We start from the raw sequence: 56,480 nt of genomic DNA on the forward strand, positions 1-56,480 counted from the left end.
TACGTGGCCGGCTGCATGCTGCTCTATGCCGCCGGCGCGGTGGCCGCGGCGCTGTGTGAATCGTCGATCGAACTGGCGTTCGCGCGTGGCTTTCAAGGCTACTTCATCGGCCCGATGATGGGCACCTGCCGGATCCTGATCCAGATGAGTTTCAAACCGCAGCAGCGTCCCGCGGCCACCCGCGCGTTTCTCATACTGATCGTCCTGAGCAGTGCGCTGGCGCCGCTGATCGGCGGCCAGCTGGTAGGGCATTTCGACTGGCGCGCGCTGTTCGCCTGCACGGCGCCGGTGGGCGTGCTGTTCGCCGTGCTGGCCTTGCTCGCGTTGCCCGACTCCGGCAACCGTCTGCCGGAGGAACGCGGCTCGGCGCATTTCTGGCCGTACATCATCTTCGCGTTCGCGCAAGGCGCGCTGCAGATCGTGATGCAGCAGGTGCGCTTCCAGTTGTTCAGCGCGTCGCCCGGACTGATTCTGCTGACCGTCGCCGGGATCGCCGCCCTGAGCTGGTTCGCCTATCACCAGTGGCATCATCCCGCGCCGCTCGTGCGCCTGCACGCGCTGCGCGAGAAGGTCTTCCAGGTCGGGCTCGTGCTGTACATGTTCTACTACTACATCTCGACTGTGTTCAGCTATCTGATCTCGCGCTTTCTCGAGAGCGGTCTCGGCTATCCGGTCGAAAACACCGGCCAACTGGTCGGCGTGACATCGCTGATTTCGGCGAGCGCCCTGTTCATCTATTTGCGTTACGCGAAGCTGCTGCCGCGCAAGAAGTGGATCATCGTGCCTGGCTTCGCGGTAGCCGCCTTCGCCGCGGCGTTGATGACGCGCATGTCGCCCGGCGTCGGCGAGGCGGCGTTGATGCTGCCGTTACTGCTGCGCGGCTTGCTGCTGCTATTCATCGTGCTGCCGGTCGCCAATCTGACATTCAGAATTTTCGCCATCGAAGAATTCGCCCACGGCTACCGGCTGAAAAACATCGTGCGGCAACTGACCATGTCGTTCGCGACAGCCTCCGTGATCATCGTCGAGCAGCATCGCCAGGCGCTGCACGAAACTCGCCTCGCGGAGTTCGTGAATCCGTACAATCCTGTGTTCCAGAACTCGCTCGCCGCGCTGACGAAAGGCTTTGCCGCCGCCGGCCGCTCGCCCTCCGAGGCGCACTCGCTGGCACTCGTGGAAATCAGCCGCGCGGTGGCGCAACAAGCCAGCTTTTTGACCTCGCTGGACGGCTTCTCCTTCCTGATCGGCGTGGCGATATGCGGCGGCCTGTTTGCCGTGTGGCAAAAACAGATCGACTAAAGGTTGCTTCAGGCCATGCTCTCGAAACTGACTCAATGGTTCGGCACACGCCGGCGCGAGCGCGCGCTACGCGACTACGCGATCGACGATTCGCTCTGGCAAGCCACGCTCGACGGCCTGCCGTTCCTCGCGCACCTTGCTGCGCCGGACCTCGTGCGTTTGCGCGAACTGACGAGCCTGTTCCTCGCACAAAAAGAGTTTTCGACCGCCCACGAACTCGAACTCACCGACGCGATGACCGTGGCGATCGCCGCCCAGGCTTGCTTGCCGGTGCTGAATCTGAGCCTCGATCTGTATCGCGGCTGGGTCGGCGTGATCGTTTATCCGGGCGAGTTCGTGATCCGCAAGACGGTCGAGGACCAGGACGGCGTGGTGCACGAAGTCGAACAGGACGCGAGCGGCGAAGCATGGGAAGGCGGGCCGGTAGTGCTGTCGTGGGAAGACGCGCAAATGACGGACGGCTCGGACGCCTACAACGTCGTGATTCACGAATTCGCGCACAAGATCGACATGCTGAACGGCGAAGCGGACGGCCACCCGCCGCTCATGCGCCGCTGGCACGCGCCGCTCGATTCGCAGGCTTGGGCCGATGTGTTCGACCATGCCTACGACCACTTCTGCGCCAGGGTAGACGCAGTGCCGGAGCGTCGCTGGGCGCGCTTCGAGCGCGACTCGCTGATCGATCCGTACGCGGCGGATCATCCGTCGGAATTTTTTGCCGTTTGCAGCGAGGCGCTGTTCGTCCAGCCGCAGGCGTTCGAAGCCGAGTATCCGCAGCTTTACCGGCTGCTCGCGCAGTATTACCGGCAGGATCCGGCGCGGACCGGTATGACGTTCACATCGCCCGCCTGACGCGCAACGCCCGCCGGGCAAGGGCCGGCGCGCGGTATGCAGGTCGGCCGCCGAGCGCGCCGGACAGCCGTGAAAACGCCGCGTGCTGCTAGCAAAAAGCCGCGGCAAAAGTCGTCAAGCGACTGATTTTCTGGCATAATCGCCGTTTTTCGACCACAGGCAAGTGGCTCGCGCCTAGATGCGATTCGTAAATACGACCGCACGCGGGTTGGCTACCGCCAGATTAAAGGAAAGATCATGAAAGAAGGCATTCACCCGGATTACCGCGAAGTTCTGTTCATCGACGTGTCGAACGACTTCAAGTTCGTGACGCGCTCGACCATCCAGACGCGTGAAACCGCAGAATTCGAAGGCAAGACCTACCCGCTCGCCAAGATCGAAGTGTCGTCGGAATCGCATCCGTTCTACACCGGCCAGCAAAAGATCATGGACACGGCAGGCCGCGTCGAGAAGTTCCGCAACAAGTTCGGCTCGCGCGCTACCGGCAAGGCAGTCGCGAAGTAATACCTGGCTCGTCGCCGGCTTTGGCCGGCAGTGAAGCAGGAGCAAAAAGGGCAGCGCGAGCTGCCCTTTTTTGTCGCCTGGCTAATCATCCATAGCCAATGCGGCGGCGAAAATCGCACAGCACGGCGCGCCACCCAAACCGTGTTACAGCTTTTCCAACCACGTTGCGAGCCGTTACCGGCCGTGACGCGCATCGCACGGCACGACTACAATGCCGGATGCTCCAAATTGGCCTTCGAGCCGGACATGCCGTCCGGCCCTGGCCGCACCGCTTATCCAATATCCACACACCGCATGAGACCTGTCGTTCGCCTCACTGCCTCAGCGACCAGTGCGTTGCCGCGCTGGCTGCTGTTGACCATCTGTATCGTCTACGCATCGTTCGGACTTTTCGGCCGCGATCCGTGGAAGAACGAGGATGCAGCCGGCTTCGGCGTCATGTGGACCATGGCGAACGGCGGCGCGCACGACTGGCTGCTGCCGAATCTGGTCGGCAAATACCTCACTGAAGACGGCCCGCTCGGCTACTGGTTCGGCGCCAGCGCGATCCGCCTGCTCGCGCCGTGGGTCGACGCGAGCAACGCCTCGCGCGTCTTCACGGGCCTGATGTTCTGCGCGGGTTGCGCGTTCGTCTGGTATGCGGCTTACCTGCTCGGCCGGCGCGCCGAAGTCCAGCCGTTCAAATACGCGTTCGGCGGCGAGCCGGAGCCGCGCGACTACGGCCGCACGCTCGCCGACGGCGCGCTGCTGATCCTGCTCGCCTGCTTCGGCCTTGCCGAGCGCGGCCACGAAACCACGCCGCAACTCGCGCAGTTCTTCGGCATCGCGATGCTCGTGTACGGGCTCGTGCGCATGATCGACAAGCCGATTCAGGGCGCGCTGATCTGGGGCCTCGCCATCGCCCTCGTCACGCTGGCGAGCAGCCCGGTGCTGGTCGGCGCGCTGCTGCTCGGCACGCTGGCGATGACCCTGATCGTGCGCGAAACGCGCTCGCGCTGGCTGCTGCTGGCGGGTCTGCCGGTGGCGCTCGTGCTGTCCGTGGCGTGGCCGCTCGCCGCGCTCGCCGCCTTTCCCGTCGACGCCGTCTGGTACCTCAATCAGTGGGTGCATGTCAGCTTGAGCTCCTTCGCCGGCCCGCCCGGCTCGGTCGCCGGCTACGCGCTGAAAAACCTGCCGCTTTTCACGTGGCCGGCGTGGCCGCTGGCACTGTGGGCGTGGTTCAGCTGGTCGGGGCTGCGGCGCGCGCCGCACGTGGCCATTCCGCTGTCGGTAATCGGACCGCTGTTCGTGCTGGTCGTGCTGCAGAGCCATCAATCGAACCGCCTTTACATGCTGCTGCTGCCGCCGCTCGCCGTGCTGGCCGCGTTCGCGCTGCCCACGCTCAAGCGCGGTGCGATCAACGCAATCGACTGGTTCGCGCTCCTGAGCTTCACGATTCTCGGCAGCTTCGTCTGGCTGGTTTATATCGCGGGATTGACCGGCTTCCCGCATCCGCTCGCGCGCAATCTCGCGCGTCTCGCGCCGGGCTTCGCGCCGCAGTTCAAGATCCTGTCGTTCGTATGCGCGGTCGCCGTGACGGTCTGCTGGTTCGTGCTGGTGCAGTGGCGGCTCGCGCGCCATCCGAAAGTCCTGTGGCGCAGCGTGGTGCTCTCGAGCGCCGGCACCACCCTCATGTGGGTGCTGCTCATGACGCTGTGGCTGCCGGTCGTCAACTACAGCCGGACCTATAAGGACGTCGCCGAACAGATCGCCGCCCATCTGCCGGACGACTACACCTGCATCTCGCCGGTGCGTCTCGGCAATGCGCAGATCGCGACGTTCGCCTATTTCGGCGACATGCACTTCTCCTTCGACCAGGACTGCGACGTAATCCTGCGTCAGGATACGCAGGACTACGGCGAACCGAGCGCGATGTCCGACTTCGTCTGGAAGCTGGTGTGGGAAGGCCGCCGCGTGGCCGACCGCGACGAACGCTTCCGTCTGTACGTGCGCATCGACCGCCCGAAGCCGCCGGTCGTCAAACGCCGCAGCTGGCACAAGAAGTCCGACTGAGCATGTTCGCCGACGTCCGGAAAATCGCCGGCCTCGCCTGGCCGGTGCTGATCGGCCAACTGGCGATCATCGCGTTCGGCGTGATCGACACGGCGATGGTCGGCCGTTACTCCGCTGTCGATCTGGCCGCGCTCGGCCTCGGCTCGTCGATCTATATCTCCGTGTATATCGGCCTGACCGGCATTTTGACCGCGCTGCAACCGATTACCGCGCAACTCTACGGCGCGCGCCGCTACATCGAGATCGGCGAGGAAGTTCGCCAGGCTTTGTGGCTTGCGCTGGCGCTGACCGTGATCGGCTTCCTGATCCTGTTCTTTCCGGGCCCCGTGTTGCAGGTCGCGCGCGTGCCCGAGGCGCTGCACGAGCGCACCGTGGCGTACCTGCGGATTCTGGCTTTCGGCTTGCCGGCCGGCCTCGCTTTTCGCGTCTACAGTTCGGTCACCAACGCGGTCGGCAAGCCGCGGCTCGTGATGATCCTGCAGATCGGCGCGCTGTTGCTCAAGGTGCCGCTCAATACGTGGTTCATCTTCGGCGGATTCGGCGTGCCGGCGCTCGGCGGGCCGGGTTGCGCGCTCGCCAGCACCATGATCAACTGGGCGCTGGCCGCGCTCGGCATGCTGCTGTTGACGCGCGTCGACGTCTTCACGCCGTTCGCGATCTTCAGGCAGTTCTGCCGGCCGGTCTGGCGGCGCCAGGCGGCGCAATTGCGGCTGGGCATTCCGATGGGCCTGTCGTACCTGATCGAAGTCACCTCTTACACGTTCATGGCGCTCTTCATTGCGCGCTTCGGCACGACGACGCTCGCCGGCCACCAGATCGCCGGCAATATCGGCGCGGTGCTCTACATGACGCCGCTGTCGATCGGCATCGCTTCGTCGACGCTGGTCGCGCAGGCGCTCGGCGCGCATCGTCCGGAAGCGGCGCGCACGCTGTCGCGTCACGGCATCATGATGGCGATGGCGATTGCCTGCTGTTACGGCGCGATCGTGCTGGTGCTGCGGCCGTACATCATCGAAGGCTATACGCCGAATGCGCAGGTCGTGACGGCGGCGTTGCCGCTGGTGTTGATCGTCGCGTGCTATCACCTGTTCGATGCCTTGCAGATCACCACCGCGTTCGTGCTGCGCGCCTACAAGGTGGCGGTCGTGCCGACCGTGATCTACGCGGTGGCGCTGTGGGGCGTAGGGCTCGGCGGCGGCTATGTGCTCGGTTTCAACGTGACCGGCGGCACGCCGGAATGGCTGACCGGCGCGCGTGGCTTCTGGGTGGCGAATACCGCGAGTCTGGCCATTGCGGGCGTTGGCTTGCTGATGTACTGGCGTGTGGTGAGCAAGCGGTATTTGCATGCCGAGGCGGCGCTTCGGGTGGATTCGGCGGCTTGATGGGGCTGTGTATCGCAGCGGTTGCCCGAAACAGACCGTTAGTTGCACCCACGCCTCAACGAAAGCGGCCGCACAAAGCGGCCGCTTGCCCCACCCTTGTTGTCGTCAATATCTCGCGGATATCAACCCTCGCCCGCGTGGACCTCCTCCTCCACCACCCGCGCCGTACTCGCCGCTTGCACGTCATTCGCCGCCTGATCACGGCGCTCAAAAATCTCGCGCGCGGCAAACAACGCATTCAGCGCCGCCGGAAAGCCCGCATAGAGCGCCATCTGCATGAACACCTCGACAATCTCTTCGCGCGTGCAGCCGACGTTCAACGCCGCCTCGATATGCACCTTCAACTGCGGCTCGGCGCAACCGAGCGTGGCCAGCGACGCGATCGTGGCAATCTCACGCGCCCGTAGATCGAGCTGCGGCCGGCTGTAAATATCGCCGAAGCCGAATTCGATCACCAGACGTCCGAAATCCGGCGCGATCGGCGCGAGCGCGGCGATCACCTGTTCGCCGGTCGAGCCGTCGATCTGCTTCAGTTTTTCCCAGCCTCGGGTGTAGCGGTCGTTGTGTGCGTGGTCCATGGTGAGTCCTCTTCCGAATGTGAATGCGCGTGGGTTTCGTCAGTCTGTCGTGGCGAATGCTCGGCGGCGGGTGCGCGCCCGGCCGCTTCGTAGTACGCGATCTTGTCGACGATCGCGCCGAGGTTGCTCTGCAACTCCGCGATCCGCGCCAAAACCGCATCCCGATGCGCCACCAGCAGGTCGCGGCGCGCCCCCATGGTCGGCTGGCCTTGTACGCGCAGCGCCGCGAACGCCTGCATGCCGGCGATCGGCATGCCGGTCGCCTTCAGGCGCATCACGATGCGCAGCCAGTCGAGATCGGCCGGCGCATACAGCCGATGCCCCGCCTGCGTGCGTCCGACCTCGCGAATCAGCCCGGCCTGCTCGTAATAGCGCAGCGTATGCGTCGAGACGCCGATCGTTTCAGCGACCTGCCCGATGGTGAGTGCTTTCGAGATATTCGACATGACGGAACTCAGGTTAGGACTTCGAGTGCACTCTAAGTCAAGCGCGTCTTGCTGTCATTTGTCTGCGTTGTCATTTTTTATGGCGCATGGTCTTGATCGATAAACTCACATCAGCCTAATAACGAGGCAAAAGGTTTAAATCTTGTTCACACTGATTTACTTGTCATGAATCGATCGGTATAAATCGTCCGCGTCGGCAAATAGGGGCGCGCAATTTGTTCTATGCTTAAGCGCAGTGAAAGCTGACCGGATGCTGTCGTCCGGTTTGTGTACGGGTCGTCCCTTCGCGGCTAACTTTTTTGCCCACAATGGAGTGCTTGCCATGCTGAAGAAGCTTCTAATGCTTTGCGTTGCTTTGGCTTTGTCGCTGTCGGCCGGATTTGCGGCGGCCGTCGAAGTGAATTCCGCCGACCAGGCGGCGCTCGAATCGGTCAAGGGTATCGGCCCGGTGCATGCGAAAGCGATCATCGACGAACGCACCAAGAATGGCCCGTTCAAGGACGCCGACGATCTCGCCACGCGCGTCAAGGGCATCGGCACCAAGTCGGTGACCAACCTCGAAGCGGCCGGCCTGACGATCAACGGCTCGTCCACGCCGCCGAGCGGCGCCAAACCCGCGGCGAAGCCGAGCAGCACGGCCAGCACCAAGGCAGCGCCGGCGCCTACCGCGCCCACGGCGGCGCCGACCACGGCTGCGAATACGACGCCGGCCGCGCCGGCGGATGCTTCCGGCGCGAAAGCGTCGAAGTCGAAGAAGAAGAGCAAGGCTGCGGCGTCCGACGCGGCGGCGGCGTCCACTCCGGCCGCCACAACTGCGGCGACTGCGGCGGCGCCGGCTGGCGCCTCCGACAGCAAGGCTTCGAAGAAGAAAGTGAAAAAGAGCAAGGCCGCATCGGCTGCGGCGGCCTCGGGCGGTGCCTGACAGTACGCAACGAGGACCGGACAGAATGAACCGGAGTACGAAACAGGATTGAGCGCCGGCAGCGCAAAGGCCCAAGCGATACGCGCGTGATGTTCGCGCGAGTGCACCCGCAGCGCCGCCGCCCGCCTTCCTTCCACGGCGCCGCGCAACCGCGCGGCGTTTTCACCCGCTGACCCGTCAAGCACGTGTCGGCATTCAAGAGAGACCGTCATGAGCCTACTCGACACACTCGGTTCCCTGGTTGGCAAATCCCCCGAAGGCGGTGGCCAGCAAGCCCTGGTTTCGGCCGCACTCGAATTCGTCAATAGCCAGCCGGGCGGCCTGAACGGCCTGATCGAACGCTTCAAGGAAAAAGGCCTCGGCGACGTCGTGACCTCGTGGGTCAGCAACGGCGAGAATCAGCCGATCGCAGCCGACGCGCTGCACAGCGTGCTCGGCTCGGAAACCGTGACCAACCTCGCGGCGAAAGCCGGCGTGCAACCGGACGAGGTCACCGGCCTGCTCTCGCAAATTCTGCCGCACGTCGTCAACGCGGCCACGCCGGAAGGCGAAGTGCCGGCTGAGGGCAAGCTGAACGCCACCACCGTGCTCGGCGCGCTCGGCGGTTTGTCGGCACTGTTCGGCAAGGGCAACGCGTAAGAGGCGGCCTCGCCTGCCCGTTTTGTGCAATCAGGACGGGCAAGAAAAAACGGCAACGAAGTCGCCTTCGTTGCCGTTTTTTTACATCGCCAGGAACGGCTCGACTGCCGCCGCTCCCGCCTTCGCAAAAGAACGCGATCCGCTTAATGGACGACGCGTTCGAACACCAGTTTGCCGTCTTCCACCTCGACCGGAATCACATCCTTCGGACCGAACTTGCCGGCCAGAATCAGCTTGGCGACCGGGTTCTCGATCTCCTGCTGGATCGCGCGCTTCAACGGCCGCGCGCCGAACAGCGGGTCGTAGCCGACCTTGCCCACATGCTCGAGCGCCGAGTCCGACACCACCAGTTGCATGTCGAGCTTGGCGAGCCGCTCGTGCAGACGCTGCAACTGGATCCGCGCGATCGACTGGATGTTCGAGCGGTCGAGTGCATGGAACACCACGACGTCGTCGATCCGGTTCAGGAACTCGGGCCGGAAGTGCAGCTTCACTTCTTCCCAGACCGCGTCCTTGACCGCTTCCTGCGGCTCGCCGACCATCGACTGGATCACTTGCGAACCGAGGTTCGACGTCATCACGATCACCGTGTTCTTGAAGTCCACGGTACGGCCCTGTCCGTCGGTCATGCGGCCGTCGTCGAGCACCTGCAGCAGCACGTTGAACACGTCCGGATGCGCCTTCTCGATTTCGTCGAGCAGGATCACGCTATACGGCTTGCGACGCACGGCTTCCGTCAGATAACCGCCTTCTTCATAGCCGACGTATCCCGGCGGCGCACCGATCAGGCGCGCGACGCTGTGCTTCTCCATGAATTCGCTCATGTCGATACGGATCAGATGATCTTCCGAATCGAACAGGAACGACGCCAGGGCCTTGCACAACTCGGTCTTGCCCACTCCGGTCGGACCGAGGAACAGGAACGAACCATACGGCCGGTTCGGATCCGACAGACCGGCGCGCGAACGGCGGATCGCGTCGGCCACCGCACTGATCGCCTCGTCCTGGCCGACCACGCGCGCGTGCAGCTTCTCTTCGATCTGCAGCAGCTTTTCGCGCTCGCCCTGCATCATGCGCGACACCGGAATGCCGGTTGAACGCGACACGACTTCGGCGATTTCCTCCGCGCCGACCTGCGTGCGCAACAGGCGCGGCCGCGTCGGATTGTTCTGCTCGCTGGCCTCGGCCTTGGTCACTTCCTTCAACTGCGCTTCGAGACCCGGCAGTTTGCCGTACTGCAACTCGGCCACCTTCTCCAGCTTGCCTTCACGTTGCAGGCGCGTGATTTCCGCACGCGTTTTTTCGATCTCTTCCTTCAGTTGCGCACTGCCCTGCACCGCGGCTTTTTCCGCGGTCCAGATTTCTTCGAGGTCCGAATACTCGCGATTGAGCCGCTCGATTTCTTCCTCGATCAATTGCAGACGCTTTTGCGACGCTTCGTCCTTTTCCTTCTTGACGGCTTCGCGCTCGATCTTCAACTGGATTAACCGACGGTCGAGCCGATCCATCTCTTCCGGCTTCGAGTCGATTTCCATCTTGATCTTCGAAGCGGCTTCGTCGATCAGGTCGATCGCCTTGTCCGGCAGAAAACGGTCCGTGATGTAGCGATGCGACAGTTCCGCCGCCGCGACGATCGCCGGGTCGGTGATATCCACGCCGTGATGCAGTTCGTACTTCTCCTGCAGACCGCGCAGGATCGCGATGGTCGCTTCTACCGTCGGCTCGTCGACCAGCACCTTCTGGAAGCGGCGCTCGAGCGCGGCATCCTTTTCGATGTATTTGCGATATTCGTCGAGCGTGGTCGCGCCGACGCAATGCAGCTCGCCGCGCGAGAGCGCCGGCTTGAGCATGTTGCCCGCGTCCATCGCGCCTTCGGCCTTGCCCGCGCCGACCATGGTGTGAATTTCGTCGATGAAGACGATGGTCTGCCCTTCGTCTTTCGCGATGTCGCTCAGCACGGCCTTCAGACGCTCTTCGAACTCGCCGCGATACTTGGCGCCGGCCAGCAAAGCCGCCATATCGAGCGACAGCACGCGCTTGCCCTTGAGCGTTTCCGGCACTTCGCCGTTGACGATCCGCTGCGCCAGACCTTCGACGATCGCGGTCTTGCCCACGCCCGGTTCGCCGATCAGCACCGGATTGTTCTTGGTGCGGCGCTGCAGGATCTGGATCGAACGACGGATTTCGTCGTCGCGGCCGATCACCGGATCGAGCTTGCCGGCCCGCGCGCGCTCGGTCAGATCCACGGTGTATTTCTTCAGCGCTTCACGCTGGCTTTCGGCGTCCTGGCTGTGCACTTGCGAGCCGCCGCGCACCGCGACGATCGCGCTTTCCAGCGACTTGCGCGACAAGCCGTGCTGACGGGCGAGACGGCCGGCCTCGCCTTTGTCGTCAGCGACCGCGAGCAGGAACATCTCGCTCGCGATGAACGTGTCGTTGAGCTTTTGCGCTTCCTTGTCGGCCTGGTTCAGCAGACCTGTCAGTTCGCGGCCGATCTGCACGTTGCCGTCCGTGCCCTGCACTTGCGGCAGACGCGTAATGGCATCGCCGAGCGCCGTTTGCAGCGCCTGCACATGCACGCCGGCACGCGAGAGCAGCGAGCGCGCCGAGCCGTCGTGTTGAGCGACGAGCGCCGACAGGACGTGAACCGGTTCGATATATTGATTGTCGTGGCCGACGGCCAGACTCTGGGCGTCCGCCAGTGCTTCCTGGAATTTAGTGGTGAGTTTGTCGATTCTCATCAAGAGACCTCCAATTTTCGATTACCACCAAAATGAGGCGTTTTATCCAGGTTTCAAGCGTTTTTTTGCCTCTAGCAACAACTATTTAACATTTGACGCGCGAGAAATGCCCGCGCATTCACGCTGCCGACGCCGGCTCGTCGCTAGCCTGCGCGACCGGCGTGATCGGAATCACGTGGCTCAAGCCGAGCAGCGCGGCGAGCGGGCCGTGCGGCTGCGCCACCTCGCCGATGGTATGACGGTCGAGCTCGGTGAGGAAGGCATTGCGCGCCGCCTCGAGCACGCCTCGCATACGGCATTGCGCCGTGATGACGCAGCTTCGGCGCTCGCCGTGCTGGTCCGGAAAGCAACCCACCAGCGCAAAGTCGCTTTCCGTCGCGCGCACGATTTCGCCGACCGTCAGCGCGTTTGTCCGCTCGGCGAGCCGCAGGCCGCCGTTGCGGCCGCGCACGGTCTCGACCCAGCCGAGTTCGCCGAGCTGCTGCACGACCTTCATCAAGTGATTCTTCGAAATGCCGTACGCGTCCGAAATGTCCTGGATCGTCGACAACCCGCTGCCGCGAACGGTCAGGTAGAGCAGGACGCGTAGTGAGTAATCCGTATAGTCGGTCAGTCTCATGAGTGCAGGTATTGCAATGAGCGCAAGCCGCGATCCGGGAGATAACCGCGTCGATGCAAGGGTTGCCGTGGGCCGTCGCTTCGCCCTAAGATGCAGGCGCTACGCATATTTTCCAGTTCTGCGCAGACAGGCGGAGTGCGTGATTCGGCAGTAATGGTAACGTTTCCTGCCTGGGGCATTCTTACGAAAAGCGGGGTATTCGCATCCTACTTCCGCACGTTCGGGCTTAATTTGAGGCCATTTCCGACGCTGCGTGGCACCATGTGGCGATACGCGATGCGTCGCTGCACTTTTTGGAACCTGCATGAACCCGTCCTTCCCTGCCGCGCCGGTGGTCGAGCGCGCCGCCGAGCCCACCGAAGCGAATATCCGCGACCTCGTCTACGGCTTCTACGACCGCGTGCGTGCCGATACGCTGCTTGGTCCGGTGTTCGAGGCGACGCTAGCGGGCCGTTGGGACGATCACCTGCCCAAGATGTGCACCTTCTGGGGCAGCCTCGTACTGGGCGCGAAGCAATACCGTGGCAATGTGCAGCAGGCGCATCAGCCGCTCGAGGGCATCGAGCCGCAGCACTTCAGCCGCTGGCTGTATCTGTTTCTGGATACGGTCGAATCGCGTTATCAGCCGGCTGCGGCGGTGCGCTTCATGGAGCCGGCGCTGCGTATCGCGCAGAGTCTGCAGCTGAGCCGCTTCGGCTGGGACTACAAGATCCCGGTGGAACAACAGGCGTTGCTGGACCGTGTCGCGCCGAAACGGCGTCCGCTCGACGGTGACGATGGCCACGCGGCGCGGCCGCCCGGCGAGCCGTTTCCGACGCGGATCGTCGGCCGGGCGCGGGACGAATGAGATATCCCGGCCAGGCTGATGGACCGCTTTGAACCGCTACGGCGGCACAGCGTGAACCGTAGCGAGCATCCACAGCCTTGGAAGCGTTTCAGACCGGCGTGTAAGACACGCCAAGACGCTTTCTGACCCGCAGATCCCCACGCCCAAGCCCGCTCCCTATTCCACCGTCCGATTGCCTGACTCGATGCCCCAGCGGGCGAGCGCCGCGTCGTCGGTGACGCGGGCATCGACCCAGCGCTCGCCCGCCTCGGTCTTTTCTTTCTTCCAGAACGGCGCCTGAGTCTTCAGATAATCCATCACGAATTCGCACGATGCGAAGGCCTCCCCGCGATGCGCGGCCGTGGTCGCCACCAGCACGATCTGGTCGAGCGGATAGAGCTTGCCGACCCGATGCACGATCGACACCTCGATACCCGGCCAACGCTCGCGCGCGCTCACGATGATCGCCTCCAGCGACTTCTCCGTCATGCCGGGATAGTGTTCGAGCTCCATCGTCTCGACCGTGTTGCCGTCGTTCAGATCGCGCACGGTGCCGACGAAGCAGGCCACCGCGCCGATCTTCGGATTGCGCGCGCGCAACGCGGCAACCTCGGCGGTGAGGTCGAAGTCTTCCGTCTGGACGCGAACGGGCATCTCGGGCTCCTATGCGGTTAAGCGGCGTTGTGGCGTTGTGGCGTTGTGGCATGGCGGTTCAGCCGCCGGTGACGGGCGGGAAAAACGCGACTTCGCAGCCTTCGGTGACGCGAGTGCCGGCGCCGGTCATCACGTGGTTGCAAGCCATGCGCAGCGCGCGGCCTTCGGCCAGCGTGTCGGCCCAGATGCCGCCGCGCACGCGCAGCCACGCGCGCACATCGCCGACGGTCGCGATGCCGTCGGGCAGTTCGACGGTTTCGTCGGCCAGGTCGAGCGCTTCACGCACGCTCGCAAAATATCGGAGTTGAATCTTCATCGGGATGCCGCCGGTGCTTGCCGGCCTCGCTCAGTTCAGCAATTCGGAAAAGGGAATGAAGCGCACGGTCTCGCCGGCGCTGATCGCGTGATTCGGCGGATTGTCGATCAGGCCGTCGCCCCACACCGTCGACGTCAGCACCGCCGAACTCTGATTCGGAAACAGATCGAGGCCGCCGGCCGGGTTGATCCGCGCGCGCAGGAATTCGTTGCGGCGGTCGGCCTTGCTCTGCGTGAAATCCGCCCGCAGCGACAGCGTGCGCGGCGCCACGGCCTGCACACCGGCCAGGCTGAGAATGAACGGCCGCACGAACAGCAGGAAGGTGGCGAAGCTGGACACGGGATTGCCCGGCAGGCCGATAAAGAAGGTTTCTGCCGGGGCTGAAGCCGAAGCCGACGGCTCCGCCGCGGCGTTACCGCGCTGCGCCGCGCGCCGCACTGCACCGAACGCGAGCGGCTTGCCCGGCTTCATCGCGATCTGCCACATCGCAAGCCGCCCCTCTGCCTCCACCGCCGGCTTCACGTGATCCTCCTCACCCACCGATACACCGCCGCAGGTCAAGATCAGGTCGTGCGCCTCGGCCGCTTCGCGCAGCGTCGCGCGGGTCGCGTCGAGCTTGTCCGCGACGATGCCGTAGTCGGTGACCTCGCAACCGAGCTTCTCCAGCAGGCCACGCAGCGTGAAACGGTTCGAGTTGTAGATCGCGCCCGGCTTCAGCGGCTCACCGGGCATGGTGAGCTCGTCGCCCGTGAAGAACACGGCCACCTTGACGCTCCGCCGCACCACGAGTTCGGCACAACCAACCGAGGCAGCCAGTCCCAACGCCTGCGGCGTGAGCCGCGTGCCCGCCGGAAGAATGACCGAGCCGCTGCGGATATCCGCGCCCTGCGCCGTGATCCATTCGCCCGGTTGCGGACTGTGCAGGATCGCGACATCCGCGCCGGCGGCTTCGGCTTGCTCCTGCATCACGATCGCGTCCGCGCCGGGCGGCACCGTGGCGCCGGTGAAAATGCGCGCCGCCGTGCCGGGCTTCAATGGCTCCGGCGCGTGACCTGCCGGAATGCGCTGCGAGACCGGCAAACGGCTGTTGCCCTGCGCCGTCAGATCGGCCGTGCGGATCGCGTAGCCGTCCATTGAGCTGGTGTTCATCGGCGGGACGTCGAGCGGCGACGTGACGTCGGCCGCGAGCACGCGGTTCAGCGCTTCCAGCGTGGGGATCGACTCGGTGCCGGCAATCGGGCTCGCTGCGCTGAGCAGAGTCGCCAAGGCTTCGGCGGTGGCGAGCATCGGCGCGCGGGGCGTGGGTGTGGACATCTCAGGTCTCGAAGCCGCAGGTTAAAGGAATATTGTAGCGGTCGAAACGGATAGCCTGTGCGGTCCGGGGTTATGCGGGCTTTTTGGAGATTTGAGCGCTTGCCGCGAGATTCCGCGGCAAGCGTCGTTTTGCGGGTGCGCATGTGCGCGTCCGTTTGTGCAGGACCTGTGAAACAGCGAACGCATGTACCTCGCGTGCCTCTCCCAACGCCGGCTGCGCACATGCACAGCGTCAAGCGTATCGGACAGTCGGCGTGAGCCGCGCAACCGCTCACGCTGAGCGACAGCCGCGGCTTACGCGCCCGCGTTCGCCACAATGAAGTCCTTCACGCGCTGCACGTCCGCCGGCAGCACTTCGAAACGCTGCGGCAGCGCCTCCAGACCCGAGAACGCCGCCGGCCGCTCCGGCTCGCGCAGCAGCGCTTCGCGGATCGTCTCGCCGAACTTGATGGGTTGCGCCGTCTCCAGCACGACCATCGGAATGCCCGGCTGCAAATGTTCGCGCGCCACCTTCAGGCCGTCGGCGGTGTGCGTGTCGATCATCGTGTCGTAACGCTCGAACACGTCGCGGATCGTGTCCACACGGCTGTCATGGCTGCTGCTGCCGGACACGAACCCGAACTCCCGCACGCGCGCGAAATCGCCGCTCGCCGCGAGGTCGAAGCCGCCCTTCTCTTCGACGTCGCGGAACAGTTGCAACACGCGCGCCGGATCGCGGCCCAGCAGATCGAACACGAAACGCTCGAAGTTCGAAGCCTTCGAAATGTCCATGCTCGGGCTGCTGGTGTGATACGTCTCCGCCGCCTTGCGCACGCGGTAAATGCCGGTGCGGAAGAACTCGTCGAGCACGTCGTTTTCGTTCGTGGCCACCACCAGCTTCTCGATCGGCAGGCCCATCATGCGCGCGATGTGACCCGCGCACACGTTGCCGAAGTTGCCCGACGGCACCGTGAACGACACGCGCTCGTCGTTCGACCTGGTGGCCGCGAAGTAGCCCTTGAAGTAGTACACGACCTGCGCCACCACGCGCGCCCAGTTGATCGAGTTGACCGTGCCGATCTTGTACTTCGCCTTGAACGCGTGATCGTTCGAGACGGCTTTGACGATGTCCTGCGCGTCGTCGAATACGCCTTCAACCGCGATGTTGAAGATGTTCGGGTCTTGCAGGCTGTACATCTGCGCGGTCTGGAACGCGCTCATCTTCTTGTGCGGCGACAGCATGAACACGCTGATGCCTTTCTTGCCGCGCATCGCGTATTCGGCGGCGCTGCCGGTGTCGCCCGAGGTCGCGCCGAGAATGTTCAGCGTTTCGCCGTGCCTGGCGAGCGCGTATTCGAACAGGTTGCCGATCAACTGCATCGCCATGTCCTTGAAGGCGAGCGTCGGGCCGTTCGACAGTTCCAGGAGCGACAGCGGCGCGCCGTTCTCGACGCCCAGCGTCTTCAGCGGCGTGATCTGCGCGGCGCTTTCGTCGTCGCGCACGTTGCAGTACGTGGCCGCCGTGTACGTCTTGCGCGTGAGCGCGCGCAGGTCTTCGGCGGGAATGTCGTCGCTGAATTTCGACAGGATCTCGAAGGCGAGATCCGCGTACGGCAACGTGCGCCAGCGCGTCAGTTCGTCGGCGCTGACACGCGGATATTCCGCGGGCAAATACAGGCCGCCGTCTTTCGCGAGACCGCCCAGCAGGATGTCGGAGAAGGTGTGGCGCTCGCCGGCTCCGGCGCCGCGCGTGGAGAGATAGTTCATGAGTTCGGCCTAGTTCAGCGCTTCCATGCGCAGCTTCGTGACTTGCGAGACGACGGTCTTCAACGCTTCGATCGTTTTGATCGCGGCGTTGACGTTCTTTTCAACCGTTTCGTGCGTGATCAGGATGATGTCGGTCTCGCCCTTGCCGTTCGCGTCGACCTGCTCCGATTCCTTCTGCAGCAGCGCGTCGATCGAAATGCCGGTGTCGGCCAGAATGCGCGTGATGTCGGCCAGCACGCCGGTCACGTCCGCCACCCGCAGACGCAGGTAGTAGCCGCTCGTGACTTCGTCGATTGGCAGAATCGGGGTGCTCGACAGGCTGTCCGGCTGGAACGCCAGATGCGGCACGCGATGCTCCGGATCGGCCGTATGCAGGCGCGTCACGTCCACCAGATCGGCCACCACGGCGGAAGCCGTCGGCTCGGCGCCCGCACCCTTGCCGTAATAGAGCGTGGCGCCGACCGCGTCGCCGTGCACGACGACCGCGTTCATCGCGCCTTCCACGTTCGCGAGCAGGCGCTTCTCCGGAATCAGCGTGGGATGCACGCGCAATTCGATGCCTTTATCGGTACGGCGCGCGATGCCGAGCAGCTTGATGCGATAGCCGAGTTCCTCGGCATATTTGATGTCGATCGCAGCGAGCTTGCTGATGCCTTCGACGTAAGCCTTGTCGAACTGCACCGGCACGCCGAACGCGATCGCGCTCATGATGGTCGCCTTGTGCGCGGCGTCCACGCCTTCGATGTCGAAGGTCGGATCGGCTTCGGCGTAGCCCAGTTCCTGCGCGGCTTTGAGCGCGGTCGCGAAGTCGAGCCCGCGGTCGCGCATTTCCGAAAGAATGTAGTTCGTCGTGCCGTTGATGATGCCCGCGATGTACTGGATGCGATTGGCCGTCAGGCCCTCGCGCAGCGCCTTGATGATCGGAATGCCGCCCGCCACCGCCGCCTCGAACGACACCATCACGCCGTTGGCGCGCGCCGCTTCGAAGATCTCCGTGCCGTGCACCGCGAGCAGCGCCTTGTTGGCCGTGACCACGTGCTTGCGGTTCTTGATCGCGCGCAGAACGAGGTCGCGCGCCACGCCTGTGCCGCCGATCATCTCGGCCACGATATCGATCGACGGGTCGTCGACCACCGCGTTGAAGTCATCGGTCAGCGCCACGGTGCTGGCTTCGCCGCCGAGCGCCGCGGTCGCCTTGGCGGGATTGCGCACGGCAATGCGCGCAATCTCGATGCCGCGGCCGGCGCGGCGTTTGATTTCTTCCTGATTGCGGCGCAGTACCGTGAAGGTGCCGCTGCCTACCGTGCCGAAGCCCAGCAGTCCAACTTTGATCGGTTCCATGCAGCGTGTGTTTTCGAGTAGATGATTAAAGGGAAACGGGTAGCGCCCGGCGGACGGCGCGACGCGGCGCGAGCCGCGTCGTACGCGCTATTGTGCGCTAGGCGGAGTGACGCTTGCGGTAACCGTCGAGGAAGCGCGCGATCCGGTTGATGGAATCCGCGAGATCGTCCACGTTCGGCAGGAACACGACGCGGAAGTGATCCGGCGTTTTCCAGTTGAAGCCGGTGCCCTGCACGAGCAGCACGCGCTCTTCCAGCAAAAGGTCGAGGATGAACTGCTGGTCGTCCTGGATCGGATAAATCTTCGGGTCCAGACGCGGGAACATATACAGCGCCGCTTCGGGCTTCACGCAGCTCACGCCGGGGATCGCCGTCAACATGTCATACGCGAGTTCGCGCTGTTTGTACAGGCGCCCGGTCGGCACGATCAGGTCGTTGATGCTCTGGTAGCCGCCGAGCGCGGTCTGGATCGCGTACTGGCCCGGCACGTTCGGGCACAGGCGCATGGACGCCAGAATGCCGAGCCCTTCGAAGTAGTCTTTGGCGTGACGGCGGTTCTCACCGGCGGTCAAGCCCGAGATGAACATCCAGCCGGCGCGGTAACCGCACGAACGGTAGCTTTTCGACAGGCTGTTGAAGGTGACGGTCAGCACGTCTTCGGAGAGCGCCGCCATCGACGTGTGCTTCTTGCCGTCGTAAATGATCTTGTCGTAGACCTCGTCGGCGAAGATCACGAGGCCGTGCTGGCGGGCAATCTCGATCAGGCCGAGCAGCAGTTCGTCCGAATACAGCGCGCCGGTGGGATTGTTTGGGTTGATGACCACGAGCGCGCGCGTGTTCGGCGTAATTTTCGCGCGAATGTCGTCGAGGTCGGGCATCCAGCTGTTCGATTCGTCGCAGATATAGTGCACCGGCGTGCCGCCCGACAGGCTTACGCCGGCGGTCCACAGCGGATAATCGGGCGCGGGCAGCAGCACTTCGTCGCCGTCGTTCAGCAGGCCTTGCAGCGCCATCACGATCAGCTCGGAGGCGCCGTTGCCGATGTAGATGTCGTCCAGTTCGACGCCGTGCACGCCTTTTTGCTGCGCGTAATGCATGATCGCCTTGCGCGCGGCGAACACACCTTTGGAATCGGAGTAACCCGACGAACCCGGCAGGTTCAGGATCATGTCCTGAATGATTTCGTCCGGCGCGTCGAAGCCGAACGGCGCAAGATTGCCGATGTTCAGCTTGATGATGCGGTGGCCCTCTTCTTCGAGCCGCTTCGCATGTTCGAGGACGGGCCCGCGAATGTCGTAGCAGACATTCAACAACTTGTTGGATTTGAGAATCGGTTTCACGGCGGGCACTTCATCCTGGTTGATGGCGGGGGCGAACAGGCGTGCGTTCCTCGGGCGCGAGCGGTCAATTGCAGCGGTACAGCTGCGAGAAGAACGGCACAGACAAATGCAGACAAAAGCGGCCGAAAGCGGGCAAAACCAGGCGGGTAGCCGGTGGGCCGCACCCGTGGACTCAGCGCAACTTGTGGCGGCACATGAGCGAGGGGCGCCGCGAGGCGGCTAAAAAGTTATAATTTAGCGGATTTTGGCCGACTTCCGCAATGCACCAACCGCGACGGCAAGCCTTTTCGGCCGCTTTTGCTCCGCTATTGCCCCGCTATTGCCCCATGCGCGTGTCCCACTCGCGTCGAATCGCCCTGCCCCGGCTGCACCGGTCAGGCCGCCCACACGCATGATGTCTCACGACGACTTCGGAAAACCAATTTGAAACTACATCAGGATTCGAGCGGCGCCCTCAACACCGTGACCGGCTACGGCGCCGACTATGTCGAAATCAATCTGGTGCGCCACTCGGGCAGCATTCTCGTGCTGCCGGACGCGCCGGTCATTGCCTGGCCCGTCTCCTCTTTCGATCAGTTGAGCGCCGAGCACTTCGCCATGCTGATCGACGCCGCGCCCGAAGTGGTCGTGTTCGGCAGCGGCGAACGGCTGCGCTTTCCGCATCCGCGGCTGACCGCCGCGCTCACCGCGAAGCGCATCGGCGTCGAGACGATGGACTTCAAAGCCGCCTGCCGCACATACAACATTCTGATGGCCGAGGGCCGCAAGGTCGCGGCCGCGCTGCTGATCGAGGCCTAGGGCCGGGCGGCGCCGGCCCCGTACGCGCGATTGGCGATGCGCTGCGAGGCCGCTGCGCGCTCGTATCTGACGCGTTCGCGCCGCCGGGTTGAACTGCGCGCCCTGGCCGCGTCACGGCCGATAACGTACACTGCGCGCCATTGATTGCTGGACCGGCAGCCTGAGCACGCCCGCGCGAGCCGCGACGAATCTGTCGACGGAAGGTGCCGCAGCGCCACCGTCGAAGCCGCCGGCGCGAGGCAAGGCAACGGAAAGCGGCGCGGACAGTCTGATACGCGTGTGCCACGAGGCCGACTGCTCCGCAAGCCGCCGGCCGCCTCACGGACAGCCGCGCCCGACCGGTCGCCATTTCCGAACAACACCGCTTCGCCGCCTGCGCGGCGTCGCCATAAAGGTTGAAATCCATGAACGATACGCCGACGAGGCTACCGCTCAACCGCACCACGATTTTGCTGCTGGTGCTGGCCCTTGCCGTGATCTGGTTCGTGCCGCTAGGCTGGCGCCATCTGCTGCCCAGCGACGAAGGCCGTTACGCCGAAATGGCGCGCGAGATGTTCGTCACCGGCGACTGGATCACGCCGCGCTACAACGGCTACAAGTATTTCGAGAAACCGCCGCTGCAAACCTGGGCGAATGCGCTCACGTTCGCGTGGTTCGGCATCGGCGAATGGCAGGCGCGGCTTTACACGGCGCTGACGGGCTTTGCCGGCGTGCTGCTGGTCGGCTTCACCGGCGCGCGCGTGTTCAACGCGGCGACCGGCGTGTTCGCGGCGATCGTGCTGGCGACTTCGCCGTACTGGAACCTGATGGGCCACTTCAACACGCTCGACATGGGCCTGTCGTTCTGGATGGAACTGACGCTGTGCGCGCTGATGCTCGCGCAGCGCCCCAACCTGCCGACCGGCAGCGTGCGCGCCTGGATGTGGGTGTGCTGGGGTTCGATGGCGCTCGCCGTGCTGTCCAAGGGTCTCGTCGGCGTGATCCTGCCGGGCGCGGTGCTGGTGCTTTACACCGTGATCGCGCGCGACTGGGCCGTGTGGAAGCGCCTGCATCTGATCGGCGGGCTGATCGTGTTCTTCGTGATCGTCACGCCGTGGTTCGTACTGGTGCAGCAGCGCAATCCGGAATTCCTGAACTTCTTCTTCATCGTCCAGCAATTCAAGCGCTATCTGACGCCGGAGCAGAACCGTCCCGGGCCGTTCTATTATTTCGTACCGGTGCTGATCGTGGGCTTTCTGCCGTGGCTTTCCGTTACGCTGCAGAGCGTGCGCCACGCATGGCGCCTGCCGCGCCAGCCGAACGGCTTCGCGCCGGTCACGCTGATGCTGACGTGGACCGTCTTCATCTTCCTGTTCTTCAGCGCGTCGCACTCGAAGCTGCTGTCCTATACGCTGCCGATCGCCCCGCCGATCGCGCTTCTGATCGGCATGTATCTGCCGCTCGTCACGCGCGACCAGTTGCGCCGCCACCTCGCCGGTTATGCACTTTTTCTCGTAGTCGCCGCGTTCGCCGCGCTGTTCATGTCGCGCTTCGGCAGCGCGCGCAATCCGGCCGAACTGTACGCCGAGTACCGCACCTGGGTGCTGGCGGCGCTGGCCGTCGCCTTCGTGCTGACGCTCGCTGCGTTGTGGCTGAACCGCCGCGGCCGGGCCGCCAGCCTGGGCGCCGTCGCCACCTTCGGCGCGGCGTGGCTGCTGCTCGGCACCATCGCTGGCACGGGTCACGACGTGTTCGGCCGCCTGAGCTCCGGCGCGCCGCTCGCGCCGGCCATCAAGACCGAGATCGCGAAGTTGCCGGCGGATACGCCGTTCTACTCGGTCGGCGTGCTCGACCACACGATGCCGTTCTATGTCGACCACACCATGATCATGGTCGAGCATCCTGACGAACTGGCCTTCGGCGTGTCCGTCGAGCCGCAGAAATGGATTCCCTCCATCGATGCCTGGGTCGAGCGCTGGAAGGCCGATCGTTACGCGCTTGCCCTGATCCCGCCGCAGACCTACGATCGCCTCCTCAAGGAAGGCCTGCCGATGCAGCTGATCGCCCGCGACTCGCGTCGCGTGGTGGTGGAAAAGCCGCCGGCCACGCCCGCTTTGCCCGGCGCGCCCGCTACCCAAGCGCCGGCACCGGCGCCGGCGCCGGTAGAAAAAGCACAACAATGACCCCATATCAGGATTTAACCGTTTGATGAACCCGATTTCCCTCTTTTGCATTCTTGCTGGCGTCACGTTGAACGCCGGTGCGCAGTTGCTGCTCAAAGCCGGTACGAATGCCGTTGGACACTTCGAATTCAGCCGTGCGAACATCCTGCCCATCGCCTTTCGCCTGGCAACCCAGCCGCCGATCATCGGCGGGCTGGCCTGTTATGTGATCAGCGTGGCAGTGTGGGTCATCGGGCTGTCGCGGGTGGACGTGTCGATCGCCTATCCGATGCTGTCGCTCGGCTACATCGTCAATGCGTTCGCGGCGTGGTACCTGTTCGGCGAAGTGCTGTCGGTGCAGAAGCTGATCGGCATCGGCATCATCCTGATTGGCGTGGTGGTGCTGGCGCGCAGCTAGGCGCCGCCGTCCGGGCAACGACGTGCCGGACACAATTTATTACTGTTTCTCGCCGGCGCCGACTGGGAAGATGCAGACGGCAAAAGATACCGTAAGCGGAGCCCCCGGCCGGCTAAGGAATCCGTAAGGTTGACCACGGTATGCTGTGCGGTTGCGCCCTTTTTCGCCGCGGCCCCGAGTTGTGCGCATAGTGTTTGGTGTCCTGCGCGCCCTTCGGGTTGCGCCTCTTTCAATCGAGCGATGCATTCATGACCCAGTCAACAGTCCCGTTCTTGCCCTTTGTCAAACCCGAGATCGATGAGGAAACGATTCGGGGCGTCGCCGACGTGCTGCGCTCCGGCTGGATCACCACCGGTCCGCAAAACCAGAAATTCGAAGCCGCGCTTTCCGAGTTCTGCGGCGGGCGTCCGGTGCGCACGTTCAATTCCGGCACGGCGACGCTGGAAATCGGCCTGCGTATCGCCGGCGTGGGCGAAGGCGACGAAGTCATCACGACGCCGGCCTCGTGGGTGTCGACCAGCAACGTGATCTATGAAGTCGGCGCGACGCCGGTGTTCGCCGACATCGACCCGGTCACGCGCAATATCGACCTCGATCTGCTCGAAAAAGCCATCACGCCGCGCACCAAGGCGTTGATACCTGTCTATCTGTCGGGCCTGCCGGTCGACATGGACCGCCTCTACGCCATCGCCCGCGCGCACAAGCTGCGCGTGATCGAAGACGCCGCGCAGGCGTTCGGTTCGACGTGGAAAGGCGAGCGCATCGGCAAGCTGGGCGACATGGTGTCGTTCAGCTTCCACGCGAACAAGAACCTGACCTCGATTGAAGGCGGCGCGCTGGTGCTGAACAACGAAGAGGAAGCCGTCCTCGCCCAGAAGTACCGTCTGCAAGGCATCACACGCACCGGCTTCGACGGCATGGACTGCGACGTGCTGGGCGGCAAGTACAACCTGACGGACGTCGCCGCGCGCGTCGGCCTCGGCCAGCTGCCGCATCTGGAGCGTTTCCTCGCGCAGCGCCGCAAACTGGTGCGCGCGTATTTCGCCGGTTTCGAAGGCGGCGCGGCGGCAAAGCTCGGGATCGGCCTGCCGTTTGCTGACTATGAAAACAGCAACTGGCACATGTTCCAGATCACGCTGCCGCTCGACAGACTGTCGATCGACCGCGCCGGCTTCATGGGTCAATTGAAGGAACGCGGCATCGGTTCGGGCGTGCACTACCCGGCGATCCACCTGTTCTCGCTGTATCGCGCGCGCGGCTTCAAGGAAGGCATGTTCCCGCATGCGGAGAAGTTCGGCGCGACCAACGTCACGCTGCCGCTCTTCACGTTGATGAACGAAGGCGACGTGGAGCGCGTGTGCCGCGCGGTCAATGAAATTTGCGAACAATACGGAAAATAAGCGGAAATGATTTATTCGGAACATCGCGCTGCAGCACCGGAAGTGTCGGTCATCATCCCGGTGTACAACGAGGAAGCCGGTCTGGCCGCGCTGTTCGCGCGCCTGTATCCGGCGCTCGACGCGCTCGGCACCGGTTATGAAGTGATCTTCATCAACGACGGCAGCCGCGACAAATCCGCCGCCCTGCTCGCCGAACAGTTCCGCGCGCGTCCCGACACGACGCGCGTGATTCTGCTCAACGGCAACTACGGCCAGCACATGGCGATTCTGGCGGGCTTCGAGCAATCGCGCGGCGAGATCGTCATCACGCTCGACGCCGACCTGCAGAATCCGCCGGAAGAGATCAGCAAGCTGGTCAACAAGATGCGCGAAGGCTACGACTACGTCGGCACGATCCGCCTGCAACGCCAGGACAGCCTGTGGCGCCGCAAGGCCTCGCGCGCGATGAACCGGCTGCGCGAGCGCATCACCCGCATCAAGATGACCGACCAGGGCTGCATGCTGCGCGCGTATAGCCGGCACATCATCGACACGATCAACCGCTGCGGCGAAATCAACACGTTCATCCCGGCGCTCGCTTACACCTTCGCGCAGAATCCGGTGGAAATCGAGGTCGCGCACGAAGAGCGTTTTGCCGGCGAATCGAAGTACTCGCTGTACTCGCTGATCCGCCTGAACTTCGACCTCGTCACCGGCTTCTCGGTCGTGCCGCTGCAATGGCTGTCGTTCATCGGCGTGATCCTGTCGCTCGGCTCCGCGGCGCTGTTCGTGCTGCTGCTGATCCGGCGCTTTATCATCGGCGCGGAAGTGCAAGGTGTGTTCACGCTGTTCGCCATCACCTTCTTCCTGCTCGGCGTGATCATCTTCGCGCTCGGCCTGCTCGGCGAATATATCGGCCGGATCTATCAGCAGGTGCGCGCGCGTCCGCGCTATCTCGTGCAGACCATTCTCGAACAGCGCGACGGCACGACCGTGACCGAAGCGCCGCGCCAGACCGTCGTGCAGGCCGTGCAGGCCGCGCCGCTCCTCGATCAGGGCCCGAATCCATGAAGCCGCGCGCCGTCGTATTCGCGTATCACAACGTCGGCGTGCGCTGCCTGCAGGTGCTGCTCGCGCGCGGCGTGGACGTGGCGCTTGTCGTCACGCACGAAGACAGTCCGAGCGAAAACATCTGGTTCGGCAGCGTCGCCTCGGTCGCGGCCGAGCACGGCATTCCGGTCGTCACGCCGAGCGATCCGAAGAGCCCCGAGCTGCGCGCCGCGGTGAGCGCCGCGCGCCCGGATTTCATCTTCTCTTTCTACTACCGCCACATGCTGCCGGTCGACGTGCTGGCGCTCGCCGCACGAGGCGCTTACAACATGCACGGCTCGCTGCTGCCGAAGTACCGCGGCCGCGTGCCGACCAACTGGGCGGTGATTCACGGCGAAACGGAAACCGGCGCGACGCTGCACGAAATGGCCGCCAAGCCTGACGCGGGCGCGATCCTCGCGCAAACGCCGGTGCCGATCCTGCCCGACGACACCGCCGCGCAAGTGTTCGACAAGGTCACCGTGGCCGCCGAACAGACCCTGTGGCGCGTGCTGCCCTCGCTGCTGGCGGGCGAGGCGCCGCATCTGCCGAACGACATCGCGCACGGCAGCTATTACGGCGGTCGCAAGCCGGAAGACGGCCGCATCGACTGGACGCAGACGGCGCAGCAGGTCTACAACCTGATCCGCGCGGTCGCGCCGCCCTACCCGGGCGCTTTCACGGATATCGGCGAGCGGCGTTTCATCGTCGCGCGCGCGCGCCTGGCCGCGCCCGGCGCGCTGCGCTCGGATTTGCCCCCGGGCCTGCACGTAAGCGATAATGCCGTTTTCGCGATATGCGGCGACGGCCGCGCGATCGCCATCCACGAATTGCGGCACCAGCACGACGGCAGCGAGGCTGTCGTCACTCCGGCCGAATTTGCCCAGCTCATCCAAACTCCCCGTCATCAATGAAAAAAGTCCTGATTCTGGGTGTGAACGGCTTCATCGGCCATCACCTGTCCAAGCGCATTCTCGAAACGACCGATTGGGAAGTGTTCGGGATGGACATGCAGACCGAACGTCTGGGCGACCTCGTCAATCATGAACGGATGCACTTCTTCGAAGGCGATATCACGATCAACAAGGAGTGGGTCGAATATCACGTCAAGAAGTGCGATGTGATCCTGCCGCTGGTCGCGATCGCCACGCCCGCCACTTACGTGAAGCAGCCGTTGCGCGTGTTCGAACTGGATTTCGAGGCGAACCTGCCGATCGTGCGTTCGGCCGTCAAGTACGGCAAGCACCTCGTGTTTCCGTCCACGTCCGAGGTCTACGGCATGTGCACGGACGAGCAGTTCGATCCGGAAGAATCGCAACTGTCGTACGGCCCGATCAACAAGCCGCGCTGGATCTACGCCTGCTCCAAGCAACTGATGGACCGCGTGATCTGGGGTTACGGCATGGAAGGCCTGAACTTCACGCTGTTCCGTCCGTTCAACTGGATCGGCCCGGGCCTCGACTCGATCTACACGCCGAAGGAAGGCAGCTCGCGCGTGGTCACGCAGTTCCTCGGCCATATCGTGCGCGGCGAGAACATCAGCCTCGTCGATGGCGGCGCGCAAAAGCGCGCCTTCACGGATATCGACGACGGCATCGGCGCGCTGATGAAGATCATTGAGAACAAGGACGGCGTCGCCACGGGCAAGATCTACAACATCGGCAACCCGACCAACAATTTCTCGGTGCGTGAACTCGCGCACAAGATGCTGACGCTCGCCGCCGAATTCCCCGAATACGCGGATACGGCCAAGCAGGTGCAACTGGTCGAAACCTCGTCCGGCGCGTACTACGGCGCGGGCTATCAGGACGTGCAGAACCGCGTGCCGAAGATCGACAACACGATGCAGGAACTCGACTGGGCACCGAAGTCGACCTTCGACGAAGCGCTGCGCAAGATTTTCGAAGCGTATCGCGGCCACGTCGGCGAAGCGCGCGCGCTCGTCGAACAGCAATAAGGGCTGATCCTTGGCTCGCATCGTCCTGAAGATCGACGTCGATACGCTGCGCGGCACGCGCGAAGGCGTGCCGAATCTCGCGCGCATTTTCGACCGCTTCAAGGCGCGCGCCACTTTCCTCTTCAGCCTCGGGCCCGACCACACCGGTTGGGCCATGCGCCGCGTACTGCGGCCGGGCTTTCTGAAGAAGGTGTCGCGCACTTCGGTGGTCGAACACTACGGCGTCAAGCAGCTAATGTACGGCGTGCTGCTGCCCGGTCCGGACATCGGCGCCAAGGCCTCGGCGGAGATGCGCGCGATCCATGAAGCCGGCTTCGAATGCGGCATTCATACTTGGGATCACGTGTACTGGCAGGACAACGTGCGTACGAAAGATCGCGCATGGACCACGGCGCAGATGCAGCAAAGCCACGACCGCTTCGTCGAAGTGTTCGGCGCGCCGCCGGTCACGCACGGCGCGGCCGGCTGGCAAATGAACGGCCACGCGTTCGAGCAGATCGACGCCTGGGGCATGCACTACGCGTCCGACGGACGCGGCCACTCGCCGTATCTGCCGGTGGTCGGCGGCCGCACGCTCTCGCACGTGCAGATGCCCACCACGCTGCCCACGCTCGACGAAGTGCTCGGCGTGGACGGTGTCGAAACCCACAACGTCGCCGCATGGATGTTGAAGCACACGGAAAACAATCCGCACGACCAGGTGTTCACGCTGCACGCGGAACTCGAAGGGCAAAAGCTCGCGCCGATCTTCGAGCAGCTTCTGGAAGGCTGGCGCGCGCAAGGCCACACCTTCGCGACAATGGGCGATTACTACGCAACGCTAGACCGCAGCACGCTGCCATCGTACCCTGTTACGTGGGGCGAAATTCCAGGGCGCTCCGGCGAGCTGATTGTCCAGCCCTGACTGGCCGATCCGCAGCCGGCCCTGACAGACCAGCCGCCGCGCGAGAACCTGCCGCGCGCCGGCCGCCCCATCCCCCAAGTCTCGATGCCAGGCCGACGCCGCCGCATTCATCCGGCGCAGGCCATCACAACCGGAGAACCTCGTGCCCATTGCAGTCGACCAACCCATCCCCGACTTCACCGCCCCCGCTACCGGTGGCGAGATCACGCTGTCCAAGCTGCGGGGCAAGAAGGTGGTGCTGTATTTTTATCCGAAGGACAACACGCCGGGCTGCACGACCGAAGGTCTGCAGTTCCGCGATCTGTATCCGAAGTTCAAGAAGGCCGGCGCGGAAATCCTCGGCGTGTCGCGCGACAGCCTGCGCTCGCATGACAACTTCAAGGCAAAGCTCGAATTGCCCTTCCCGCTGATCTCGGACCCTGAAGAAACGCTCTGCGCGCTCTTCAACGTCATCAAAATGAAGAAAATGTATGGCAAAGAGGTACGGGGAATTGAACGCTCCACGTTCCTCATCGACGCTGAAGGCGTGCTGCGCCAGGAGTGGCGCGGCGTGAAAGTGCCGGGCCACGTCGACGATATTCTGGAGGCTGTACAAGCGCTTTGAGGCGCGTTATATTGGGTTGCAATGAGTGCCTGTACACCCCAAATTTTTGCCGCTGCGCCAGACTTGACGGCCGCTTCCCGTTTCCTGGGTTCCGTCGGAGTCGCGAGGTGCAACGCGAGCACTGTAGGCGAGCCGCTTGCCCCGTACGCCGGGGCGGCGGCTTTTTTAATTGCGCGCAGCCGTTCGTTCACTCGGCCGCGCGCATCCGTTAAGGAGCCGATCGAAGACCAGGCGAACCGGCATTTCTAGACCGAATGCGCGCCTCCGGGCGCAATCTGCGTGCGCACTCACTGGCACCGGCAGAATGCGACAGGCGGCGCACGATATGCGACCCGATTAATTCGAGGGAAACCATGCCTTTGCCTACCCCCCCCAGCAAGCTCGGCAATCTCCTGCCGCCTGACGAATACAAGGCCAAAGCCGCCAGCCCGGCGCGCTCCGCCGCGAAGAAACAGGCGGTGGTTGGGGAATCCGCAGAGTCGGCCGACTACGGCCGCGCGAACGTCGCCACCCCCATGGCGCACGCCGCCAATGCCGCGACGACCTTGCGGCCCGTGCCGGCATCGTCGGCTACCGCTGTTGCGTCCGCATCCGCTGAACAGGCTGCGCCGGCACGTGGTCGCAAAACGAAACAGACCGCCGCACTGCTGCAACCGGTTCCCGCCAGCCGTCCGCAAGCCGAGCACGCTGCGCAGCCGGTCGTCGCCCGCGCGCCGAGCGCGAAGCAGGCCGAGGCGAGCACGCCCACGGCTGCCGCGCCGAGCACGCGCGGCACCACCAAGAAACGCGGCGCGGGCACCGAGCCGGTTGAAATGCAGAAGCTCTTCGTGCTCGATACGAACGTGCTGATGCATGATCCGAGCTGCCTGTTCCGTTTCGAAGAACACGACGTCTATCTGCCGATGATGACGTTGGAGGAACTCGACAACCACAAGAAAGGCATGTCGGAAGTCGCGCGCAACGCTCGCCAGGTGAGCCGCACGCTCGACGCGCTGGTGGCGAACGCCGGCAATATATCCGACGGCATTTCGCTCGCGCGTCTGGGCAGCCGCGAGGCGTCCGGGCGTCTGTACTTCCAGACCAAGCTCAACGCCATCGAGCCGGTGGAAGGTCTGCCGGAAGGCAAGGCCGACAACCAGATCCTCGGTGTGGTGCGCGCGTTGCAGCGCGACCGGGCGGATCGCCAGGTCGTGCTGGTGTCGAAAGACATCAACATGCGCATCAAGGCGCATGCGCTCGGCCTGCCCGCTGAAGACTACTTCAACGACCAGGTGCTCGAAGACAGCGATCTGCTGTATTCCGGCATCCGCGCGCTGCCGCAGGATTTCTGGACCAAGCACGCGAAGGGCATGGAGAGCTGGCAGGACACCAAGACCGGTACTACGTACTACCGCGTAACGGGTCCGCTGTGCGCCTCGATGCTGGTCAACGAGTTCGTCTATCTGGAGCCGCAGAACGGCGAGCCGGCGTTTCACGCGCTGGTGCGCGAACTGAACGGCAAGACGGCGCTGCTGCAAACCTTGCGCGACTACGGCCACCACAAGAATAACGTGTGGGGCATCACGGCGCGCAACCGCGAGCAGAACTTCGCGCTGAACCTGTTGATGAATCCGGAGATCGACTTCGTCACGCTGCTGGGTCAGGCCGGCACCGGCAAGACGCTGGTGGCGCTCGCCGCCGGTCTCGCGCAGGTGCTGGACGACAAGCGCTACAACGAGATCATCGTGACGCGCGCGACGGTGCCGGTCGGCGAAGACATCGGCTTCCTGCCGGGTACGGAAGAGGAAAAAATGCAGCCGTGGATGGGTGCATTCGACGACAACCTCGAAGTCCTGCAGAAAACCGACGACGCAGCCGGCGAATGGGGCCGCGCCGCGACGCAGGAGCTGATCCGCTCGCGCCTGAAGGTCAAGAGCATGAACTTCATGCGTGGCCGCACGTTCGTGGACAAGTATCTGATCATCGACGAAGCGCAAAACCTGACGCCTAAGCAGATGAAGACGCTGGTCACGCGCGCGGGTCCGGGCACGAAGATCATTTGTCTCGGCAACATCGCGCAGATCGATACGCCTTATCTGACGGAAGGCAGCTCCGGTTTGACGTACGTGGTGGATCGCTTCAAGGGTTGGGCGCACAGCGGGCATGTGACATTGGCGCGCGGCGAACGCTCGCGCTTGGCCGACTACGCGTCGGAAATCCTTTAAGTTTCAGACTGTTAGCTTTAGCCAGAAGCCGCGCCCGGAGCACTCCGGGCGCGGCTTTTTTCTTGACTCGACGTTCTCGCCGGGCAACACTTAGCGCACGAACTTCAAGTAATTTGTCAAGAATTCTTGCCCGAGGAAGCGCCCAAGGGCTACCATCCCGAAATCGTTCGCCGTTAAATGGGCGTTTACCGCTCTCCTCGTCCTCATGCGCCGACTCGCCTTTTCGCTCCTGATCGTTCTGCTGCTCGCCGCCTGCGCCGGCGCGCCGCAGAAAACGTCGTCACGCTCGGGCGGCTCGGTCGTGGTGGCGAACGGCGCTTATCATGCTCCGCCGCCCGGTTTCCCGAATTTCGTCGATCACAGCATCGGCCGCGAGGAAATCTCGATTCAGGCGATGAGTCTCGTTGGTATTCCATACCGTTGGGGCGGGAATACGCCGGATAGCGGCTTCGATTGCAGCGGATTGGTTCGCTATGTCGTTTTGCGTGCGGCCTCCGTGAACCTGCCGCGCACGACGGCCGACATGAGCGGGCGCGGCGAATCGATCGAGCCGGACGAAATCGCGCCGGGCGATCTGATTTTCTTCAATACGACGGGGCGCGCTCACTCGCACGTCGGCATTTATGTAGGCAAGCTGCGCTTCGTCAACGCGCCGTCGACCGGCGGAACGGTGCGGCTCGACTATCTGACCAATCCTTATTGGGCCAAGCGTTTCGACGGGATCCGCCGCGTGGCCGCCCCGGCCGCGACGCCGGCGCCGTTTGACACGCCGAGTTATCAGGCGGCTGCGCCGCAGCCTGAACGCGTTGTTTCGCCGGGGGCGCGGACGGCGCCGGCGTATGCGGGTGTGCCGGGTGTGCCGGGTGTGCCGGGTGTGCCGGGTGCGGCGGGTGCGGGTGCGGGTGCGGGTGCGGGTGCGGGTGCGCCAGCGTATGCAGGTAAGGCGGAGACCGTGGCACCGATGTCGGCAAAGACTGCTACACAGGCGCCGCCGGTTTATGCCGCTGGCGCGCCGCAACTCCAATCGCAATCGCCGCAAACAGCGCGCGTCGCGGCAACGCCGCGCGCTCCGTCGACGATCGAGGCGCAATCGACAACGACCGCGGCCGCGCCGCAAGCCGATCCGTTTGAACCGCCGCCGCCGGGACTGAGCGCAGCACAGATGCAGGCGCGTGCGGCAGGCGCGGTGTCGCCGACGCCGGTTCCAGCCGCTCAAGCAAGCGCCTACGATGCCAACGCCGGCGCCGCTCGACAACAGGCGGCCACTTCACGCACGGCGCCGCAAATGGCGACTTCCCGTGCGCCCGATCCAATCGATGCCGCCGCCGACGCGTTCGAGCCGCCGCCGCCCGCTTCCGTCGCGGCACGCCAGGCACAGCAAGCCGATGAAAACGGCAGCGTGCAGATCATGCGGGCTTCGACGGGAGCGCGCAGCATGCCCGCGCCCACGCAAACCAACGACGACCCGATCGCCCGCTTCGCCAACGGCAATTTTTGACGTGGCGACGCGGGTCTGGCGCGCACGAGCTTGGGTCAGGCCGCTTCTGCGTCGATACTGCGCGGCGTAGGACGCCGTAAGTTAGCGTATGTGGATCCGGCAGCGACGTTCCGCGGTTCAGCATCGCGCTGCGCACCACCGCCCAGCGCATCACAACTCGTGCTTGATACTGGAAACCCAGCCCAAATCGAGTCACCCGGCGTCGGTATTTCTTTACAAGACTAGCCCGTCGGCGCACGAGCAACGAGCCGACGCCCGGTCGATCACGATCCTCCACCTCACCACGCCACCGCCCCCGCTGATCTGCTATCGTCATCGATATTCCTCCGACAGCGGGTGACGACGATGGATCTCGGGCTCAAAGACAAGGTGGTATTGATCACGGGCGGCAGCAAGGGAATCGGGTTCGCCTGCGCCCGTGCGTTTGCGCTCGAGGGCGCGAAAGTCGCGATCGTCTCGCGCGATCCCGCCAACCTCGCGCGCGCCTTCGAGCAGTTGAAGCAGGAAGGCCTGCACGTGCACCGAACCCGCGCCGATCTGCACGAACCGCACAGCGCCGCCGATATCGTCGAGGAAGTCAGCACTGCGGTCGGCCCGATCGACATACTGATCAACAGCGCCGGCGCCGCGCGCCGCTACGACCCGGAAACGCTCGACGCCGACGCGTTCCGCGCCACCATGGAAGCGAAGTACTTCCCCTACATCTATCCCCAGCAGGAAGTACTGCGCCGCATGGCCGAGCGCGTCAAGACCGGCAACGGCGGCGAGCCCGGCACGATCGTCAACATCATCGGCATGGGCGGCAAGATCGCGAGCGATATCCACATTGCCGGCGGCGCCGCGAACGCCGCGCTGATGCTCGCCACCGTCGGCCTCGCCCACTATTACGCGCGTTACGGCATCCGCATCAACGCGATCAATCCCGGGGCGACGCTGACCGAGCGTATCGAGGAAGCGGTCAAGCTGGAAGCCACGCAGCAAGGCGTCGAGAGCGCGGAAGCGCTCGCGCGCGGGCAGGCCAAAGTGCCACTCGGACGCTTTGCCAAACCGGAGGAAATTGCCGACGTCGCGCTGTTTCTGGCGAGCCGCCGCGCAAGCTATGTGACGGGCGCGATCGTCCCGATGGATGGAGCCAGCGCGCCGCTGATCTAGACGGCGCGCTTTAAACCCAGACAGTTTGATAGCGCGGCGGACAGCGCCGCCGCGCGCTTTACAGGAAACGGTGGCCGAGCCACCATGCGGCGCCGGAGAGCGCCGCGGAAGCCGGGATCGTCAGAATCCACGCCCACACGATGTTGCCGGCCACGCCCCAGCGCACCGCGCTCAGCTTCTGCGTCGCGCCGACCCCGACAATCGCTCCGGTAATCGTGTGCGTGGTGGACACCGGAATGCCGAGCCACGATGCGGTGAACAGCGTGATCGCACCGCCCGACTCCGCGCAAAAACCGCCGACCGGCTTGAGCTTGGTGATCTTCTGACCCATCGTGCGCACAATGCGCCAGCCGCCGAACAACGTGCCGACGCCCATCGAAAGATAACAGCCGCCGATCACCCACAGCGGCGGCGCATCCGCGAAAGACGACGCATAACCGGTTGCGATCAGCAGCATCCAGATAATGCCGATGGTTTTCTGCGCGTCGTTGCCGCCGTGACCGAGGCTGTACAAGCCCGCCGACACCAGTTGCAGGCGCCGGAAACGGCGGTCGACCTTGCTCGGCGGCGTGCGGAAGTAGATCCACGACACCGCCAGCATGAAGAACGAGCCGAGCACGAAGCCAAGCAGCGGCGAAATGAAGATGAAGGCCACCGTCTTCATCAGGCCGTCGAAGTTGAGCGAGCCCCAGCCCGACTTGGCGAGCGCCGCGCCCACCAGGCCGCCGATCAGCGCATGCGAGGAACTCGACGGAATGCCGTAGTGCCAGGTGATGATGTTCCAGCCGATCGCGCCGACCAGCGCCCCGAAAATCACGTAATGATCGACGATGTTCGGGTCGATCGTACCCTTGCCGACGGTCGCGGCCACTTTCAGGTGGAACACGAAATACGCGATGACGTTGAAGGCCGCCGCGAAGGCCACCGCCTGCTGCGGCTTCAGCACGCCGGTTGAGACCACCGTGGCGATCGAATTCGCCGCGTCGTGAAAGCCGTTCATGAAGTCGAAAACCAGCGCGACGGCGACCAGGCCGGCGACGACCCAGATTGCGAGTTGTATCGATTGCATTATGCGTTTTCCAGCACGATGCCTTCGATGATGTTCGCTACATCTTCACACTTGTCCGTGATCGTTTCGAGCAATTCGTAGATCGCTTTGAGCTTGATCAGGGTCTTGACGTTGTCTTCTTCGCGGAACAGTTTCGACATGGCCGAGCGCAGCACGCGGTCGGCTTCCGATTCCAGACGGTCGATATCTTCGCAGGCCTTCAGGATCTGGCTCGCCTGCTTCATGTCGGACAGCAGGCTCACCGCGAACTGCACGCGCTCGCAGGTTGCCGTGCAGATGTGCGCCAATTGGCTCGCCTCGGAGGTCACGGCCTGCACGTCGTACAGCGAAATGGCGGTGGCGACGTCTTCCATCAGGTCAAGGATGTCGTCCATCGTCGTGATCAGCTTGTGGATCTCGTCACGGTCGAGCGGCGTGATGAACGTCTTGTGCAGCAGGTCGATGGTTTCGTGCGTGAGCTTGTCAGCGGCCTTCTCGGCTTTCTGCACGTTTTGCTTATGAGTCTCGGCGTCCTGCAGGTTGTCGATCAGCAGCTCGAGTTCGCGGCTTGCCGAGACGATGCACGTTGCGTGCGCATTGAAAATTTCAAAGAACTTGCCCTCGGTGGGCATGAATCGACCGAACATTGGGATCCCGAAAATTGGTCACATTATGGCTGACATAAAACCGCCACATTGTACCGTTGCGAGACCCAAGCCGCACTTTGAAAGCGCCGTTACAACGACGCTCCAGTTATCGCTTCACTTCTGCGCGAATTTGCGTTTTTAATCGCTGTAGAAATTCTGCGCGCCCGCAAAGTTGTCGAACTTCGTGAATTGACCATGGAACGTGAGCCGAACCGGGCCGATCGGACCATTCCGCTGTTTGCCGATAATGATTTCGGCCGTGCCTTTGTCCGGACTGTCCGGGTTGTACACTTCGTCGCGGTAAATGAACAGGATCACGTCGGCATCCTGTTCGATAGCGCCGGATTCGCGCAAGTCCGACATGATCGGCCGCTTGTTCGGGCGCTGTTCGAGACCCCGGTTGAGCTGCGACAACGCGATCACCGGTACGTCGAGTTCCTTGGCGAGACTCTTCAGCGAACGCGAGATTTCCGAGATTTCGGTGGCGCGGTTTTCGCCTGACGACGATCCGCTCATGAGCTGCAAATAGTCGATGATGATCAGCCCCAGCTTGCCGCACTGGCGCGACAAACGGCGCGCGCGCGAGCGCAATTCCATCGGGTTCAGACCGCCGGTTTCGTCGATGAAAATTTGCGCCTCGCTCATTTTCTGCACGGCATGCGTGAGCTTCGGCCAATCCTCGTCTGTCAGACGCCCAGTGCGCATACGGTGCTGATCCAGCCGTCCGACCGAGCCGAGCATACGCATGGTGAGTTGCGAACCCGGCATTTCCATCGAGAACACTGCGACCGGCAGGCCGTACTCGACCGCCACGTATTCGCCGATATTCATCGAAAACGCCGTTTTACCCATCGACGGACGGCCAGCCACAATGATCAGCTCGCCGCCGTGCATGCCCGAAGTCATGCGGTCCAGATCGACAAAGCCGGTCGGCGTGCCGGTCACGTCGCTCGGATTCGCCGTGTGATACAGCGTATCGATCCGCTCGACGACTTCCGTCAGCAGCGGTCCGATTTCGAGGAAGCCTTGTGTGCCGCGCGCGCCGTCTTCAGCGATCGAAAACACCTTCGACTCGGCCTCGTCCAGCAACTGGCGGACTTCCTTGCCCTGCGGATTGAAGGCATCGGCCGAGATTTCATCGGCGACCGAGACCAGCCGGCGCAGCACCGCGCGATCGCGCACGATTTCCGCGTAGCGGCGGATGTTGGCCGCGCTCGGCGTGTTCTGCGCCAGCGCGTTCAGATAGGCGAGACCGCCGACCTCTTCCGCCTTGCCCGAGGTGCCGAGCGCCTCGTACACGGTGATCACGTCGGCCGGACGCGTGGCCGCGATCAGCTTGCCGATGTGCTCGAAGATAATGCGGTGGTCGTAGCGGTAAAAATCGCTCTGCGACAGGAAATCGGCGATGCGGTCCCACGCGGCATTGTCAAGCAGCAGGCCGCCCAGCACCGATTGCTCGGCCTCGATCGAATGCGGCGGGACTTTCAGCGACTCGAGTTGGGGATCTTTGGACGGTGCGTTCATGGAGAGGGATTATCGGGGTAAATGCGCGCGGAGGGAAATCAAAAACCGAGCGTTCGAGCCGCCGAAAGCGGGCACAAAAAAGGCAGGGGCCGGTTACCCGGCCCCTGCCTTTCGCCAGCAAACTTCCTGGCAGATGCTGCTTAGACGTGTTCGCCGATCACAGCCACCGTCACGTCGACTACGACGTCGGTGTGCAGCGCGATCTGGACTGCGTGCTCGCCAACCAGCTTCAGCGGGCCTTCCGGCAGACGCACTTGCGCCTTTTCCACTGCGAAGCCTTGCTTGACCAGGGCTTCAGCGATGTCCGCGTTCGTCACTGAACCGAACAGACGGCCGTCGACGCCAGCCTTCTGATTGATCTGAACGGTCGAGCCACCCAGCTTTTCGCCTTGAGCTTGAGCTGCAGCCAGCTTTTCAGCGGCGACTTTTTCCAGTTCTGCGCGACGCACTTCGAATTCAGCCAAAGCTTCTTTCGTTGCACGGCGAGCTTGCTTGTTCGGGATCAGGAAGTTACGTGCGTAACCGTCCTTGACCTTCACGATATCGCCCAGGTTACCCAGATTGACGACTTTTTCCAGAAGAATAATTTGCATTCGGAGACTCCTTATCGCGTCGTCGGGTTAGGCCTTGTGCTGGTCGGTGTACGGCACCAGCGCGAGGAAACGTGCGCGCTTGATTGCCGTGTCCAGCTGGCGTTGATAGTGCGACTTCGTACCCGTGAGACGCGCCGGCGTGATCTTGCCGTTTTCGCCGATGAAGTCCTTCAGCGTTTCGAGGTCTTTGTAGTCGATGTGATCGACGCCAGCGGCCGTGAAACGGCAGAACTTCTTGCGCTTGAAGAGCGGATTTTGTTGCTGACGACGCTTGTCGAATTTCTTACCAGTCGGGCGGGGCATGTTCAGTCCTTTCCAATGTCCTGCAATGCTGTGATGTGAAATACCAGAGTTCTTGCGTTGCGGTGTTTTTTCGCCAGGAAGCCTGTGAAGAGCGTTTCCACGCCCATCTGACAACTTTCCAGCTTACCGCTTGCCTCGCCTGCGGCTACCGCCTGCATGGTCAGTTCGACTTGCCGGGCAATGCCGGCTTCGACGACCTCCGTGCGGTGGTGCAACGTGCAGCCTGCAATCGGAACGCCGGCGGGTGTATACCGCACCGGTTCGCGTTCGACGACGCTGGCCGTAAGTTGCAGCCGATTCATGTAGCCTTCGACGAGAACGACGCTTTGATCTGGTAGCTTAAATAGTGTGTCTTAAGCCTGCGCTTCGGACGGTTGCGTAGCAGCCGACTTCTTGGCTTCTTCGCGCTGCACTTCCTTCATCATCGGCGACGGGCCGGTTTCGGCCTTCTTCATCTTGACGATCAGGTGACGCAGAACCGCGTCGTTGAACTTGAATGCGTGTTCCAGCTCGTCGAGCGTGGTTTGGTCGCATTCGATATTCATGCAGACGTAGTGAGCCTTGGCGAGTTTCTCGATCATGTAGGCCAGTTGGCGACGGCCCCAGTCTTCGATACGGTGGATCTGGCCACCGTGCGAGGTGATCGTGGACTTGTAACGCTCGATCATTGCGGGCACTTGCTCGCTTTGATCCGGGTGCACGATAAATACGATTTCGTAATGACGCATATTCACTCCTTGTGCTGACTTATGGATTAAAGCCACCCGGGCGTCGAACCGGTGTGGCAAGTGAGAAGCCAAATAGTGTAACCCGATTAGGGCCGGGTTGCAAGATATCCCGTTATTGCGACGCGCGAATCGGGTGTGTTTTCAAGGGTTTAGGCGGTGACACCGCGATGTGAACGGACGCTGCCTCTCGCGCCGGGTTGCCTGAAACGTTAGCGAGGCCTGAACAGCCAAACCGGCACAGCCCGGCGGCCCGCGGGCCGCCAGGGCCGTCCAGTGGCCGTTTCCAGTCAGTCTATGAGCCCGTTTCCGTGCGCTCGCTGCCGCTTTGCAGACGCGCCTTCAGCGCCACTTCCAGCCCCTTCAGCGCATCCGGCGCGGCGTCCGAGATCGCCCACCAGGTCATGCCTTCCGCATTCCAGTGCGCAATCGAATAGCCTTCGCGGCCGAGCGTCGCCGGCACCGTGCCGCTGGAGGCGGTCTGCGGAAAGACGTACACGTCGATCACATGCTTCTGGTAGCGGTACACCAGCACGGCCACCCGCTGGTGCGCGAGGTAATCGAGGCGGCCGCCCTCCAGCGCGAAGCCGTTCGCCGCGAGATCCTCGACCGGCGGCGAATAGTCCAGCCGGCCGTTGAACCAGGGCTTGACCGTATGCCGATCCGTCGAAATCACGTCGATGTCGCGCCCCGAGACCTGCGCCCGCACGTGGCTTTCTATCAGCTCGTCGGCGAATGGTCCGAAATCCGCCGGCCGGCGCAGGTTCAGCGCCACGCCCGCCGCCGCCGCGCCCAGCACGAGCACCAGGACCATCAGCCAGCCGCGCCCGAACACGCCGCCTGATCCGACCGCGCCGCCGCCCGCGCCCGCCGGCAAGCCGAAGCCACCTTGCGGCGCCCGCATGCCGTCCAGCAAACGATCGAGCCAGCCGCGCCGCGCACGTTCGCGCGGTGGCGCCTCGACGTGGGCAACCGGCACCTCAGGCACCTCGGCCGCCGCGACCGGCTCGTCGACGGACGGCAATCCCGCGATGATCCGCTCGCGCAGCGACTGCGGCGCACGATGATAAGGCGCCGCGCGCACCGCGCCGCTCAAGGCCCGCAGGTGCTCGCTTTCGCGCCGGCAGCCGTCGCAGCTCTCGATGTGCTGCTGGACACGCCGGGCATCCGGCGCGGGCAATTCGTGATCGGCGTTCGCGTCGAGGAGCGGCCGCGCTTCATTACAGTCCATCTGGCGTCTCCTGAGCGCTGCCGGCGGCGGTGCCGCCCGGCGAGTTGAGTGGCCGGCCGTTGGCGGACGCCCGCAATGGGGTCACGCTCGCCGTAGCCGATCTGCCTGGGCCGGACACCGCGCACGCCGACGACCTGTGCGAAGCAGCCGCGCCCCCTTGTTTCTCCGCGAGCAACGCGGCAAGCTTGCGACGCCCCCGCGCGAGCCGGGACATCACCGTGCCGATCGGCACGTCGGCCACCGCCGCGATCTCCTTGTAACCCATTTCCTCCAGCTCCCGCAGCATCAGCACTTCCCGATATTCGACCGGCAGCTGCGCAAGCGCCTCGTGCACGCGCTTCGTGTCCTCGTCGCGGATCAGGAGCGCCTGCGGATCGGCACCGCCGACGCTCCAGCCGTCGAACGAGGCGTCGTCCATGGTGTCGTCGAACTCCACCGTCTCGTGCGACGACGAACGTCGTCGCCATTCCGTGTACCAGGTGCGCCGGACGATCGCCAGCAGCCACGGCCGCGCCGAGTCGCCGCGAAACGTGTCGAAGAAGCGGAAAGCGCGCATGAACGCTTCCTGCACGACATCGTCGGCATCGCTCGCGTTACCGCACAACCAGCGCGCAAGGTTGTACGCGGCATCGAGGTGCGGCAGCGCCAACTGCTGAAAGCGCCGGCTCCTCGCTGCTTCGGACTCGCCGTGCGCGCGGACAGGTTCTGAATCGGTCTGGACCACCTTGGCCCTCCAGGGCATTGCGGGCTATACGATGCAGCTCGCCGGGACACTCTCTGCAAGGGATAACCGGCCATTTGCCGAGTTTATTCCCACCGCCGCGCAGAATCCGCAAAAAAACTGGCGGGACCGCCGGGCGCGGCGACCGCTAGTAAGCCGGGCGGTTCCAGTAATCCTCGCTGGCGTAGACCTCCTTCAGATAATCGATGAAGTACCGCACCTTGGCCGGCACATACCGCTGCTGCGGGTAGACGGCGAGAATGTCGTAGTCGGGCAGCGCGAATTCGTCGAGCACGGTTTCCAGCTCGCCGCGCGCCAGCTGCTGCTGGATCTCCCACGTGGAGCGCCAGCCGAGACCGAGACCTTCCGATACCCAGCGGTGCAGCAATTCACCGTCGTTGCAGTCGAGCGTGCCGCCCACCCGCACCGTCGCCAGCTTGCCATTGCGGCGGAAATACCAGCCGCGGTTCTGGCCGCCTTGCAGATTGAATGCGAGGCAATTGTGTTGCGGCAGGTCTTCGAGCGTGTTGGGCCTGCCGTGCTGGCGAAAATACTCCGGCGTGCCGCACACCACGCGCCGGTTCGACGCCAGCTTGACCGCCACGAAGTTCGGATCGACCGCGCCGCCGATGCGGATCGACAGGTCGTAACCCTCGCGCACCAGATCCACCACCCGGTCGGTCAGATTGAACGACACCTGCAATTCCGGCTTGTCGGCGAGAAACACTGGCGCAAGCGGCGCGACGTGCTTGCGTCCGAACGCGGCCGGCGCCGACACGATCAGATGGCCGTTGACCGCGCGCCGCCCGGCGCTCAGTTCGTTTTCCGCCTGATCCCATTCGGTGAGGAGGCCCCGGCAGCGCTCGAGAAACGCGGCGCCGTCTTCGCTGACTACCAGCCGGCGCGTCGAGCGGTACATGAGTTTCACGCCGAGGCGCTTTTCCAGCGCGTCGATGCGACGCCCGAGGATCACCGGCGACACACCCTCCTCCAGCGCGGCCGCCGCGAGGCTGCCGGCATCCGCGACGCGCACGAAGGTTTCGATCTGTTTGAAGCGGTCCATGGTTGTGTCCCTCCTGCCCGTTCCGATCCCAGTCTGCGGGCTATTCCATACTTTTTGTTTCGAAATAAGCGACCCGCACTGATCTTATCAAACCTTTCCGTCAGGCCTAAAGTGCACTCAACACTTTTAATTTGCCCATCCCCAAGACATTCAGGAGACATTCATGGCCAAGATGAGAGCCGTCGACGCAGCCGTGCTGGTGCTCGAAAAAGAAGGCATCGACACCGCATTCGGCGTTCCGGGCGCAGCGATCAACCCGTTCTACTCGGCCATGCGCAAGGCAGGCAACATCAGCCACGTGCTGGCCCGCCACGTCGAAGGCGCGTCGCATATGGCCGAAGGCTATACGCGCGCTCAACCGGGCAACATCGGCGTGTGTATCGGCACGTCGGGCCCCGCCGGCACTGACATGATCACCGGTTTGTACTCGGCTCAGGCCGACTCCATTCCTATTCTCGCCATCACGGGCCAGGCGCCGCGCGCGCGTCTGTACAAGGAAGACTTCCAGGCCGTCGATATCGAATCGATCGCCAAGCCCGTCACCAAGTGGGCCGTCACCGTGCGTGAACCGGCACTCGTGCCGCGCGTGTTCCAGCAGGCTTTTCACCTGATGCGCTCGGGCCGTCCGGGTCCGGTGCTGGTCGACCTGCCGATCGACGTGCAGCTCGCCGAAATCGAATTCGACATCGACACATACGAACCGCTGCCGGTCTACAAGCCGAAAGCGACGCGCAAGCAGATCGAAGCCGCGCTCACGTTCCTGAACGATTCGGACAAGCCGCTGATCGTCTCGGGTGGCGGCGTGCTGAACGCAGCCGCTGAAGACCTGCTCGTCGCGTTCGCTGAAACCGTCGGCGTGCCGGTGATCCCGACGCTGATGTCGTGGGGCGCGATTCCCGACGACCATCCGCTGATGGCCGGCATGGTCGGTCTGCAAACCTCGCACCGCTACGGCAACGCGACGATGCTCGCCTCCGACTTCGTGCTCGGCATCGGCAACCGCTGGGCGAACCGTCACACGGGCAGCGTCGAGGTGTACACGAAGGGCCGCAAGTTCGTGCACGTCGACATCGAACCGACGCAGATCGGCCGCGTGTTCGGCCCGGATCTGGGCATCGTGTCGGACGCGAAGGCCGCGCTCGAACTGTTCGTCGAAGTGGCAAAGGAATGGAAAGCCGCGGGCAAGCTGAAGGATCGCAGCGCGTGGGTCGCCGATTGCCAGGAACGCAAGCGCACGATGCATCGCAAGACGCATTTCGACAACGTGCCGATGAAGCCGCAGCGTGTGTACGAAGAGATGAACCAGGTGTTCGGCCGCGACACGTGCTACGTGAGCACGATCGGTCTTTCGCAGATCGCCGGCGCGCAGTTCCTGCATGTCTACAAGGCGCGCAACTGGATCAACTGCGGCCAGGCCGGCCCGCTCGGCTGGACGATTCCGGCAGCGCTCGGCGTGCGTGCGGCCGACCCGCAGCGTCCGATCGTGGCGCTCTCGGGCGACTACGACTTCCAGTTCATGATCGAAGAGCTGGCAGCGGGCGCGCAATTCAAGCTGCCGTATGTGCACGTGGTAGTGAACAACTCGTACCTCGGCCTGATCCGCCAGGCACAGCGCGCGTTTGACATGGACTTCTGCGTGCAGCTCGGCTTCGAGAACATCAACGCGCCGGAGATGAACGGCTACGGCGTGGATCACGTTGCCGTCGCCGAAGGTCTGGGTTGCAAGGCGATCCGCGTGTTCAAGCCGGAAGAGCTGAAGCCCGCGCTGCTGAAGGCGCAATCGATGCTCTCCGAGTTCAACGTGCCGGTGATCGTCGAAGTGATTCTCGAACGTGTGACCAACATTTCGATGGGCACCGAAATCGACGCGATCAACGAGTTCGAAGAACTGGCCGCGAATCGCCAGGACGCACCGACCGCGATCAGCATGCTCGACTGAGCAGGCCGACTGAGGCATTAAAAAAATCGAGCATCACGTGAGCGCGGTTCGGCAACACTGAACCGCCTCATGAAGCCATTCCACTGACCGACCAGAGAGACAGACGCACCATGCCGAAATTTGCAGCGAATCTCACCATGCTGTTCAACGAAGTCCCGTTCCTCGACCGCTTTGCGGCCGCGGCGGACGCGGGCTTTCACGCCGTCGAATTTCTGTTTCCGTATCCGTATCAGATCGCTGAATTGAGCGAACGTCTGCAGCAGAACCGCCTGAAGCTGGTGCTGCACAACCTGCCCGCGGGCAACTGGGAAGCCGGCGAACGCGGCATTGCGTGCCTGCCGGATCGCGTGAGCGAATTCCAGGAAGGCGTGGGCCGCGCGATCGAATACGCGAAAGCACTGAAGGTGCCGCAACTGAACTGCCTCGTCGGCATTCCGACGGCCGGCGTGGATGCGGACAAGGCTCGCTCGACGATCGTCGACAACCTGCGCTTTGCTGCGGGCGAACTGAAGAAAGCCGGCATCAAGCTATTGGTCGAGCCGTGCAATTCCTACGACATTCCGGGCTTCGCATTGAACCGTTCGGGCGAAGGCCTCGACGTGATTCGCGCGGTCGGTTCGGACAATCTGTTCCTGCAGTACGACATCTATCACATGCAACGGATGGAAGGCGAACTCGCGGCGACCATCAAAAAGAATCTGCCGCAGATCGCGCACATCCAGCTCGCCGACAACCCGGGCCGCAACGAACCGGGCACCGGCGAAATCAACTATCCGTTCCTCTTCGACCTGCTCGACTCGCTCGGCTACGACGGCTACGTCGGCTGCGAGTACAAACCGCGCACGACGACCACCGCCGGCCTCGGCTGGGTGCAGAGCGTGGCCGGGCAAAAGCGTGGCGCGGCGCACGCCGCCGCCTGAGCGCCGCGGCGTCTGATTGCCGGGAGGAATCAGACGCTCGACGCCCCGAAACAAGTCCCTCGAGGGACGCCCAACAACACTGGAGATTTAGACACATGGCAAAGATCGGTTTTATCGGCCTCGGCATCATGGGCGCGCACATGGCGCGCAACCTCATCAAGGGCGGTCACTCGCTGTTCGTGAATGGCGCGTACCCGGTGCCGGAAGATCTGAGCAAAACGACGAGCGTCGTCGCGAATTCGACCGCTGTCGCGCAAGCCGCCGACATCGTCATCATCATGGTGCCGGACACGCCCGATGTCGCCAACGTGCTGTTCGCCGACGACGGCGTCGCCGCCGGCCTCTCGAAGGGCAAGCTCGTGATCGACATGAGCTCGATCTCGCCGCTCGACACGCAAGCGTTCGCGAAGAAGATCAACGCGCTCGGCGTCGACTATCTGGATGCGCCGGTCTCCGGCGGCGAAGTCGGCGCGCGTGAAGCGTCGCTGACGATCATGGTGGGCGGCCCGGAAAAAGCGTTCGCCACAGCCAAGCCGCTGTTCGAACTGATGGGCAAGAACATCTCGCTGATCGGCGAAAACGGCGCGGGTCAAACTTGCAAGGTCGCGAACCAGATCATCGTCGCGCTGAATATCGAAGCGGTGGCCGAAGCGCTGCTGTTCGCCGCGCGCTCGGGCGCCGATCCGGAACGTGTGCGCAAGGCTTTGATGGGTGGCTTCGCCTCGTCGCGGATTCTGGAAGTGCACGGCGAGCGCATGACCAAGCGCAAGTTCGATCCGGGCTTCCGCATCGAACTGCACCAGAAGGATCTGAACCTCGCACTCGACGGCGCGCGCAAGCTCGGCATCGCCCTGCCGCATACGGCAAGCGCGCAGCAACTGTTCAGCGTGTGCGCGGCGAACGGCGGCAAGGCATGGGATCACTCGGCGATGGTGCGCGCGCTCGAAATCATGGCAAATTTCGAAGTCGCGCAAACGGCGGGCGGCGAAGCCAAGGCAGCTTGAGGAAGTGATGCGGACTGCCCTGATCGTTGCAATATCAACGTCATGGCAGTTGAAGGTGGGGCGCCCGCTTCGTTGTGCGACATGCACGGCGGAACGGGCAAATCGTGCCGCTCTGGGCTGAGAGCGGCAAGTGGGGTCCGCAGCGGCACCCGGCGGCGCCGGGGAAGCCTTGGTCGGTCAGACGTCGTCGTCGGGTGTCCGGCTGTCGGATTTCATGTTTAACGATGCTTATGCTTTTTCGGCCAAACTCTCGCAGCGGATGCATCACGCATGCCGCTCACTGGCGTCTCTACTTGCGGCTCCAATCGGTCGCATGCCCGCAAGTCCGCTTGCATTTGCTTGCAACTCCGTCCCCTTTGCTCGACCTTTTTTGACACATCGGTCCGCGCTTTTCTCCTACACTCGTTGAGTCTGGTTGCGGGCGTGTCAGCGTTCAGGTGCGGCTTGCCGATCATGGCAACGCGTGCCCTCCGCTTCATTCGCCCGATTCCCAACCAGTGTTCAACCCGTGAGCGGCATGTGCTTGCGCCAGTAACCCCTCTGCAAAGGATTCAGAATGAGCATCTTTGGTGACATCGTACATAAGCTCTTTGGCAAAGCGAAACCGGACCAGCCTGCGCCTGCTGTCGAGCCGACACCGGATCCGGCCGCGGCGCAAGCCGCCGCACCCGCGGCTGCCCCGGCGCCCGCGCCGCTCGCCGACGTCGACGTCGCTGTCGTCATGGACCAGTTCGTGAGCGAGAGCGGTCAAACGTTGAACTGGCGCACGTCGATCGTCGACACGCTCAAAGCGCTCGGCGTCGACAGCAGCCTCGATCATCGCAAGGAACTCGCGAAGGAACTGAAGTACACCGGCGACACGAACGATTCGGCAAGCATGAACATCTGGCTGCACAAGCAGGTGATGCAAGCGCTGGCGGCGAACGGCGGCAAATTGCCGCCGGATCTGGCGAACTGACGATTTGCCGACACCGCCTCGTTGCGGCGCTGGCGATAAGCATCACGCCGAAACAACAACGCGGCGCTCCGGTCAATAACCTGGGCGCCGCGTTGTCATTCAGGCTTCATGTGCAGGACACGGTTCTGACTTTGAAGCCGGCCTGTCCGCGTTGAATCGATCAATAGGTATCAAATATCTTCTGCAACGCCACCGGCCCGGTGGCGCCCGCGGCCAATGCCAGCATCAGCAGCACGCGCGCCTTGTACGGATTGAGCGAACCCGCGCTGACGAAACCGAGTGCGTCGTCAGCGGCCGCGCCATTGCGCATCACGTGCCCAGAACCCACGCGCGACGCGCGCACCACCGCGACGCCTTGCGACGCGGCATCGGCGAGCGCCTGCTGCACCGAGGCGTGAATCGAGCCGTTGCCCGTGCCCGCCACGACGATGCCGCGCACTCCGGCGGCAACCAACGCATCCACGGCAAGGCGCGACACGCCCGCGTAACTCAGCACGATCTCCACATGCGGCCACTGCGCGCCGATCACGAATTCGGTTGCGAGCGTATGCGGACGCACCACACCGCGCTGGAATTCGACGCGGCCATCCTGCACCCAGCCGAGCGCGCCGATTTCGGGCGAATGAAACGCATCGACCGCATAGGTGCTCGTCTTGACCACGTCGCGCGCGCTGTGGATCCTGTTGTTGAAGGCCACCAGCACGCCCTGCCCGCGCGCGCTCGCCTGTGCCGCGACCGTCACGGCGTTCAGCAGATTCAACGGGCCATCGGCGGAGAGCGCCGAGGCCGGGCGCATGGCCGCCGTCAGCACGACCGGCTTGTCCGACTTGATGGTCAAATGCAGCAGGTAGGCAGTTTCTTCGAGCGTATCGGTGCCGTGCGTGATTACCACGCCGTCGATCTCATCGTCGGCGAGCAGCGTGTTGATGCGTTGCGCGAGCGTGGTCCACAGCGGCATCGCCATGTCCTTGCTGTCGACGCTGGCAATCTGCTCACGCTCCATGCGCGCCACCGTGGACAAGGCCGGCACCACGGCCAGCAGTTGCTCGACGCCGATCACACCGGCCTGATAACCCGAGGTGTTGGTAGCGCTCGCCGCCGCGCCGGCAATCGTGCCGCCGGTTGCGAGGACGACGATGCGCGGCAGCAGTGGCGTGGCGCCTTCGCCAGAAGGTATAGCGGAAGAAGAAGTCGAGGTATTCATGGCGGCGATTGTAAGCGATGCGCCGCGCGCCGCCATGCGTGAAAAAACGGATGTCCGTTCGTTTCGGGTTGGATGAGGCCGGCGCTTTGGCGCGACAAGTTAGCGTGATCTCCGCACCAAGGCCGGCCGCGGCCCGCATGAAGTTCGCACGAACCGGCCGCCGCGATGGATGCGTGCGGCAGCGTTCGCGCGTGGCGCCGGACCGCGACGATCCGGCGCATCAGTCAAACCGCTTCGCGCAGCTGCGCGGCGATATCCGCTTCGTTCAATTGCGGCGCGAACATCTCGATCAACCGGTACGCGTACGCGCGCAGGAACGCGCCCTTGCGCAAACCGACCCGCGTCGTGCTCGCCTCGAACAGATGCTGCGTGTCGAGCGCGACCAGTTCCGTGTCGCGCTTCGGATCGTAGGCCATCGCCGCGACCACACCGATGCCCATGCCGAGTTCCACGTAGGTCTTGATCACGTCGGCATCGATCGCGGTCAGCACGACGTCGGGCAACGCACCCGCTTTCGCGAAGGCCTGGTCGATATGCGAGCGGCCCGTGAAATCCTGGTCGTAAGTGACGATCGGGAATTCGGCGATCTCGTCGAGCGTCAGATTCGGCCGGCCGACCAGCGGATGATCCTTCGGCACGACCACCACGTGATGCCACGAATAGCACGGGAACGTGACGATATCCGGGAAACGGTCGAGCGCTTCGGTGGAGATGCCGATGTCCGCTTCGCCGTTGATGATCATCTGCGCGATCTGTTGCGGACTGCCCTGGCGCAGCGCCAGATGCACTTTCGGGAACACCTCGGTGAATTGACGGATCACCTTCGGCAGCGCATAGCGCGCCTGCGTGTGGGTGGTCGCCACGACGAGGTGGCCGCTATCCTGATCGGCGAACTGGCGAGCGACGCGGCGCAGATTTTCGGCGTCGAGCAGCATCCGTTCGATCAGTTGATGCACGGCCTTGCCGGGCTCGGTGAGGCCCGTGAGACGCTTGCCGCGCCGAATGAAAATGTCGACGCCGAGTTCGTCTTCCAGATCCTTAATCTGTTTCGATACGCCCGATTGCGACGTGTACAGCACGTTCGCCACCTCGGTCAGATTCATGTTCTGACGCACGGCTTCGCGCACAAAGCGCAATTGCTGAAAATTCATCGTGATGTCTCCGGTTTTGCCAGAGTTAGGTTATTTGAGTTGTATTGAAACGCCGGGTCGTGTCGCTGTCGGTGCGCGTCCGACTGCGCTCACTGCGCGGGAAAAACACGCAATGCACGCGGCACCGCCGTCACGCCGTCGCCGATGGAAAGCTGCAGATCGCGCCACGCTTCACGGTCGAGTTCGGCTTCGAGCAGGTTGCCCTCGCGGCCCGCGAGTTCGACCCGCACCGAGCCGCCCAGCGTCACGACACGCTGCACGTCGACGACAATCCCCTCGCGATGGCCCGACGCCTGCGGATACAACTGCAGATCGTGCGGACGCACATAGGCGAACGCCGGGCCGCTGAAATCGGCCTTGATGGAAACCGGCAGCGCCGCGCCGTCCACGACGAAACCGCTCGCGTCGACGTTGCCGTGCAGACGGTTCGCCGCGCCGAGAAACTCGTAGACGAACGAGGTCTGCGGATGGTCGTACACGTCCTGCGGACTGCCCACCTGCTCCACGTGCCCGCGATTGAGCACGACGATGCGGTCGGCCACTTCGAGCGCTTCTTCCTGATCGTGCGTGACGAAAATCGTCGAGATATGCAGATCGTCGTGCAGGCGCCGCAGCCAGCTGCGCAGTTCCTTGCGCACCTTCGCATCGAGCGCGCCGAACGGTTCGTCGAGCAGCAGCACTTTCGGTTCGACGGCCAACGCGCGCGCGAGCGCGATACGTTGCCGCTGGCCGCCCGACAGTTCCGACGGATAGCGTTGCGCGAGCCAGTCGAGTTGCACGAGCTTGAGCAGTTCATGCACCTTTTCGCGGATCACCGCTTCAGAAGGACGCTCCTTGCGCGGCTTCACGCGCAAGCCGAACGCCACGTTCTCGAACACCGTCATATGGCGGAACAGCGCGTAATGCTGGAACACGAAGCCCACTTCCCGCTCGCGCGCGCCGACCGTCGCTACGTCCTGGCCTTGCAGCACGACCTGGCCGCCGTCCGCGTATTCGAGTCCCGCGATCACGCGCAGCAAGGTCGTTTTGCCGCAACCCGACGGCCCGAGCAGCGCAACCAGTTCACCCGGCGGAAAGTCGAGCGAGACGTTATCGAGCGCGACGAAATCGCCGAAGCGCTTCTGCAGGTTACGAACGGTGATACCCATTACAGCTCTCCTTGCTTGAGCGGGTGTTGCTGCGATGCATGCGTAGCCGCGGTTGCGTGCGACGTGGTCGCCGGCGGCGTGACGGGACCGGCGTACGCGGGCACGTCGCGCGCGGCCGATAGTTCCGCCGACATATGACGCTCGGCGAGCAGCTTCAGGCCGAGCGTCACGAGTGCGAGCAGCGCCAGCACCGACGCCACGGCGAACGCCGCCGAGAAGTTGTATTCGTTGTAGAGAATTTCGACGTGCAGCGGCATCGTGTCGGTCTGGCCGCGAATATGTCCCGACACCACCGACACCGCGCCGAACTCGCCCATCGCCCGCGCATTACAAAGAATCACGCCGTACAGCAAGCCCCATTTCACGTTGGGCAGCGTGACGCGGCGGAAAATCTGCCAACCCGACGCGCCGAGCACGTGCGCGGCTTCTTCTTCGTCGTTGCCTTGTGCCTGCATCAACGGAATCAGTTCACGCGCGACGAACGGGAACGTGACGAAGATCGTCGCCATCACGATGCCCGGCACCGCGAAAATGATCTGCACGTTGTGATCCTGCAGCCACGGGCCGAACCAGCCCTGCGCGCCGAACATCAACACATAGATCAAGCCCGAGATCACCGGCGACACCGAGAACGGCAGATCGATCAGCGTGGTCAGCAGCGCCTTGCCGCGAAACTCGAATTTGGCGATACACCACGAAGCCGCAAGGCCGAACACGAGGTTCAGCGGCACCGCGATCGCGGCGGTGATCACGGTGAGCTTGATCGCCGAGAGCGCGTCCGGATCGGCGAGCGATTCCAGGTAGAAAGCAAGCCCCTTGTTCAACGCCTGATAGAACACGGCGGCAAGCGGCACGACCAGAAACAGCGCGAGAAACAGCAGCGCGACGCCGGTCAGAATCCAGCGCACGACAAGCGGCTCGGTGACCGGATCGGGCCGGCGCGCAATGTTCAGCGGCGCGCGCGGCGCCACGGCTACGGCTGCTGCCGAGCCGGCATTCTTCACGGAATCGCGGCTCATTGCGCACCTCCGCCGGCGCCGATCGCCGCGACACTCGCGGCGGCAGGCACCGGGCCCGCGCCGCCACGGCTCGTGCGTCGTTGCAAAAACCACTGCAGGGTATTGATGAAGAGCAGCATCAGGAACGACACGACCAGCATCACGACCGCGATGGCCGTCGCGCCCGCGTAGTCGTATTGCTCGAGCTTGGTGATGATGAGGAGCGACGTGATTTCCGACTTCATCGGCACATTGCCGGCGATGAAGATCACCGAGCCGTATTCGCCGAGCGCGCGGGCGAACGCCAGCGCGAAGCCCGTCAGCAGAGCCGGAAACACCGCCGGCAACACCACACGGCGAAACGTCAGCCAGCGCGAGGCGCCGAGGCACGCCGCCGCTTCTTCCTGCTCACGTTCGAACTCTTCGAGCACCGGCTGCACCGTGCGCACGACGAACGGCAAACCGATGAACGTCAGCGCGACCAGCACACCCGCCGGCGTAAACGCGATCTTCAGGCCGAGCGGTTCGAGGAACTGTCCGATCCAGCCGTTGCCCGCATACACGGCCGCGAGCGAAATGCCGGCGACCGAGGTGGGCAGCGCGAACGGCAGATCGACCACGGCATCGACGATGCGCTTGAACGGAAACGTGTAGCGCACCAGCACCCAGGCGACCAGAAAGCCGAACACCGCGTTGATCAGCGCGCCGCCGAGCGCGGAAAAAAATGTCAGCCGATATGACGCGAGCACGCGCGGCGAGCTGACCGCGCGCACGAACTGGCTCCAGTCGAGCGTAGCGGTTTTGAGAAAGGTCGCCGCAAGCGGGATCAGCACCACGAGGCTCAGATAAGCCACCGTGATGCCGAGTGTCAGGCCAAAACCGGGCAACGCGCTCGGTTTTCGGAAGGTCAACGTCGTCATGCTCGTTACTCGTTCAGGTTGATGCTCGTGTTGCCGGCCGCCGGGCCCTGGCGGCCAAAAGCGCGCCGCATGGGGCGCGCTCGGGAGACGCATCGCCGCGTCGTTTCGCCTATGCTTTTGCCAATTCCTGCAGCGGACGTGTTACTGCGGTTGATAGATCGAATCGAACACGCCGCCGTCGGCAAAGTGCGTCTTCTGCGCGTTGGTCCAGCCGCCGAACGAATCGTCCACCGTGTAGAGCTTCAGCTTCGGAAACTTGGCGGTCAGCTCGGCCGGCACCTTGTTCGAACGCGGACGGTAGAAGTTCTTCGCCGCGATCTCCTGGCCTTGCTCGCTATACAGAAAGTTCAGATACGCTTCGGCGAGCTTGCGCGTGCCATGCTTGTCGACCACCTTGTCCACCACCGCGACCGGCGGCTCCGCCAGAATGCTCACCGACGGCACCACGATCTCGAACTTCTCCGCTCCGAATTCCTTCAGCGACAGGAAGGCTTCGTTTTCCCACGCGATCAGCACGTCGCCGATACCGCGTTGCACGAAGCTGGTGGTCGCGCCGCGCGCGCCGGAATCCAGCACGCCGGCATTCTTGTACAGCTTGCCGACGAATTCCTTGGCCTTCTGATCATTGCCGCCCGGTTGATGCTCGGCATATGCCCAGGCCGCGAGGTAGTTCCAGCGCGCGCCGCCCGAGGTCTTCGGATTCGGCGTCACGATCGACACACCCGGCTTGGTCAAATCGTCCCAGTCCTTGATGTGCTTCGGGTTGCCCTTGCGCACCAGAAACACGATCGTCGACGTGTACGGCGAGGCGTTGTCCGGCAGGCGCTTCTGCCAGCCCTTGTCGAGCAGACCCTTGTTAGCGAGTGCGTCGATGTCGTAGGCGAGCGCCAGCGTCACCACGTCGGCTTGCAGGCCGTCGAGCACCGAGCGCGCCTGCGCGCCGGAGCCGCCGTGCGACTGCTTGAAGGTGATCGTCTCGCCCGTCTTCGCTTTCCACTCCTTGCCGAACGCCTGGTTGACGTCCTGATACAACTCGCGCGTCGGGTCGTAGGACACGTTCAGCAGCGTCGTGTCGGCGGCGTGCGCCTGCGCCATCACGCCGAGCGTGCCCGCCGTGCCCAACGCGAGCGCCGCGATGAGTTGTTTCGTCCTGCCTGCCAGCCCCGTGCGTTGGTGATTCATATCGACTTTCTCCGCGTTGTGTCCGCTGAAACAGCGTGTGGTGTTCTTTTACGTCGCGGTCACGTGCACATGAGCGCCAACTGGAGGCCAGTCTATCGAAGGGCTTTCATCATTAAAAATAATGTTTCTTCATTTTTTAATACGCAAAAGTGGTAATGACAGCTGGATAAGGCGTTGCGGCGCGAAAACGGATGTTCGAGCGTCGCGCGACGGCGCTGGAGCGCCACCCTTCGCCACGAACTTAAAGTAAAGCTTGAATTGCGCCGAATACTGTATAAAAATACAGTCACCTGTTCATACATACAGTGGCGCCATGACCAAACTCACCGCACGACAGCAGCAGGTTTTCGATCTGATCCGCAGGGCTATCGAACGCACCGGCTTTCCGCCCACCCGCGCGGAGATCGCCGCCGAACTGGGTTTCAGCTCGGCCAACTCGGCAGAAGAACATCTGCGCGCGCTCGCTCGCAAGGGCGTGATCGAACTCGCGGCCGGCGCATCGCGCGGCATTCGCCTGCTAGCCGGTCCGGAAGATTCGCCGCACCAGTTCACCCTGCCGCACGCCAGCATCATGCAATTGTCGCTGCCGCTGATCGGGCGCGTCGCCGCTGGCAGCCCGATCCTCGCGCAGGAACATATCTCGCAGCACTACGCCTGCGACCCGGCGCTGTTCTCGAGCAAGCCGGATTACCTGCTGAAGGTGCGCGGGCTGTCCATGCGCGACGCGGGCATCTTCGACGGCGACCTGCTCGCGGTGCAAAAGCGCAGCGAAGCGAAAGACGGCCAGATCATCATTGCCCGGCTCGGCGACGACGTCACGGTCAAGCGCCTGAAGCGCCGGCCGAACGGGCTCGAACTGATCGCCGAGAACCCCGACTACGAAAACATCTTCGTTGAAACCGGCAGTGCGGAATTCGCGCTGGAGGGCATCGCCGTGGGGCTGATCCGCCCCGGCGAGTTCTAACCCGCCTGCCCGTTCGACAGAATAAAAAGCCGCGTCAATGTCGCATTAATGTTGCATTAGCGTCGCATCAATGTCGCATCGTCTGGAGAGTCTCATGGAACGTCTTGCCCGCCTGCTGCCCTTTCGTCAGTTCGGTCGTCTGCGTCATCTTCGCAAGCTGGTGCCTTGCTCATTGATCGAGGCGGCCACGCTCAGCACGCCGTCGCTGTTCGACTCGCCCGAGGCTGCGTCGAGTTTGCCGTCTTCCTTGCCGGCGTTTGCCCGCGTGTCGTTGAATTCGGGTTTGAACACGGCCGAGCCGGCGCGTCGCGCACCGGTGCGGGTCTATCACGGGCCGTCGCGTCTCATCATGGTCGGCACAATGGACGCGGTTTGCCGCATGATCGACCGCTGCATCGCCGATGAAGCCAACGTGCACGGCGCGGTGTTCGAGTCTTGAGGTGCTGGCGGGTCTATAACGGGACGGCGAGAGATTGCATTGCGTGGGATCGTTTTCGCGTGGCCGCGGTCCACGTTAGATCACACCTGATGGAGAGTCCCACTCGATGGCAGTTCCGAAACGTACCCAACGCGGCAGCAGAGGCAGCGCCACAAAGCCGCTGATCGTCACGCTAGTCGTGATCGTTGTGATCGCCGCACTGGGGTTTGCTTATGCGTCACCGTACATCGCGCTGAACAATCTCAAACGCGCGGCCGACGCGCGCGACGCGCAAACGGTCAATCAGTACGTCGACTTCCCTGCGTTGCGTGAGAGCCTGAAGGAACAGGTCGCCGGCCTGCTAACACGCCGGCTTGGCGCCCATAGCAACGGCAATCCATTGGCCGCCATTGGCGCAATGATCGGCGTCGCATTGATCGGTCCGCTTGTGGATGCGTACGCCACACCTGACGGCGTGGCGGCCTTGCTGAACGGCATGCCGCCGCGCGGCGATCCGGGTGAGCGGCCGCCCGCGCCGCCGGCCGCGAACAATTCGCCGGATGCCGCCGCGACAGCAGCCGCACCGGTTCCGCCGCCTGCCGGCAGCGCGGCGAATGGAAACGCCGACGCCACGCCTCCGCAACCGCCGCAAACCACGGCGGGCTATCGCGGCCTCAACGAGTTCGTCGTCACGTACCAACATGGCGCCGGCGATGCGCGTTACTCGGCGATCTTTCAGCGCGAAGGTGTATTCACGTGGAAGCTGGCAGCGGTCAACCTGAACGAGTGATCGCGGCCGGTCGGCTTTGTTTGGCGCGGATCCTTTGGTCGCGCCAATTGTTCAGCGAGTCGTGCAGCGACTTCGTTATGACGTCGAGGCTACGAGGCAGGTGCGGCCGGGGGGTACCCGGCCGCCAGTCGACCACCCGCCCTCGGCGACCGACATGCGCCTCAAGCCGCCGCTTGCTGCTGCTCCTGCGCCGAAGAACACGCCACCAGAATGCTGCACGAGACACGGTCGAGCAGCGGCGTATTGCCCGCACCCATCCACCATCGTGACAAACCCGTGCGGCAGCGGTGGCCGACCACCACCAGGTCGACGTGCAGTTCATTGGCGAGGTTGGCGATCTCATCGATCGGATGGCCGAATGCGAAATGCCCCTGTGCGGTTACGCCTCGTTCCGTGAGCCAGTCCACGCCTTCCTGCAGAATATCGCGCGCGGTCTTTTCGAAACTGCCGCAGGCCACATCGGTCAGCAGGCCCGCGCTTTGCGCAATGCTCGAACGCATATCGACCACCGACAGCAAATGCGTTTCCGCTTTCAGATCCAACGCCAGGTCGGCGCCGCAACGTAGTGCTTTGCGGCCTTCGCGCGAGCCGTCGTAGCACAGCAGGATTTTCTGGTAGCTCGCCATGATTTTTCTCCCTTCGCGCGGGACGCGCGATTCTCAATTAATCATGGTGCGCCGCAATTCAGGTTGCAAGGGATGGAAAACGCTAACTGTGCGCTGAGCGCCCTTGACCGCCCTCTAATCGCACCTTAAACAGGTGCGCGAGCCGTCCGGACAGTCTCCGCAGGCCGATGCCGCAGTGCAAGAAACCCGCTTCGGATTGTCGGTGCAAACCAACAGTGCCGCGCCGATGTCCTAGAATAGGCCGCCTCCCCGGCCCACTCACGTCATTCACGCCTTTCCCTGGAGACTTGTTCGATCCATGCCCGAAGCCGCCATCGAATTTCATCAGGTCAAAAAAAGCTACGGCGAAAAAACGGTCGTCGATGGACTGTCGTTTCATGTCAACGCCGGCGAGTGCTTTGGCCTGCTCGGCCCGAACGGCGCGGGCAAGACCACCACGCTGCGCATGCTGCTCGGCATCGCGGCGCCCGATGCGGGCACGATCCGTCTGTGCGGCGAGCCGATCCCCGGCCGCGCGCGCGTGGCACGGGCGCGCGTCGGCGTGGTGCCGCAGTTCGACAATCTCGATCCCGACTTCACGGTGCGTGAGAACCTGCTGGTGTTCGGCCGCTACTTCGGTCTGAGCGCCGCGCAATGCCGCGCCATGGTGCCGTCGCTGCTCGAATTCGCGCGTCTGGAAAGCAAGGCGG

At 63.6% G+C, this 56,480-nt stretch carries 54 protein-coding genes and 1 pseudogene (2 of these 55 cut by a window edge); 28 read left to right on the forward strand and 27 right to left on the reverse strand.

The annotated features are described in order from the left end of the window. The 5 genes from ACFSNN_RS11605 to ACFSNN_RS11625 form a co-directional block, all read left to right on the forward strand. Positions 1–1,299 carry the 3' portion of an MFS transporter gene (locus tag ACFSNN_RS11605; protein ID WP_134456209.1) on the forward strand. The gene continues 258 nt to the left of window position 1, outside the view, so the window shows 1,299 of its 1,557 coding nt (coding positions 259–1,557); its start codon lies off the left edge, out of view; its stop codon occupies positions 1,297–1,299. Positions 1,300–1,314: 15 nt separating this feature from the next. Then, a complete protein-coding gene (locus ACFSNN_RS11610; protein WP_134456210.1) occupies positions 1,315–2,151 on the forward strand; it encodes a M90 family metallopeptidase in 837 nt (278 codons plus the stop codon). Positions 2,152–2,388: 237 nt separating this feature from the next. Continuing rightward, entirely contained in the window at positions 2,389–2,655 is a 267-nt protein-coding gene (locus tag ACFSNN_RS11615) for a type B 50S ribosomal protein L31 (RefSeq protein ID WP_012432834.1), read from the forward strand. Between the two features lie 294 nt (positions 2,656–2,949). Beyond that, entirely contained in the window at positions 2,950–4,707 is a 1,758-nt protein-coding gene (locus tag ACFSNN_RS11620) for an ArnT family glycosyltransferase (RefSeq protein ID WP_134456211.1), read from the forward strand. A gap of 2 nt (positions 4,708–4,709) precedes the next feature. Beyond that, the gene (locus ACFSNN_RS11625; RefSeq protein WP_134456212.1) at positions 4,710–6,089 is read left to right on the forward strand and encodes an MATE family efflux transporter; all 1,380 of its coding nucleotides are present in this window, start codon (positions 4,710–4,712) and stop codon (positions 6,087–6,089) included. A 122-nt stretch (positions 6,090–6,211) separates the two neighbouring features. Here the strand turns inward: ACFSNN_RS11625 and ACFSNN_RS11630 are convergent, their stop codons facing one another. Both ACFSNN_RS11630 and ACFSNN_RS11635 read right to left on the reverse strand, forming a co-directional pair. Continuing rightward, entirely contained in the window at positions 6,212–6,667 is a 456-nt protein-coding gene (locus ACFSNN_RS11630; RefSeq protein ID WP_134456213.1) for a carboxymuconolactone decarboxylase family protein, read from the reverse strand. Beyond that, positions 6,619–7,113, reverse strand: coding sequence for a MerR family transcriptional regulator (locus tag ACFSNN_RS11635; RefSeq protein WP_134456214.1), 495 nt, complete (start codon positions 7,111–7,113; stop codon positions 6,619–6,621). The genes ACFSNN_RS11630 and ACFSNN_RS11635 overlap by 49 nt, the downstream gene beginning before the upstream one ends. A gap of 322 nt (positions 7,114–7,435) precedes the next feature. On the opposite strand from ACFSNN_RS11635, the gene ACFSNN_RS11640 reads away from it, so the two are divergent. Beyond that, a complete protein-coding gene (locus ACFSNN_RS11640) occupies positions 7,436–8,035 on the forward strand; it encodes a ComEA family DNA-binding protein (protein ID WP_134456215.1) in 600 nt (199 codons plus the stop codon). A gap of 180 nt (positions 8,036–8,215) precedes the next feature. After that, positions 8,216–8,674, forward strand: a pseudogene (locus ACFSNN_RS11645) (YidB family protein); the annotation flags it as partial. A 143-nt stretch (positions 8,675–8,817) separates the two neighbouring features. On the opposite strand, the gene clpB reads toward ACFSNN_RS11645, so the two are convergent. Continuing rightward, positions 8,818–11,415, reverse strand: coding sequence for an ATP-dependent chaperone ClpB (gene clpB / locus ACFSNN_RS11650; protein WP_012432827.1), 2,598 nt, complete (start codon positions 11,413–11,415; stop codon positions 8,818–8,820). Between the two features lie 118 nt (positions 11,416–11,533). Continuing rightward, positions 11,534–12,034 carry an Rrf2 family transcriptional regulator gene (locus ACFSNN_RS11655; protein WP_134456216.1) on the reverse strand — a complete coding sequence of 167 codons (501 nt, stop codon included), beginning with the start codon at positions 12,032–12,034 and terminating at the stop codon, positions 11,534–11,536. A 304-nt stretch (positions 12,035–12,338) separates the two neighbouring features. Here ACFSNN_RS11655 and ACFSNN_RS11660 point away from each other — a divergent pair, with 304 nt between their 5' ends. Then, on the forward strand, positions 12,339–12,881 hold the full coding sequence (locus ACFSNN_RS11660; RefSeq protein ID WP_134456217.1) for a group III truncated hemoglobin: 543 nt from the start codon (positions 12,339–12,341) through the stop codon (positions 12,879–12,881). Positions 12,882–13,037: 156 nt separating this feature from the next. On the opposite strand, the gene moaE is transcribed toward ACFSNN_RS11660, so the two are convergent. The 6 genes from moaE to ACFSNN_RS11690 all read right to left on the reverse strand — a co-directional run bounded on the left by moaE (position 13,038) and on the right by ACFSNN_RS11690 (position 19,579). Next, positions 13,038–13,514 carry a molybdopterin synthase catalytic subunit MoaE gene (gene moaE, locus ACFSNN_RS11665; protein ID WP_134456218.1) on the reverse strand — a complete coding sequence of 159 codons (477 nt, stop codon included), beginning with the start codon at positions 13,512–13,514 and terminating at the stop codon, positions 13,038–13,040. Positions 13,515–13,572: 58 nt separating this feature from the next. Then, positions 13,573–13,830 (reverse strand): molybdopterin converting factor subunit 1, encoded by a 258-nt coding sequence (moaD, locus tag ACFSNN_RS11670; protein ID WP_134456219.1) that lies wholly within the window; start codon positions 13,828–13,830, stop codon positions 13,573–13,575. A gap of 30 nt (positions 13,831–13,860) precedes the next feature. Beyond that, positions 13,861–15,117 (reverse strand): molybdopterin molybdotransferase MoeA, encoded by a 1,257-nt coding sequence (locus ACFSNN_RS11675; RefSeq protein WP_134458870.1) that lies wholly within the window; start codon positions 15,115–15,117, stop codon positions 13,861–13,863. A 321-nt stretch (positions 15,118–15,438) separates the two neighbouring features. Further along, complete coding sequence (gene thrC / locus ACFSNN_RS11680) at positions 15,439–16,890, reverse strand: threonine synthase (protein WP_134456220.1); 1,452 nt, start codon at positions 16,888–16,890, stop codon at positions 15,439–15,441. A gap of 9 nt (positions 16,891–16,899) precedes the next feature. Further along, positions 16,900–18,231, reverse strand: a complete 1,332-nt coding sequence (locus ACFSNN_RS11685) for a homoserine dehydrogenase (RefSeq protein WP_134456221.1) — start codon at positions 18,229–18,231, stop codon at positions 16,900–16,902. 97 nt (positions 18,232–18,328) lie between these two features. Continuing rightward, on the reverse strand, positions 18,329–19,579 hold the full coding sequence (locus tag ACFSNN_RS11690; protein ID WP_134456222.1) for a pyridoxal phosphate-dependent aminotransferase: 1,251 nt from the start codon (positions 19,577–19,579) through the stop codon (positions 18,329–18,331). Positions 19,580–19,993: 414 nt separating this feature from the next. Here ACFSNN_RS11690 and ACFSNN_RS11695 point away from each other — a divergent pair, with 414 nt between their 5' ends. From ACFSNN_RS11695 to ACFSNN_RS11750, 12 genes are all read left to right on the forward strand, one after another. Further along, positions 19,994–20,368, forward strand: a complete 375-nt coding sequence (locus tag ACFSNN_RS11695) for an Mth938-like domain-containing protein (protein WP_134456223.1) — start codon at positions 19,994–19,996, stop codon at positions 20,366–20,368. Positions 20,369–20,772: 404 nt separating this feature from the next. Further along, the gene (locus tag ACFSNN_RS11700; RefSeq protein ID WP_134456224.1) at positions 20,773–22,530 is read left to right on the forward strand and encodes an ArnT family glycosyltransferase; all 1,758 of its coding nucleotides are present in this window, start codon (positions 20,773–20,775) and stop codon (positions 22,528–22,530) included. A 25-nt stretch (positions 22,531–22,555) separates the two neighbouring features. After that, positions 22,556–22,927, forward strand: a complete 372-nt coding sequence (locus ACFSNN_RS11705) for an SMR family transporter (RefSeq protein ID WP_134456225.1) — start codon at positions 22,556–22,558, stop codon at positions 22,925–22,927. A gap of 248 nt (positions 22,928–23,175) precedes the next feature. Beyond that, entirely contained in the window at positions 23,176–24,327 is a 1,152-nt protein-coding gene (locus tag ACFSNN_RS11710) for a DegT/DnrJ/EryC1/StrS family aminotransferase (protein ID WP_134456226.1), read from the forward strand. A 6-nt stretch (positions 24,328–24,333) separates the two neighbouring features. Beyond that, complete coding sequence (locus ACFSNN_RS11715; protein ID WP_134456227.1) at positions 24,334–25,377, forward strand: glycosyltransferase; 1,044 nt, start codon at positions 24,334–24,336, stop codon at positions 25,375–25,377. Then, positions 25,374–26,309 carry a formyltransferase gene (locus ACFSNN_RS11720; RefSeq protein ID WP_134456228.1) on the forward strand — a complete coding sequence of 312 codons (936 nt, stop codon included), beginning with the start codon at positions 25,374–25,376 and terminating at the stop codon, positions 26,307–26,309. The genes ACFSNN_RS11715 and ACFSNN_RS11720 overlap by 4 nt, the downstream gene beginning before the upstream one ends. Then, positions 26,306–27,352 carry a bifunctional UDP-4-keto-pentose/UDP-xylose synthase gene (locus tag ACFSNN_RS11725; RefSeq protein ID WP_134456229.1) on the forward strand — a complete coding sequence of 349 codons (1,047 nt, stop codon included), beginning with the start codon at positions 26,306–26,308 and terminating at the stop codon, positions 27,350–27,352. Before ACFSNN_RS11720 ends, ACFSNN_RS11725 begins: the two co-directional genes overlap by 4 nt. A 10-nt stretch (positions 27,353–27,362) precedes the next feature. Further along, positions 27,363–28,256, forward strand: a complete 894-nt coding sequence (locus ACFSNN_RS11730; protein WP_012432811.1) for a polysaccharide deacetylase family protein — start codon at positions 27,363–27,365, stop codon at positions 28,254–28,256. 142 nt (positions 28,257–28,398) lie between these two features. Further along, positions 28,399–28,860 (forward strand): peroxiredoxin, encoded by a 462-nt coding sequence (locus ACFSNN_RS11735; RefSeq protein WP_073426815.1) that lies wholly within the window; start codon positions 28,399–28,401, stop codon positions 28,858–28,860. Positions 28,861–29,213: 353 nt separating this feature from the next. Further along, positions 29,214–31,064 carry a PhoH family protein gene (locus ACFSNN_RS11740; RefSeq protein ID WP_377767368.1) on the forward strand — a complete coding sequence of 617 codons (1,851 nt, stop codon included), beginning with the start codon at positions 29,214–29,216 and terminating at the stop codon, positions 31,062–31,064. A 205-nt stretch (positions 31,065–31,269) separates the two neighbouring features. Continuing rightward, positions 31,270–32,562 (forward strand): C40 family peptidase, encoded by a 1,293-nt coding sequence (locus ACFSNN_RS11745; RefSeq protein WP_134456231.1) that lies wholly within the window; start codon positions 31,270–31,272, stop codon positions 32,560–32,562. A 345-nt stretch (positions 32,563–32,907) separates the two neighbouring features. Further along, a complete protein-coding gene (locus tag ACFSNN_RS11750) occupies positions 32,908–33,714 on the forward strand; it encodes an SDR family NAD(P)-dependent oxidoreductase (protein ID WP_134456232.1) in 807 nt (268 codons plus the stop codon). Between the two features lie 58 nt (positions 33,715–33,772). Here the strand turns inward: ACFSNN_RS11750 and ACFSNN_RS11755 are convergent, their stop codons facing one another. The 10 genes from ACFSNN_RS11755 to ACFSNN_RS11800 all read right to left on the reverse strand — a co-directional run bounded on the left by ACFSNN_RS11755 (position 33,773) and on the right by ACFSNN_RS11800 (position 41,569). Then, positions 33,773–34,783 (reverse strand): inorganic phosphate transporter, encoded by a 1,011-nt coding sequence (locus tag ACFSNN_RS11755; RefSeq protein ID WP_134456233.1) that lies wholly within the window; start codon positions 34,781–34,783, stop codon positions 33,773–33,775. Continuing rightward, positions 34,783–35,409: a DUF47 domain-containing protein gene (locus ACFSNN_RS11760; protein ID WP_134456234.1), complete on the reverse strand. Its 627-nt coding sequence runs from the start codon at positions 35,407–35,409 to the stop codon at positions 34,783–34,785. The genes ACFSNN_RS11755 and ACFSNN_RS11760 overlap by 1 nt, the downstream gene beginning before the upstream one ends. Positions 35,410–35,547: 138 nt before the next feature. Further along, the gene (locus tag ACFSNN_RS11765) at positions 35,548–36,933 is read right to left on the reverse strand and encodes a replicative DNA helicase (RefSeq protein WP_012432804.1); all 1,386 of its coding nucleotides are present in this window, start codon (positions 36,931–36,933) and stop codon (positions 35,548–35,550) included. A 140-nt stretch (positions 36,934–37,073) separates the two neighbouring features. After that, positions 37,074–37,526, reverse strand: a complete 453-nt coding sequence (rplI, locus tag ACFSNN_RS11770) for a 50S ribosomal protein L9 (RefSeq protein ID WP_134456235.1) — start codon at positions 37,524–37,526, stop codon at positions 37,074–37,076. A 27-nt stretch (positions 37,527–37,553) separates the two neighbouring features. Beyond that, positions 37,554–37,829: a 30S ribosomal protein S18 gene (rpsR, locus tag ACFSNN_RS11775; protein ID WP_007182109.1), complete on the reverse strand. Its 276-nt coding sequence runs from the start codon at positions 37,827–37,829 to the stop codon at positions 37,554–37,556. Positions 37,830–37,831: 2 nt separating this feature from the next. Beyond that, the gene (priB, locus tag ACFSNN_RS11780; RefSeq protein ID WP_007182110.1) at positions 37,832–38,131 is read right to left on the reverse strand and encodes a primosomal replication protein N; all 300 of its coding nucleotides are present in this window, start codon (positions 38,129–38,131) and stop codon (positions 37,832–37,834) included. Between the two features lie 51 nt (positions 38,132–38,182). Then, positions 38,183–38,557, reverse strand: a complete 375-nt coding sequence (gene rpsF, locus ACFSNN_RS11785; RefSeq protein ID WP_006048823.1) for a 30S ribosomal protein S6 — start codon at positions 38,555–38,557, stop codon at positions 38,183–38,185. A 292-nt stretch (positions 38,558–38,849) separates the two neighbouring features. After that, positions 38,850–39,785 (reverse strand): anti-sigma factor family protein, encoded by a 936-nt coding sequence (locus ACFSNN_RS11790; RefSeq protein ID WP_134456236.1) that lies wholly within the window; start codon positions 39,783–39,785, stop codon positions 38,850–38,852. After that, positions 39,775–40,509 carry an RNA polymerase sigma factor gene (locus tag ACFSNN_RS11795; RefSeq protein ID WP_134456237.1) on the reverse strand — a complete coding sequence of 245 codons (735 nt, stop codon included), beginning with the start codon at positions 40,507–40,509 and terminating at the stop codon, positions 39,775–39,777. The genes ACFSNN_RS11790 and ACFSNN_RS11795 overlap by 11 nt, the downstream gene beginning before the upstream one ends. Before the next feature lie 145 nt (positions 40,510–40,654). Continuing rightward, positions 40,655–41,569 (reverse strand): LysR family transcriptional regulator, encoded by a 915-nt coding sequence (locus ACFSNN_RS11800; protein ID WP_134456238.1) that lies wholly within the window; start codon positions 41,567–41,569, stop codon positions 40,655–40,657. 163 nt (positions 41,570–41,732) lie between these two features. Here ACFSNN_RS11800 and gcl point away from each other — a divergent pair, with 163 nt between their 5' ends. The 4 genes from gcl (at position 41,733) to ACFSNN_RS11820 (ending at position 46,390) form a co-directional block, all read left to right on the forward strand. Next, entirely contained in the window at positions 41,733–43,508 is a 1,776-nt protein-coding gene (gcl, locus tag ACFSNN_RS11805) for a glyoxylate carboligase (protein WP_134456239.1), read from the forward strand. 110 nt (positions 43,509–43,618) lie between these two features. Further along, a complete protein-coding gene (hyi, locus tag ACFSNN_RS11810; RefSeq protein ID WP_134456240.1) occupies positions 43,619–44,428 on the forward strand; it encodes a hydroxypyruvate isomerase in 810 nt (269 codons plus the stop codon). 95 nt (positions 44,429–44,523) lie between these two features. Continuing rightward, a complete protein-coding gene (locus ACFSNN_RS11815) occupies positions 44,524–45,432 on the forward strand; it encodes a 2-hydroxy-3-oxopropionate reductase (RefSeq protein ID WP_134456241.1) in 909 nt (302 codons plus the stop codon). 556 nt (positions 45,433–45,988) lie between these two features. After that, positions 45,989–46,390: a DUF3597 domain-containing protein gene (locus tag ACFSNN_RS11820; RefSeq protein ID WP_134456243.1), complete on the forward strand. Its 402-nt coding sequence runs from the start codon at positions 45,989–45,991 to the stop codon at positions 46,388–46,390. 160 nt (positions 46,391–46,550) lie between these two features. On the opposite strand, the gene ACFSNN_RS11825 is transcribed toward ACFSNN_RS11820, so the two are convergent. From ACFSNN_RS11825 to ACFSNN_RS11850, 6 genes are all read right to left on the reverse strand, one after another. Then, positions 46,551–47,594 (reverse strand): asparaginase, encoded by a 1,044-nt coding sequence (locus ACFSNN_RS11825; protein WP_134456244.1) that lies wholly within the window; start codon positions 47,592–47,594, stop codon positions 46,551–46,553. A 224-nt stretch (positions 47,595–47,818) separates the two neighbouring features. Further along, positions 47,819–48,745: a CysB family HTH-type transcriptional regulator gene (locus ACFSNN_RS11830; RefSeq protein WP_042323869.1), complete on the reverse strand. Its 927-nt coding sequence runs from the start codon at positions 48,743–48,745 to the stop codon at positions 47,819–47,821. Positions 48,746–48,834: 89 nt separating this feature from the next. Continuing rightward, positions 48,835–49,893: a sulfate/molybdate ABC transporter ATP-binding protein gene (locus ACFSNN_RS11835; RefSeq protein ID WP_134456245.1), complete on the reverse strand. Its 1,059-nt coding sequence runs from the start codon at positions 49,891–49,893 to the stop codon at positions 48,835–48,837. After that, the gene (gene cysW, locus ACFSNN_RS11840) at positions 49,893–50,912 is read right to left on the reverse strand and encodes a sulfate ABC transporter permease subunit CysW (RefSeq protein ID WP_134456246.1); all 1,020 of its coding nucleotides are present in this window, start codon (positions 50,910–50,912) and stop codon (positions 49,893–49,895) included. The genes ACFSNN_RS11835 and cysW overlap by 1 nt, the downstream gene beginning before the upstream one ends. After that, on the reverse strand, positions 50,909–51,811 hold the full coding sequence (gene cysT / locus ACFSNN_RS11845) for a sulfate ABC transporter permease subunit CysT (RefSeq protein ID WP_134456247.1): 903 nt from the start codon (positions 51,809–51,811) through the stop codon (positions 50,909–50,911). Before cysT ends, cysW begins: the two co-directional genes overlap by 4 nt. Positions 51,812–51,952: 141 nt before the next feature. Next, entirely contained in the window at positions 51,953–52,993 is a 1,041-nt protein-coding gene (locus tag ACFSNN_RS11850; RefSeq protein ID WP_134456248.1) for a sulfate ABC transporter substrate-binding protein, read from the reverse strand. Between the two features lie 313 nt (positions 52,994–53,306). Here ACFSNN_RS11850 and lexA point away from each other — a divergent pair, with 313 nt between their 5' ends. The 3 genes from lexA to ACFSNN_RS11865 all read left to right on the forward strand — a co-directional run bounded on the left by lexA (position 53,307) and on the right by ACFSNN_RS11865 (position 55,165). Further along, complete coding sequence (lexA, locus tag ACFSNN_RS11855; protein WP_012432789.1) at positions 53,307–53,957, forward strand: transcriptional repressor LexA; 651 nt, start codon at positions 53,307–53,309, stop codon at positions 53,955–53,957. 94 nt (positions 53,958–54,051) lie between these two features. Further along, positions 54,052–54,396 (forward strand): hypothetical protein, encoded by a 345-nt coding sequence (locus ACFSNN_RS11860; RefSeq protein WP_106307789.1) that lies wholly within the window; start codon positions 54,052–54,054, stop codon positions 54,394–54,396. 106 nt (positions 54,397–54,502) lie between these two features. Next, the gene (locus ACFSNN_RS11865) at positions 54,503–55,165 is read left to right on the forward strand and encodes a DUF2939 domain-containing protein (RefSeq protein ID WP_134456249.1); all 663 of its coding nucleotides are present in this window, start codon (positions 54,503–54,505) and stop codon (positions 55,163–55,165) included. Positions 55,166–55,326: 161 nt separating this feature from the next. On the opposite strand, the gene ACFSNN_RS11870 is transcribed toward ACFSNN_RS11865, so the two are convergent. Continuing rightward, positions 55,327–55,791, reverse strand: a complete 465-nt coding sequence (locus ACFSNN_RS11870) for a universal stress protein (RefSeq protein WP_012432786.1) — start codon at positions 55,789–55,791, stop codon at positions 55,327–55,329. A gap of 298 nt (positions 55,792–56,089) precedes the next feature. Between ACFSNN_RS11870 and nodI the strand changes: the two genes are divergently transcribed. Continuing rightward, positions 56,090–56,480: the 5' end (the start) of a nodulation factor ABC transporter ATP-binding protein NodI gene (gene nodI, locus ACFSNN_RS11875; RefSeq protein ID WP_134456250.1), read on the forward strand. Its footprint extends 524 nt past the window's final position; only the first 391 of its 915 coding nucleotides appear in the window; its start codon is at positions 56,090–56,092; its stop codon lies beyond the right edge, outside the window.

Origin of the sequence: Paraburkholderia dipogonis (assembly GCF_042680985.1) — a bacterium.
In the GTDB taxonomy this organism is placed as follows: Bacteria; Pseudomonadota; Gammaproteobacteria; order Burkholderiales; family Burkholderiaceae; genus Paraburkholderia; species Paraburkholderia phytofirmans.

Coding starts and splice junctions, on each gene's coding strand:
- ACFSNN_RS11830 (WP_042323869.1), bottom strand. CDS start 48,745: ATGAATTTTCAGCAATTGCGCTTTGTGCGCGAAGCCGTGCGTCAGAAC.
- ACFSNN_RS11705 (WP_134456225.1), top strand. CDS start 22,556: ATGAACCCGATTTCCCTCTTTTGCATTCTTGCTGGCGTCACGTTGAAC.
- gcl (WP_134456239.1), top strand. CDS start 41,733: ATGGCCAAGATGAGAGCCGTCGACGCAGCCGTGCTGGTGCTCGAAAAA.
- ACFSNN_RS11870 (WP_012432786.1), bottom strand. CDS start 55,791: ATGGCGAGCTACCAGAAAATCCTGCTGTGCTACGACGGCTCGCGCGAA.
- priB (WP_007182110.1), bottom strand. CDS start 38,131: ATGAATCGGCTGCAACTTACGGCCAGCGTCGTCGAACGCGAACCGGTG.
- cysW (WP_134456246.1), bottom strand. CDS start 50,912: ATGAGCCGCGATTCCGTGAAGAATGCCGGCTCGGCAGCAGCCGTAGCC.
- ACFSNN_RS11835 (WP_134456245.1), bottom strand. CDS start 49,893: ATGGGTATCACCGTTCGTAACCTGCAGAAGCGCTTCGGCGATTTCGTC.
- ACFSNN_RS11720 (WP_134456228.1), top strand. CDS start 25,374: ATGAAGCCGCGCGCCGTCGTATTCGCGTATCACAACGTCGGCGTGCGC.
- ACFSNN_RS11640 (WP_134456215.1), top strand. CDS start 7,436: ATGCTGAAGAAGCTTCTAATGCTTTGCGTTGCTTTGGCTTTGTCGCTG.
- rplI (WP_134456235.1), bottom strand. CDS start 37,526: ATGCAAATTATTCTTCTGGAAAAAGTCGTCAATCTGGGTAACCTGGGC.
- ACFSNN_RS11635 (WP_134456214.1), bottom strand. CDS start 7,113: ATGTCGAATATCTCGAAAGCACTCACCATCGGGCAGGTCGCTGAAACG.
- hyi (WP_134456240.1), top strand. CDS start 43,619: ATGCCGAAATTTGCAGCGAATCTCACCATGCTGTTCAACGAAGTCCCG.
- ACFSNN_RS11740 (WP_377767368.1), top strand. CDS start 29,214: ATGCCTTTGCCTACCCCCCCCAGCAAGCTCGGCAATCTCCTGCCGCCT.
- ACFSNN_RS11865 (WP_134456249.1), top strand. CDS start 54,503: ATGGCAGTTCCGAAACGTACCCAACGCGGCAGCAGAGGCAGCGCCACA.
- ACFSNN_RS11660 (WP_134456217.1), top strand. CDS start 12,339: ATGAACCCGTCCTTCCCTGCCGCGCCGGTGGTCGAGCGCGCCGCCGAG.
- ACFSNN_RS11750 (WP_134456232.1), top strand. CDS start 32,908: ATGGATCTCGGGCTCAAAGACAAGGTGGTATTGATCACGGGCGGCAGC.
- ACFSNN_RS11755 (WP_134456233.1), bottom strand. CDS start 34,783: ATGCAATCGATACAACTCGCAATCTGGGTCGTCGCCGGCCTGGTCGCC.
- moaE (WP_134456218.1), bottom strand. CDS start 13,514: ATGCCCGTTCGCGTCCAGACGGAAGACTTCGACCTCACCGCCGAGGTT.
- ACFSNN_RS11760 (WP_134456234.1), bottom strand. CDS start 35,409: ATGTTCGGTCGATTCATGCCCACCGAGGGCAAGTTCTTTGAAATTTTC.
- ACFSNN_RS11685 (WP_134456221.1), bottom strand. CDS start 18,231: ATGGAACCGATCAAAGTTGGACTGCTGGGCTTCGGCACGGTAGGCAGC.
- ACFSNN_RS11765 (WP_012432804.1), bottom strand. CDS start 36,933: ATGAACGCACCGTCCAAAGATCCCCAACTCGAGTCGCTGAAAGTCCCG.
- ACFSNN_RS11725 (WP_134456229.1), top strand. CDS start 26,306: ATGAAAAAAGTCCTGATTCTGGGTGTGAACGGCTTCATCGGCCATCAC.
- ACFSNN_RS11815 (WP_134456241.1), top strand. CDS start 44,524: ATGGCAAAGATCGGTTTTATCGGCCTCGGCATCATGGGCGCGCACATG.
- ACFSNN_RS11860 (WP_106307789.1), top strand. CDS start 54,052: ATGGAACGTCTTGCCCGCCTGCTGCCCTTTCGTCAGTTCGGTCGTCTG.
- ACFSNN_RS11620 (WP_134456211.1), top strand. CDS start 2,950: ATGAGACCTGTCGTTCGCCTCACTGCCTCAGCGACCAGTGCGTTGCCG.
- ACFSNN_RS11710 (WP_134456226.1), top strand. CDS start 23,176: ATGACCCAGTCAACAGTCCCGTTCTTGCCCTTTGTCAAACCCGAGATC.
- cysT (WP_134456247.1), bottom strand. CDS start 51,811: ATGACGACGTTGACCTTCCGAAAACCGAGCGCGTTGCCCGGTTTTGGC.
- ACFSNN_RS11675 (WP_134458870.1), bottom strand. CDS start 15,117: ATGCTCGCCACCGCCGAAGCCTTGGCGACTCTGCTCAGCGCAGCGAGC.
- thrC (WP_134456220.1), bottom strand. CDS start 16,890: ATGAACTATCTCTCCACGCGCGGCGCCGGAGCCGGCGAGCGCCACACC.
- ACFSNN_RS11610 (WP_134456210.1), top strand. CDS start 1,315: ATGCTCTCGAAACTGACTCAATGGTTCGGCACACGCCGGCGCGAGCGC.
- moaD (WP_134456219.1), bottom strand. CDS start 13,830: ATGAAGATTCAACTCCGATATTTTGCGAGCGTGCGTGAAGCGCTCGAC.
- rpsF (WP_006048823.1), bottom strand. CDS start 38,557: ATGCGTCATTACGAAATCGTATTTATCGTGCACCCGGATCAAAGCGAG.
- clpB (WP_012432827.1), bottom strand. CDS start 11,415: ATGAGAATCGACAAACTCACCACTAAATTCCAGGAAGCACTGGCGGAC.
- ACFSNN_RS11850 (WP_134456248.1), bottom strand. CDS start 52,993: ATGAATCACCAACGCACGGGGCTGGCAGGCAGGACGAAACAACTCATC.
- ACFSNN_RS11655 (WP_134456216.1), bottom strand. CDS start 12,034: ATGAGACTGACCGACTATACGGATTACTCACTACGCGTCCTGCTCTAC.
- ACFSNN_RS11745 (WP_134456231.1), top strand. CDS start 31,270: ATGCGCCGACTCGCCTTTTCGCTCCTGATCGTTCTGCTGCTCGCCGCC.
- lexA (WP_012432789.1), top strand. CDS start 53,307: ATGACCAAACTCACCGCACGACAGCAGCAGGTTTTCGATCTGATCCGC.
- ACFSNN_RS11700 (WP_134456224.1), top strand. CDS start 20,773: ATGAACGATACGCCGACGAGGCTACCGCTCAACCGCACCACGATTTTG.
- ACFSNN_RS11615 (WP_012432834.1), top strand. CDS start 2,389: ATGAAAGAAGGCATTCACCCGGATTACCGCGAAGTTCTGTTCATCGAC.
- ACFSNN_RS11625 (WP_134456212.1), top strand. CDS start 4,710: ATGTTCGCCGACGTCCGGAAAATCGCCGGCCTCGCCTGGCCGGTGCTG.
- ACFSNN_RS11825 (WP_134456244.1), bottom strand. CDS start 47,594: ATGAATACCTCGACTTCTTCTTCCGCTATACCTTCTGGCGAAGGCGCC.
- ACFSNN_RS11790 (WP_134456236.1), bottom strand. CDS start 39,785: ATGGACTGTAATGAAGCGCGGCCGCTCCTCGACGCGAACGCCGATCAC.
- ACFSNN_RS11630 (WP_134456213.1), bottom strand. CDS start 6,667: ATGGACCACGCACACAACGACCGCTACACCCGAGGCTGGGAAAAACTG.
- ACFSNN_RS11800 (WP_134456238.1), bottom strand. CDS start 41,569: ATGGACCGCTTCAAACAGATCGAAACCTTCGTGCGCGTCGCGGATGCC.
- ACFSNN_RS11715 (WP_134456227.1), top strand. CDS start 24,334: ATGATTTATTCGGAACATCGCGCTGCAGCACCGGAAGTGTCGGTCATC.
- ACFSNN_RS11820 (WP_134456243.1), top strand. CDS start 45,989: ATGAGCATCTTTGGTGACATCGTACATAAGCTCTTTGGCAAAGCGAAA.
- rpsR (WP_007182109.1), bottom strand. CDS start 37,829: ATGCCCCGCCCGACTGGTAAGAAATTCGACAAGCGTCGTCAGCAACAA.